General features: G+C 45.6%; 56 protein-coding genes and 1 pseudogene (1 of these 57 running past the window's edge). 12 read left to right on the plus strand and 45 right to left on the minus strand.

The features are described from left to right. Positions 1-49: 49 nt before the first annotated feature. The 9 genes from WKT05_RS00005 to WKT05_RS00045 all read right to left on the minus strand — a co-directional run bounded on the left by WKT05_RS00005 (position 50) and on the right by WKT05_RS00045 (position 8,032). Positions 50-1,237, minus strand: a complete 1,188-nt coding sequence (locus tag WKT05_RS00005) for an NAD(P)/FAD-dependent oxidoreductase (RefSeq protein ID WP_340412341.1) — start codon at positions 1,235-1,237, stop codon at positions 50-52. A 30-nt stretch (positions 1,238-1,267) separates the two neighbouring features. Beyond that, positions 1,268-2,305 (minus strand): ABC transporter substrate-binding protein, encoded by a 1,038-nt coding sequence (locus WKT05_RS00010; protein WP_340412342.1) that lies wholly within the window; start codon positions 2,303-2,305, stop codon positions 1,268-1,270. Between the two features lies 1 nt (position 2,306). Then, positions 2,307-3,050 carry an ABC transporter permease gene (locus tag WKT05_RS00015; protein WP_340412479.1) on the minus strand — a complete coding sequence of 248 codons (744 nt, stop codon included), beginning with the start codon at positions 3,048-3,050 and terminating at the stop codon, positions 2,307-2,309. A 25-nt stretch (positions 3,051-3,075) separates the two neighbouring features. Then, on the minus strand, positions 3,076-3,909 hold the full coding sequence (locus WKT05_RS00020) for an ABC transporter permease (protein WP_340412344.1): 834 nt from the start codon (positions 3,907-3,909) through the stop codon (positions 3,076-3,078). After that, positions 3,906-4,940: a spermidine/putrescine ABC transporter ATP-binding protein gene (potA, locus tag WKT05_RS00025; RefSeq protein ID WP_340412345.1), complete on the minus strand. Its 1,035-nt coding sequence runs from the start codon at positions 4,938-4,940 to the stop codon at positions 3,906-3,908. The genes WKT05_RS00020 and potA overlap by 4 nt, the downstream gene beginning before the upstream one ends. 13 nt (positions 4,941-4,953) lie before the next feature. Next, on the minus strand, positions 4,954-5,493 hold the full coding sequence (locus WKT05_RS00030) for a helix-turn-helix domain-containing protein (protein WP_340412347.1): 540 nt from the start codon (positions 5,491-5,493) through the stop codon (positions 4,954-4,956). A gap of 118 nt (positions 5,494-5,611) precedes the next feature. Next, positions 5,612-6,541, minus strand: coding sequence for a pseudouridine-5'-phosphate glycosidase (locus WKT05_RS00035; protein WP_340412349.1), 930 nt, complete (start codon positions 6,539-6,541; stop codon positions 5,612-5,614). After that, positions 6,528-7,448 (minus strand): carbohydrate kinase family protein, encoded by a 921-nt coding sequence (locus WKT05_RS00040; protein ID WP_340412350.1) that lies wholly within the window; start codon positions 7,446-7,448, stop codon positions 6,528-6,530. The genes WKT05_RS00035 and WKT05_RS00040 overlap by 14 nt, the downstream gene beginning before the upstream one ends. Then, positions 7,445-8,032, minus strand: a complete 588-nt coding sequence (locus WKT05_RS00045; protein WP_215507225.1) for a thymidine kinase — start codon at positions 8,030-8,032, stop codon at positions 7,445-7,447. Before WKT05_RS00045 ends, WKT05_RS00040 begins: the two co-directional genes overlap by 4 nt. 133 nt (positions 8,033-8,165) lie before the next feature. On the opposite strand from WKT05_RS00045, the gene WKT05_RS00050 reads away from it, so the two are divergent. Genes WKT05_RS00050 through WKT05_RS00060 form a run of 3 tightly spaced genes read left to right on the plus strand, consistent with a single transcriptional unit; the run spans position 8,166 to position 11,352 of the window. After that, positions 8,166-8,888, plus strand: a complete 723-nt coding sequence (locus WKT05_RS00050) for an ABC transporter ATP-binding protein (protein WP_340412356.1) — start codon at positions 8,166-8,168, stop codon at positions 8,886-8,888. Next, positions 8,875-10,467: a hypothetical protein gene (locus tag WKT05_RS00055; protein WP_340412357.1), complete on the plus strand. Its 1,593-nt coding sequence runs from the start codon at positions 8,875-8,877 to the stop codon at positions 10,465-10,467. Before WKT05_RS00050 ends, WKT05_RS00055 begins: the two co-directional genes overlap by 14 nt. Before the next feature lie 12 nt (positions 10,468-10,479). Then, entirely contained in the window at positions 10,480-11,352 is an 873-nt protein-coding gene (locus WKT05_RS00060) for a DMT family transporter (RefSeq protein ID WP_340412359.1), read from the plus strand. Positions 11,353-11,406: 54 nt separating this feature from the next. On the opposite strand, the gene WKT05_RS00065 is transcribed toward WKT05_RS00060, so the two are convergent. The 6 genes from WKT05_RS00065 to WKT05_RS00090 form a co-directional block, all read right to left on the minus strand. Continuing rightward, a complete protein-coding gene (locus WKT05_RS00065; protein WP_215507233.1) occupies positions 11,407-12,009 on the minus strand; it encodes a peptidylprolyl isomerase in 603 nt (200 codons plus the stop codon). Between the two features lies 1 nt (position 12,010). Further along, entirely contained in the window at positions 12,011-12,763 is a 753-nt protein-coding gene (gene map, locus WKT05_RS00070; protein ID WP_340412363.1) for a type I methionyl aminopeptidase, read from the minus strand. Beyond that, entirely contained in the window at positions 12,760-13,653 is an 894-nt protein-coding gene (locus WKT05_RS00075) for a tetratricopeptide repeat protein (protein WP_340412364.1), read from the minus strand. Before WKT05_RS00075 ends, map begins: the two co-directional genes overlap by 4 nt. 29 nt (positions 13,654-13,682) lie before the next feature. Then, positions 13,683-15,740, minus strand: coding sequence for a heavy metal translocating P-type ATPase (locus WKT05_RS00080; RefSeq protein WP_340412365.1), 2,058 nt, complete (start codon positions 15,738-15,740; stop codon positions 13,683-13,685). 122 nt (positions 15,741-15,862) lie between these two features. Further along, positions 15,863-16,666, minus strand: coding sequence for a nitroreductase family protein (locus WKT05_RS00085; RefSeq protein WP_340412367.1), 804 nt, complete (start codon positions 16,664-16,666; stop codon positions 15,863-15,865). An 18-nt stretch (positions 16,667-16,684) separates the two neighbouring features. Beyond that, positions 16,685-17,224, minus strand: a complete 540-nt coding sequence (locus WKT05_RS00090) for a phosphatase PAP2 family protein (protein WP_340412369.1) — start codon at positions 17,222-17,224, stop codon at positions 16,685-16,687. Between the two features lie 103 nt (positions 17,225-17,327). On the opposite strand from WKT05_RS00090, the gene WKT05_RS00095 reads away from it, so the two are divergent. After that, positions 17,328-19,190: an ATP-dependent helicase gene (locus WKT05_RS00095; RefSeq protein ID WP_340412370.1), complete on the plus strand. Its 1,863-nt coding sequence runs from the start codon at positions 17,328-17,330 to the stop codon at positions 19,188-19,190. Between the two features lie 31 nt (positions 19,191-19,221). Here the strand turns inward: WKT05_RS00095 and WKT05_RS00100 are convergent, their stop codons facing one another. The 8 genes from WKT05_RS00100 to WKT05_RS00135 all read right to left on the minus strand — a co-directional run bounded on the left by WKT05_RS00100 (position 19,222) and on the right by WKT05_RS00135 (position 24,928). Further along, positions 19,222-19,848: a DUF47 domain-containing protein gene (locus WKT05_RS00100; RefSeq protein WP_340412372.1), complete on the minus strand. Its 627-nt coding sequence runs from the start codon at positions 19,846-19,848 to the stop codon at positions 19,222-19,224. 8 nt (positions 19,849-19,856) lie between these two features. Beyond that, positions 19,857-20,909, minus strand: a complete 1,053-nt coding sequence (locus WKT05_RS00105) for an inorganic phosphate transporter (RefSeq protein ID WP_215507250.1) — start codon at positions 20,907-20,909, stop codon at positions 19,857-19,859. 14 nt (positions 20,910-20,923) lie between these two features. Continuing rightward, on the minus strand, positions 20,924-22,279 hold the full coding sequence (locus WKT05_RS00110; protein WP_340412376.1) for a PFL family protein: 1,356 nt from the start codon (positions 22,277-22,279) through the stop codon (positions 20,924-20,926). Positions 22,280-22,293: 14 nt separating this feature from the next. Next, on the minus strand, positions 22,294-22,563 hold the full coding sequence (locus WKT05_RS00115; RefSeq protein WP_215507254.1) for an ACT domain-containing protein: 270 nt from the start codon (positions 22,561-22,563) through the stop codon (positions 22,294-22,296). Between the two features lie 180 nt (positions 22,564-22,743). Beyond that, the gene (tnpA, locus tag WKT05_RS00120) at positions 22,744-23,202 is read right to left on the minus strand and encodes an IS200/IS605 family transposase (RefSeq protein ID WP_068454115.1); all 459 of its coding nucleotides are present in this window, start codon (positions 23,200-23,202) and stop codon (positions 22,744-22,746) included. A gap of 148 nt (positions 23,203-23,350) precedes the next feature. Further along, positions 23,351-24,310, minus strand: a complete 960-nt coding sequence (locus WKT05_RS00125; protein WP_340412380.1) for an NADH:flavin oxidoreductase — start codon at positions 24,308-24,310, stop codon at positions 23,351-23,353. A gap of 40 nt (positions 24,311-24,350) precedes the next feature. Then, positions 24,351-24,530: a rubredoxin gene (locus tag WKT05_RS00130; RefSeq protein WP_421949887.1), complete on the minus strand. Its 180-nt coding sequence runs from the start codon at positions 24,528-24,530 to the stop codon at positions 24,351-24,353. A 77-nt stretch (positions 24,531-24,607) separates the two neighbouring features. After that, positions 24,608-24,928, minus strand: a complete 321-nt coding sequence (locus WKT05_RS00135; protein WP_340412382.1) for a rhodanese-like domain-containing protein — start codon at positions 24,926-24,928, stop codon at positions 24,608-24,610. Between the two features lie 151 nt (positions 24,929-25,079). On the opposite strand from WKT05_RS00135, the gene nadA reads away from it, so the two are divergent. The 6 genes from nadA to WKT05_RS00165 all read left to right on the plus strand — a co-directional run bounded on the left by nadA (position 25,080) and on the right by WKT05_RS00165 (position 30,806). Continuing rightward, the gene (gene nadA / locus WKT05_RS00140) at positions 25,080-25,979 is read left to right on the plus strand and encodes a quinolinate synthase NadA (protein ID WP_340412383.1); all 900 of its coding nucleotides are present in this window, start codon (positions 25,080-25,082) and stop codon (positions 25,977-25,979) included. A gap of 13 nt (positions 25,980-25,992) precedes the next feature. Then, complete coding sequence (gene nadC / locus WKT05_RS00145) at positions 25,993-26,856, plus strand: carboxylating nicotinate-nucleotide diphosphorylase (protein WP_340412384.1); 864 nt, start codon at positions 25,993-25,995, stop codon at positions 26,854-26,856. Continuing rightward, positions 26,843-27,379: a transcription repressor NadR gene (locus WKT05_RS00150; RefSeq protein WP_340412386.1), complete on the plus strand. Its 537-nt coding sequence runs from the start codon at positions 26,843-26,845 to the stop codon at positions 27,377-27,379. The genes nadC and WKT05_RS00150 overlap by 14 nt, the downstream gene beginning before the upstream one ends. Next, positions 27,376-28,176: an aspartate dehydrogenase domain-containing protein gene (locus WKT05_RS00155; protein ID WP_340412388.1), complete on the plus strand. Its 801-nt coding sequence runs from the start codon at positions 27,376-27,378 to the stop codon at positions 28,174-28,176. Before WKT05_RS00150 ends, WKT05_RS00155 begins: the two co-directional genes overlap by 4 nt. A gap of 65 nt (positions 28,177-28,241) precedes the next feature. Further along, on the plus strand, positions 28,242-28,970 hold the full coding sequence (gene ymfI / locus WKT05_RS00160; protein ID WP_340412389.1) for an elongation factor P 5-aminopentanone reductase: 729 nt from the start codon (positions 28,242-28,244) through the stop codon (positions 28,968-28,970). A 237-nt stretch (positions 28,971-29,207) separates the two neighbouring features. Continuing rightward, on the plus strand, positions 29,208-30,806 hold the full coding sequence (locus WKT05_RS00165) for a stalk domain-containing protein (protein ID WP_340412390.1): 1,599 nt from the start codon (positions 29,208-29,210) through the stop codon (positions 30,804-30,806). A gap of 144 nt (positions 30,807-30,950) precedes the next feature. Here the strand turns inward: WKT05_RS00165 and WKT05_RS00170 are convergent, their stop codons facing one another. The 19 genes from WKT05_RS00170 to WKT05_RS00260 form a co-directional block, all read right to left on the minus strand. Beyond that, positions 30,951-33,458: an S-layer homology domain-containing protein gene (locus tag WKT05_RS00170; protein ID WP_340412391.1), complete on the minus strand. Its 2,508-nt coding sequence runs from the start codon at positions 33,456-33,458 to the stop codon at positions 30,951-30,953. 308 nt (positions 33,459-33,766) lie between these two features. After that, positions 33,767-34,513 carry a hypothetical protein gene (locus WKT05_RS00175; RefSeq protein ID WP_340412392.1) on the minus strand — a complete coding sequence of 249 codons (747 nt, stop codon included), beginning with the start codon at positions 34,511-34,513 and terminating at the stop codon, positions 33,767-33,769. 64 nt (positions 34,514-34,577) lie between these two features. After that, positions 34,578-34,748, minus strand: a complete 171-nt coding sequence (locus WKT05_RS00180) for a hypothetical protein (protein ID WP_340412393.1) — start codon at positions 34,746-34,748, stop codon at positions 34,578-34,580. Between the two features lie 164 nt (positions 34,749-34,912). After that, entirely contained in the window at positions 34,913-36,589 is a 1,677-nt protein-coding gene (locus WKT05_RS00185) for a recombinase family protein (protein WP_340412394.1), read from the minus strand. Between the two features lie 97 nt (positions 36,590-36,686). Beyond that, complete coding sequence (locus WKT05_RS00190) at positions 36,687-36,848, minus strand: hypothetical protein (RefSeq protein WP_025188545.1); 162 nt, start codon at positions 36,846-36,848, stop codon at positions 36,687-36,689. A gap of 480 nt (positions 36,849-37,328) precedes the next feature. After that, positions 37,329-37,745 (minus strand): sigma-70 family RNA polymerase sigma factor, encoded by a 417-nt coding sequence (locus WKT05_RS00195; protein WP_165737277.1) that lies wholly within the window; start codon positions 37,743-37,745, stop codon positions 37,329-37,331. A 277-nt stretch (positions 37,746-38,022) separates the two neighbouring features. Next, the gene (locus WKT05_RS00200) at positions 38,023-39,846 is read right to left on the minus strand and encodes a serine hydrolase domain-containing protein (RefSeq protein ID WP_340412397.1); all 1,824 of its coding nucleotides are present in this window, start codon (positions 39,844-39,846) and stop codon (positions 38,023-38,025) included. Further along, the gene (locus WKT05_RS00205; RefSeq protein ID WP_009346279.1) at positions 39,843-41,222 is read right to left on the minus strand and encodes an MATE family efflux transporter; all 1,380 of its coding nucleotides are present in this window, start codon (positions 41,220-41,222) and stop codon (positions 39,843-39,845) included. Before WKT05_RS00205 ends, WKT05_RS00200 begins: the two co-directional genes overlap by 4 nt. Positions 41,223-41,243: 21 nt before the next feature. After that, positions 41,244-42,641, minus strand: coding sequence for an ABC transporter ATP-binding protein (locus WKT05_RS00210; RefSeq protein ID WP_000566323.1), 1,398 nt, complete (start codon positions 42,639-42,641; stop codon positions 41,244-41,246). Next, positions 42,638-43,333 carry an energy-coupling factor transporter transmembrane component T family protein gene (locus WKT05_RS00215; protein WP_001226868.1) on the minus strand — a complete coding sequence of 232 codons (696 nt, stop codon included), beginning with the start codon at positions 43,331-43,333 and terminating at the stop codon, positions 42,638-42,640. Before WKT05_RS00215 ends, WKT05_RS00210 begins: the two co-directional genes overlap by 4 nt. Continuing rightward, positions 43,333-43,941: an MptD family putative ECF transporter S component gene (locus WKT05_RS00220; RefSeq protein ID WP_000739616.1), complete on the minus strand. Its 609-nt coding sequence runs from the start codon at positions 43,939-43,941 to the stop codon at positions 43,333-43,335. The genes WKT05_RS00215 and WKT05_RS00220 overlap by 1 nt, the downstream gene beginning before the upstream one ends. A 19-nt stretch (positions 43,942-43,960) precedes the next feature. Then, positions 43,961-44,701 carry a class I SAM-dependent methyltransferase gene (locus WKT05_RS00225; RefSeq protein WP_001077894.1) on the minus strand — a complete coding sequence of 247 codons (741 nt, stop codon included), beginning with the start codon at positions 44,699-44,701 and terminating at the stop codon, positions 43,961-43,963. Then, positions 44,702-45,286 (minus strand): L-2-amino-thiazoline-4-carboxylic acid hydrolase, encoded by a 585-nt coding sequence (locus WKT05_RS00230; RefSeq protein WP_009346326.1) that lies wholly within the window; start codon positions 45,284-45,286, stop codon positions 44,702-44,704. Beyond that, positions 45,283-47,037, minus strand: coding sequence for an ABC transporter ATP-binding protein (locus tag WKT05_RS00235; protein WP_009346315.1), 1,755 nt, complete (start codon positions 47,035-47,037; stop codon positions 45,283-45,285). The genes WKT05_RS00230 and WKT05_RS00235 overlap by 4 nt, the downstream gene beginning before the upstream one ends. Further along, positions 47,034-48,788 carry an ABC transporter ATP-binding protein gene (locus tag WKT05_RS00240; RefSeq protein WP_165737274.1) on the minus strand — a complete coding sequence of 585 codons (1,755 nt, stop codon included), beginning with the start codon at positions 48,786-48,788 and terminating at the stop codon, positions 47,034-47,036. Before WKT05_RS00240 ends, WKT05_RS00235 begins: the two co-directional genes overlap by 4 nt. Next, positions 48,778-50,247, minus strand: a complete 1,470-nt coding sequence (locus WKT05_RS00245) for an ABC transporter ATP-binding protein (protein ID WP_340412402.1) — start codon at positions 50,245-50,247, stop codon at positions 48,778-48,780. Before WKT05_RS00245 ends, WKT05_RS00240 begins: the two co-directional genes overlap by 11 nt. Beyond that, positions 50,244-50,948 carry an energy-coupling factor transporter transmembrane component T gene (locus WKT05_RS00250; protein WP_001162459.1) on the minus strand — a complete coding sequence of 235 codons (705 nt, stop codon included), beginning with the start codon at positions 50,946-50,948 and terminating at the stop codon, positions 50,244-50,246. The genes WKT05_RS00245 and WKT05_RS00250 overlap by 4 nt, the downstream gene beginning before the upstream one ends. Further along, a complete protein-coding gene (locus WKT05_RS00255; RefSeq protein WP_000797113.1) occupies positions 50,949-51,548 on the minus strand; it encodes an MptD family putative ECF transporter S component in 600 nt (199 codons plus the stop codon). Positions 51,549-51,614: 66 nt separating this feature from the next. Beyond that, the gene (locus WKT05_RS00260) at positions 51,615-52,229 is read right to left on the minus strand and encodes a TetR/AcrR family transcriptional regulator (RefSeq protein WP_000155678.1); all 615 of its coding nucleotides are present in this window, start codon (positions 52,227-52,229) and stop codon (positions 51,615-51,617) included. 593 nt (positions 52,230-52,822) lie between these two features. On the opposite strand from WKT05_RS00260, the gene WKT05_RS00265 reads away from it, so the two are divergent. Continuing rightward, positions 52,823-53,173 (plus strand): plasmid mobilization protein, encoded by a 351-nt coding sequence (locus tag WKT05_RS00265; protein WP_165737273.1) that lies wholly within the window; start codon positions 52,823-52,825, stop codon positions 53,171-53,173. A gap of 5 nt (positions 53,174-53,178) precedes the next feature. Further along, positions 53,179-54,510: a relaxase/mobilization nuclease domain-containing protein gene (locus WKT05_RS00270; protein WP_165737272.1), complete on the plus strand. Its 1,332-nt coding sequence runs from the start codon at positions 53,179-53,181 to the stop codon at positions 54,508-54,510. Positions 54,511-54,583: 73 nt separating this feature from the next. Here WKT05_RS00270 and WKT05_RS00275 read toward each other — a convergent pair whose 3' ends face one another. From WKT05_RS00275 to WKT05_RS00285, 3 genes and pseudogenes are all read right to left on the minus strand, one after another. Continuing rightward, the gene (locus WKT05_RS00275; protein WP_340412405.1) at positions 54,584-55,243 is read right to left on the minus strand and encodes a DNA-binding protein; all 660 of its coding nucleotides are present in this window, start codon (positions 55,241-55,243) and stop codon (positions 54,584-54,586) included. 42 nt (positions 55,244-55,285) lie between these two features. Beyond that, positions 55,286-56,779: pseudogene (locus WKT05_RS00280) on the minus strand (helicase-related protein); the annotation flags it as partial. Positions 56,780-56,799: 20 nt separating this feature from the next. Beyond that, positions 56,800-57,671, minus strand: the 3' portion of a protein-coding gene (locus tag WKT05_RS00285; protein ID WP_159306188.1) for a recombinase family protein. It continues 748 nt past the right edge of the window; only the last 872 of its 1,620 coding nucleotides appear in the window; the start codon falls outside the window, past its right edge; it ends in the stop codon at positions 56,800-56,802.

Raw genomic sequence — 57,671 nt, forward strand, 5'->3', positions numbered from 1 at the left:
AGCTCGGCAAAGGCCGAGCTTTATCCCCGAAAGGGGATTTTTTTATTTCTTATCGCTTTTTAAAGGGATACACGCTGTCCAATGCTTCTTCGATGGGCGCGTTGGCCTCCACCAATTTGCGGTAGGTGCTCATGGCTTTCGTGTCGCCGTAGAGTACTGCGCCGGTGACTTTGCCTTCTTTTGCGTAGAGGCGATGGTGTTCGTCGCCTTCGTCGTAGAAGTAGACGTCGCCTTCGCCGATTTTTCCGGCGGAGAAGATTTGGATCGTGTCTAAATCCAGTTTCGTATAGGCTTTCGGATTTTCGTAGGTTTCCTCGCCGCCGGCCATGTTGATGCCGGCCGCTTTGCCCATGGCACGGGAAGCGGGCCAAATGCCAAGCACGCGGCCTTCCACTTCCGCCACATCCCCTGCGGCCCAGACATTAGCCTTGTTGGTCAGGAGGTGATTGTCTACGACAACGCCCCTGTTTACTTCCAGGCCTGTGTCCTTAAATAGTTCCGTGTTCGGGCTGACGCCGACGGAAATTAGTACCATGTCGATGTCCGCGGTCGTGCCGTCGTCGAATTCGATGCCGCGTACTGCGTCTTCGCCGATAAAGGCTTTGGTGTCTTTTTCATTATAGACCATAAAGCCTAAATCTTTCATTTCTTCGTTGAGCATCATCCCCAGCTCCCGATCCAATTGGTTGGAGAGCAGGTATTCACTGCGGTTAATGATGGCGACGACGTGTCCGCTTTGTTTCAGGCTGTTGGCCGCTTCAAGACCCAAAAGGCCGCCGCCGATGACAGCGATGTGCTTCGTGTCTTTAAAGCTTTTAATGTAGCTGTGAATCGCCGTTAAATCTTGCCAGTTTCTTAGGGTAAAGATGCCCTTTAGTTGATTGTTTTTAAAGGGCGGTCGATTGGCATGGCTGCCGTTTGCCAGGAGAATCTTCTCCCCTTGGATTATTTCGCCGTCGGCGAAGGTCACGGTCATGGCGTCGAAATCCACCGCTGCCGCTTCGCCGTCAACATTGACGTCGATGCCGATTTTTTCCGCCCAACCTTCTTTATCTAAATAGGGGACTTCCGGGGCATCCTCCCCTAAAAGATCCGTAAGTTGAATGCGAAAATAGGGCTGTTCCTTTTCGTTACCCAAAAGGATCAAGCTGCCTTCTTTGTCGTGTTTTCTGATTTCTTTAGCCGCCGTGACGCCGGCAATGCCGCCGCCGATGATGATGTATTTATATGTTTTCAATCCTTTTATCCTCCTCTATTCACTGCCCGCTTACCTTGCCGTGACTTCCGTCCATATTCTATCATACACTTCTACAAAATCGTGTAGGTCCCGATACACCTCTAAGGGTGGCAGACGATCGAAGTCCGGATAGGCCACGGGGTCTTCTCGAAGTGCCTTGGGCAGCAAGGCGATGGCTTCGGGAATGGGCGTGGCAAATCCCACATTGTGGGTCGCATTTTGTGCCGCAATGTCCGGTCGGGACATGAAATTAATAAATGCCATGGCTCCCTTCGGGTTTTTCGATTGCTTGGGAACCGCAAAGGAATCGTACCATATATTTGTACCCTCTTTCGGTATAATGTATTCCAAGGATTTATTTTCTTGGCGCATCATGGCCGCATCGCCGGAGTACATAACGGAAAGGGACGCATCGCCCTGGCTCATGACGTCTCGGCCTTCGTCGGCGAGATAAGCGTAGACCAAGGGTTTTTGCGCGATTAAAGCTTCCTTCGCCTCTTCCAGCTCTTTCATGGAGCGGCTGTTCATGGAATAGCCCAAATATTTCAGGGCAATGGCGATGGAATCCCGCTGGGAATTATACATGATGATTTCGTTTTTGTATTTCTTATCCCACAAAGCACTCCAAGAATCCACGGGCTCTTTTACATAATCGCGGTTCACCACGATGCCCAAAGTCCCCCAGAAATAGGGCACGCTGTATTTGTTCCCGGGATCGTAATCCATGTTTAGAATCCGCTTGTCCAGCTTTTTCATGTTGGGGATTTGATCGTAGTCCAAGGGCAGGAGCATGTCTTCGCGAATCATCCGCTCCACCATGTATTCCGACGGCACGATGACGTCGTAGGGGTCGTTGGATTTTTTCAGCTTCACATACAAGTCTTCGTTGGAGGCGAAGGTGTCGTAGATGACCTTGATCCCCGTTTCTTTTTCGAAGGCACGGATCGTGGCCATGTCCATATAGTCGCCCCAGTTGTAGACGTGGATGGTCTCTTTGCTGCTCCCTGTTTTTCCGCAGGCCGTAAGAAAGAACATCGCCACTAAAATAAAAATCGATAGTCGCTTCATATTACACCTCGAAATCCACCAGGTCGATGTCCCGCTTGTTTAACAGGAGCAAGAGCGCCAGCACCGCCGCAAAAAGCAGGGTAGACAAGGCATTCATGGAGGGATTGATCCCGGTTTTCGCCATGGAATACAGGGTGATGGACAAATTGCTCACGCCTTGCCCCGTGGTGAAAAAGGAAATAATAAAGTCGTCGATGGACAGGGTGAAGGCCATGAGGGCGCCGGTGGCGATGCCCGGTTTGATTTGGGGCACGATGACGTAACGCAGCACTTCCGGTGTTTTTGCGCCTAAATCGTAGGCGGCTTCCACGGTGTTTTTGTCCAGCTGATCCAATTTCGGCAACACGGAAAGAATCACGTAGGGAAGGCAAAAGACGATGTGGGACAGAATCATGGTCAAAAGCCCCTGTTCCATGGCCAAAAAGCCGAAGAGACTCATGAGGGCGATGGCGGTGACGATGTCGGGATTTAAGACGGGCAGGTAGTTGATGTTTAAAATCACGGCCTGACTCCGCTTGGAAAAGGCCCGTATGCCGATGGCGGACAGGGTGCCCACCACGGTGGAGATCGCCGTGGCCACGACAGCCACCAAGATTGTGGTATAAAAGCTTTTTAAGATAATGGGGTCGGAAAATAAATCCGTATACCAATGGGTGGTAAAGCCCGCCCACACGCCGCGCAGTTTCGTGTCGTTAAAGCTGAAGACGATAAGCACCACAATGGGCAGATACAAAAATAAAAGCATAAGCCCCAAGTAGGCGTTTCTGATTTTATTTCCCACGGCGACCTCCTTTCGGGCGCTTTTCGCCTACGAGGCGAAAGACGACGAGCATAATAAGCAAAATAGCGATGAGCACCACGGCAATGGCGGAGCCGAAGGCCCAATTGCCCGTGAGGCGGAATTGTTGTTCGATAATATTGCCCACCAGGTAATACTTATTTCCCCCGAGAAGGGAGGAGATGACAAAGGTGGACAGAGCCGGAATAAAGCACATTAAGATGCCGCTGTAGATGCCGGGCATGGACAGGGGCAAGGTGACTTTTAAAAAGGCCGTGGCCGGACCGGCACCGAGATCCTGTGCCGCTTCCAAATAGGAGCGATCCATTTTCTGTAAAATCGTGTAAATAGGCAGCACCATAAAGGGAAGAAAGTTGTAGATCATCCCCATGAGGATGGCGCCCTGATTGTACATCATATCGAAGGGCCCCAGGCCGAGAAGGTGAAAGGCTTTGTTTAAGACGCCGTTTCGCCCGAGAAGGGTGATCCACGCGTAGGTCCTCAAGAGAAAATTCATCCACATGGGAATGACGAAGAGGAGAATCAGCATGGAGCTCGTCTTGGGCTTGGTGCTTGAGATGGCGTAGGCCGCCGGGTAGCCCACCAAGAGGCAGGCCGCCGTAGACAAGGTGGCCAAGACCACGGAACGCCACAGAATCCTCAGGTAAAGGGGCTGAAAGAAACGGGCGAATTGGGCCGTGGAAAAGCGGTATTCCCCCATGTTCATGGTGCCCGCGCCGTTAAAGCTCATAAACAAAACCAAGAGCAAGGGCAGGACGATAAATAATACGGCCCAGAAAATATAAGCCGATGCGTAGCGCCTCATGCTTCGGCCTCCATGACGTGGAAATTATCCGGCGCCACATCAATGCCTACCACGGCGCCGGGCTCCCGCGCCACGGTGGATTGAACCATCCACTTCTCGCCGTGGACCTCTAAAATCATTTCGTAGTGCACGCCTTTAAAGACGATGGAAGTGACCGTGCCCTGCAGGAGATCGTCGCGGCCCGCCTTTAATTCCACATCTTCCGGCCGTATGACGATTTGCACCGGCGCATTTTCTTCGAAGCCCTTATCCACGCATTGAAATTCCCTGCCGTAGAAGGACACCACTTTGTCTTTCACGAAGCGGCCCCGAATAATGTTGCTCTCGCCGATAAAATTGGCCACGAAGGCATTTTCCGGCTCGTTGTAAATGTCCGTGGGCGTGCCGATTTGTTGAATGGCGCCGTCTTTCATGACCACCACCGTGTCACTCATGCTCAGGGCTTCTTCCTGATCGTGGGTGACGTAGATGAACGTAATGCCTACCTGTTCCTGAATCCGCTTCAGCTCAAATTGCATCTGCTTTCTCAGCTTCAAATCCAAGGCGCCTAAGGGCTCGTCCAAAAGGAGAATCTTCGGGTCGTTCACTAAGGCCCGGGCAATGGCGATGCGCTGTTGCTGGCCCCCGGAAAGGGACTGAATGTTTCGCGTGGCCACGTGGGGCAGATTCACTAATTCCAGCATTTCGAGGACGCGATTGTCGATGGTTGATTTCGGCATTTTCTTCAGCTTCAAACCGAAGGCCACATTGTCGTAAACATTTAAATGAGGAAACAGGGCGTATTTTTGAAACACCGTGTTCACCGGCCGCTCGTAATGCTTGATTCGAAGCATGTCTTTGCCGTTAAAGAGAAGCGACCCTTCATCGGGCTCCTCAAAGCCCGCGATGATTCTTAAAAGGGTGGTCTTCCCGCAGCCACTGGGCCCGAGAAGGGTTAAAAACTCGCCGTCCCTTACGCTTAAATCGATGCCGTCAAGCACCCGGGTATCGTCGAAGGATTTCTTCATGTTTTTAATTTCAATTAATTGCATTCCCTGTCACCTCCTAAAAATTCGGCGGGTTACTCACCCAAAGGACCGTCGCTTCCTCAGACGACAGATTCCTGAAAAAACAGGGGGCATCGCCGGCGGCGTAAATCGTATCTTTTTCTTCCACGGAAAACACATCGTCGCCTCGACAAAAATCCAATCGCCCGGATAAGACATAGGCGAAAAATTCGCCCTCGAAGGGCGCGAGAACTTTCGACGAACCCATGGGCGCGATGCGCCACAGGGTGGGCTCCATGGCATTTTTCTGCGCGTTGGGCACGATGTAATCCACGCCGTAGCCCGCCGCGTCGTCTTCAAAGGTAAAGGCGTCTTCTTCGGAAAAGACGATTTGCGTCTCTTCCTCGTCTTTGAAAAAAGCCTCCGGAGAGACGCCCAGTGCTTCTAAAATATCCATAAATGTCGCCACAGAGGGGCTGGTGAGATCTCGCTCCACCTGGGAAATAAATCCCTTGGTAAGCTCGCTTCGTTGAGCCAGCTCTTCTTGGGTGAGCTGCTGCACCTGCCTGAGACGACGAATTTTTTGTCCGATGCTCATAATCACCACTAAACTTTAAACTTAATTTACTAAACAATAATCGTATTATAAACGTCACCTTTCCTTCGGTCAATAGATTCGCCCAATAAAAAAGCCCGCACATGGCGAGCAATTTCGTTTACTTGTTTTCGCTGTAGGCTTTGGCGATGGCCGCGCCCAATTTCGTGTTGTTGTAAACCAAGGCGATGTTCGCTTCCAAACTACTGCCGCCGGTGACTTCCAGCACTCGTTGAAGCAAGAAGGGCGTAGAGGCTTTGCCGAAGATGCCTTCTTTTTCCGCATCGGCGAGGGCCTTTTCGATGGCGGCGTTAATGGTATCTTCGTCCATGGCGTCGGCTTCGGGAATGGGGTTGGCCACGACAATGCCGCCGTCGATGCCTAAATCCCATTTCGTCTTCATGAGCTTGGCAATGGCCGCGGGATCGTCGTAACGGTAATCCAATTTGTGGCCGCTTCGGCGAGTGAAGAAGGCGGGCATTTCTTCCGTTTCGTAGCCGATCACCGGCACGCCGAAGGTTTCCAGGTATTCCAATGTGAGGCCGATGTCCAAAATGGATTTGCAACCGGCGCAGACCACGGCGATGTCCGTGTTCGCAATTTCCTGCAGGTCGCGGGAAATATCCATGGTGGTTTCCGCGCCGCGGTGCACGCCGCCGATGCCGCCTGTAACGAGAATGGGAATGCCGGCGAGGCGCGCCGTCAACACGGAAGTTGCCACGGTGGTGGCGCCGTTTTTCCCTTCAGCGACGATGTGAGCGTAGTCGCGGGTGGAGCTCTTCACGATGGCGTCGGAGGTGGCCATAAATTCGATTTCGTCTTCGGAGAGGCCCACTTTAATGCGGCCGCCGATAATGGCTGTCGTAGCCGGGGTGACGCCTGCCTCTCTTAAAATGGCTTCGCAGTGCTTGGCCATTTCCACATTTTTCGGATAGGGCATGCCGTGGGAGATGATGGTGGATTCCAGTGCTACCACGGGCTTGTTTTCATCCAATGCCTTTTGTACTTCCGGGGCGATGTCCATGTACTGTTTTAAATTATTTTCCTTCATAATGAATCTCCTTTTTCTCTTTTTCCCATTCTTTTGCATCAAAGAAAGGAAGTTCACTTTGATCGCGCTTCAGCACCATGCGTGATGCGGCCATGGCACCGACGACGGCATGGTCAATCTTTTTACCTTTTACCATCTCTGCCGTCAACATGGCGCAAAAGGCATCCCCGGCGCCGGTGGCTCCCCGAATGCTCATGGGGCTCGTGGTGTAGTGGATCATTTCCTCGTCTTTAAACAAATAGGCGCCGTCGGCTCCCGCCGTAATCACCACATTTTCCACGCCCATGCTTCGTAAAGCGGCGCCCTGGGTGGCGACAGCGTCGCTTCCCCGGCCGCTTAACACCTGCGCTTCCAGAATGTTACATTTTAACACATGAATCCGATTTAAGAAAGGGGCAAATTTTTTCACCTTCACGGCGCTTACCCCGTCCACCACGGCCTTTATGTTCCAGGCGAAAATCTCCGACAAGGTGTCTTCCCGCAAATTGGCATCCACGACGACGTAGGTTGCCCCTTCGGCCACCTTGCGCCGCGCCTGTATTTTTTCGGGGGTGATCTTTTCCATCACCGCCATGTCGTTTACCGCTGCGTGCATTTCGCCGGCCTGATCCAAAAGCACCAAATAGCTTCCGGTCGATGCCCCTTCAAATGTAAAAGCGTGGTCGAAGGATAAATTTTCCGGCGCGCGGGCCAGGATCATGGCCTTCTTGTCGTCGTCGCCGAAGGCCGTCACCAGCTCCGTTTTTATGCCCAGGCGGGCCACGGTGGCGGCGATGTTTCTGCCTACGCCACCGGGGCTTAATTCCACGGCGCCGGGATTGGAATCGTGAAGATCCAAATGCTCGTAGGGCCTTCCGCTAATGTCTACATTGCAGCCGCCAAAGACCACGACGTATTTCTCACTCATTTTCTCCCCCTTTCGCCGCGGTTTTGTATCCGCTTAAAGCAGGCACGGCACAGCGGCTCATAACTTTCCGTAGCGCCGATGACCACCCGGCCCCCTTCCCCGGTGGTGCGATGGCTCACCCAGGCGTCGCTGCCGCAGTGGGCGCAGACGGCGTGGTGCTTTTCCACGTAATCGGCCACGGCCATAATTTCTTTTACGATCTCAAAGGGATGGGCCTCGTAATCCATGTCGAGCCCCGCGCAGACCACGGTCTTCCCCTCGTCTAAAAGGGTGTCGAAGGCCGAGAGAATCCCTTCGGTCTCGCCGCCTAAAAACTGCACCTCGTCGATGGCCACCACGTCGGCCTTGTGCTCCGCCGCCGCTTCCAATACCCCGGCGATGTCTTCCACCACCACGGCTTCAAGCGATGTGTTGTCGTGGCTCGTAATGGCGGAGTGGATAAAGCGGGTATCCAGCGTGGGCTTTAACACCAGCGTGTTGTAGCCGGCGATGCGAAAGCGCTTCACTTCCCGCTCCAAACTCGATGTCTTTCCCGAAAACATACTCCCCGTATGTAAAATTAATCGTCCCCTGTACTGATGCATGGCTTCCTCCTCGAAGAAAATTATAACACAATTTTCGCCGAATAAATCACCGCCTGCCTCCCATCTTTTGTTGCAAACACGAGCCCCATACTATATTCTGGAAATAGAAAATTTCTCATTCAAAGGAGGTTCTATGCTTCAAATTCAGCATTTAATCAAATATTACGGCAAGAAACAAATTCTCCACGACGTGAGTTTTGAATTGGATCCCGGAGACATTTGCGCCTTTATCGGATCCAACGGCGCCGGGAAAACCACCACCATTAAATCCGCTCTGGGCCTCATTCCCTTCGACGGCGGCAAGATTTTCATCGGCGGCCACGACATTGAGAAAGAGCCCCTGGAAGCGAAAAAACTTTACAGCTACGTGCCGGACAATCCGGAGCTTTACAAATTTATGCGAGGCATCGAGTATTTAAATTTCATCGCCGATATTTTTGAGCTGGATTACGAAACCCGCAGAGACCGCATCGAATACTACGCCGATCTCTTCGCCATTCGCGACCGCTTAGGCGAGAGCATCGACAATTACAGCCACGGCATGCAGCAAAAGCTCGCCCTCATCGCCGCCTTGATCCACGACCCCAAGCTCATCGTCCTTGACGAGCCCTTCGTGGGCCTAGATCCCATGGCCACAAAATCCATTCGGGAAACTTTTAAGAAAATGGCGGCGGAAAAAGGCACCACCATTCTCTTCTCCACCCACGTCTTGGAAGTGGCGGAAAAATTGTGCAACAAAGTGGCCATTATTCGGGAGGGGCATTTGGTCTTTTTCGGGCCCACAGAAGACGTGCTTCAAAAGGGCAGCTTGGAAGATCTGTTCATGGAAAGGATGCAGGACCATGAACAAGCTTAAGCTTTTAAATCGGCTGGAACGAAAGCGCACCTTCAATCAATTCACCCAAGGGAAAAAGAAAAAGGGATTCGGCATTTTTATCTACCTCCTCTCCCTTTGGGGCTACTTTTGGCTCGGCGGACTCCTGCCAATCTTTGCCTCCACGGCAACTCTGGATTCGAAAAGCGCAGCTTTTTCCGTGGCGGAAATCTTAAACGATGCGGGAATTCTTTCCGCCATGGACGTCATGGCCCTGGTGTTTTTCCTCGCCAGCCTGATCATCGCCTTGATTCAAATTCGCAATACCTACTTCAACGACTTCGATCAGTCCACTTTGTGGAGCCTGCCCGTGGATACGCGGCTCCTCCTTCTTTCGAAAAACACGGGACCGGCGGTGTTCAGCCTGCCCTTGATCTTGGCCTTTACCCTGCCTTCCATGATTCTCACTTACGCGGCGACAGGCTCAGTGATGAAGGCCCTTCTCGTCCTCGTGGTATTTTTCTGCGCCAATCAACTGGGCGAATGTGTGGGCTGCTTTTTACGCATCATTCTTGCGAAGGGCAACAATCGCCTTCGCCTGTCAAAAGGTGTGAAAACTTTTCTCGGCTTCATCCTCTTCGTCGCCTTTATGGTGGGCTTTTACACGGAATTGGCCCGGGACTACAAAGACCTCGTCGTCTTCCTGGGCTTTTACAATCGCCTGCCCGCGGCGGCTCGCCCCGTTTCTTACGCACTCAATCACCATCTGTGGCTCATCCCCCTCTTCGTTCTCGTGACGGGGCTCGTGTATTGGGCCTTTCTCAACTACACGGCGAAAAACTTCTACACCATCGGGGAAAACTTGGCCCCTCGAGCCACGATGAAGGCGGTGAAAGAGGGCGACTACAAGGTGCGCAGAAAATACGCCGCCCTCATTCGCAAAGAACGGCGCCTCTTTTTCTCCAACAGCGCCGTAGCCTTTAACACCTTCTTCGGCACGGTTCTTCCCGTGATTCTCGCGGCCATTCTCTTCGTGCCCGCCGTGAAAGAAATGTTTCTCGACTTTTTAAACAACCAACCCTTCGTCTCCCCCGATGCGGCGATCTTTTTAATTCTCACCGGCCTCGGCGGGATGATGAACCTCTCCGGCTTCGGCTTTTCCCTGGAAGGCATTAGCGGTTACAACACCTACACCCTTCCCTTAAAGGGGCAGTCGGTATTTCTCGGCAAACTCCTTATGGCGGCGAGCCTCATCGCCCCCGCCTATGTGATCACCTGGCTCCTCGTTCTTGTGAATTTGCGCCCGGATGCTGCCTACCTGCCATTTTACCTTTTGGGCCCACTGAGTTACGCCCTGTTAATCAACGGCATCTCCCTATTCTTCGACTGGAAATTCGCCAATTACAACTGGACCAACCCCCAAGAGCTGGCAAAAAATTCAAAACAATCCTTCTTCTCCGGCCTCGGGAGCCTTTTGGTGAGCTTCGCCATTTTACTCATCGGCGTCGGCGTCATGACCAAGGCGCCCCTTCTCTACGCCGCTCTGCTCACCGCCATTTTTGTGGCGGGCAATGTGGTGCTCTATTTCCTCACCCGAGACATGACCGTCTACCATCAGTAGAAGGAGTAAATCATGAGCGAAAAAAGTGCATCCATTCTCCTGGCCGCCGTCATCATCGCCCGGGCCACGAGCTACTACTTCATTAAAATCGGCATGGAGGGGCTGGGCGTGTTTAACCTTCTGGCCGTCCGCTTCTTCGTCGCCGTGATCCTCTTGGCCCTTTTGTTTCACAAGCGGCTCCATCCCATGAAGAGAAGCACCCTGATTCACGGCACGATCTTAGGCGTGGTTTTCTTCGCCCTTATGGCCTTTGAATTTATGGCCCTAAAGACATCCCCCTCCTCCACCGTGTCCTTTTTGGAAAACACCTCCATCGTTCTCGTTCCCCTTTTAATCGCCGTCACCACACGCACCCTGCCGACAAAGGCGGCCATCCTCGGCGTGATCATTACCATCATAGGCGTCGGCTTTTTAACCTACACCCCCGGCGGATTTGCCCTGACCCGCGGCGAAATCTTCGCCCTGTCGGCGGCACTGAGCTACGCCATCGTCATTCTGCTCACCGCCCGCTTCGCCGAAGAAGACGATCCCTTTCATCTGGGCTTTTTGCAAATACTGTGGATCTTTATCCTCTCCACCCTCGCCGCCTTCCTTGCGGAAACGCCACGCTGGCCGGAAAATCATGTGGAATGGGGCGTCGTCCTAATGTTGGCCGTCGTCTGCACCGGCTTCGGCTTTACCCTTCAGCCCGTGGCCCAACGACACACCACCCCGGAGCGGGCCGGCATGTTCTGCGCCCTGAACCCCATGTGCGCCACCATCATGGGAGTGACCCTACTGGGCGAAACCCTCTCGAGTTATAAAATGGCGGGCATTCTCTGCATCGTCATTGGCCTTACCGTACCCATCCTAATGGAGAGCAGAAAAAAGAAACAACTGCAATAAAAAAAGCAAACAGCCGCTGCCGTTTGCTTCGCCGGACCTTCGGGCCCGGTTTTTTTATTCGTAAATAAAGGTGTTTGCCCGTTGGATCACCACGTCTTCCGTGGGCTTGTCCATGGAGTTTTTTTCCACCTTGGCGATGGCATGAACCACATCCATGCCTTCCACCACTTGGCCGAAGACGGTGTGTTTGCCGTCGAGCCAGAAGGCCCCGCCGCAGCTTTTGTAGCCGTCGATGACATCGGCGGTGTAGCCGTATCGTTCGCCGGCATCTTCCATTTGGCGGAGGATGTCGTCGCTCACGGCCGGGCCCTGAACGATGAAGAATTGGCTGCCGTTGGTGTTGGGGCCGGCATTGGCCATGGAAAGGGCACCGACGAGGTTTCGGTAGTCGGGGGTGCATTCGTCTTCGAAGCCCTTGCCCCAAATACTCTCGCCGCCGCGGCCGGTGCCGGTTGGATCGCCGCCTTGAATCATGAAGTCGTCGATGACGCGGTGAAAAATAATGCCGTCGTAGTAGCCTCGATCCACGAGGGTGGTGAAGTTTTCTACGGCTTTCGGCGCCGCGTCGGGAAAAAGGCGCAGGGTGATGTCGCCAAGGGTGGTGATGAGTTTCACCATGGTGTCGCCGGTTTTCGGCGCTTCTAATTGTTTTAGCATATTAGTCTCCTTGTTCGGTGAGGACGATGACGCCGTCTTTTGTCACCGCCAGGGTGTGTTCGTATTGGCAGGACAGGGAGCCGTCGCGGGTGCGGGCGGTCCAGCCGTTTTTGTCCATGGCAATGGGCCAATCGCCGGCATTGATCATGGGCTCGATGGTAAAGACCATGCCTTCTTCCAGGCGCAGGCCTCGATTGGGCTTGCCGTAGTGAAGGACTTGGGGATCTTCGTGCATTTCTTTGCCGATGCCGTGGCCGACGAAATCCCGCACCACGGAAAAGCCGTTGGCTTCGGCGTGGGTTTGTATGATGTGCCCGATGTCGCCGAGGCGGGTGCCGGGCTTTACGATGTCGATGGCCTTATACAAACATTCTTTGGTGACGGTCATGAGTTTTTTGCCTTCGTCGCTTAAATTGCCCACGGCGTAGCTCCAGGCGGAATCGGCCAGGTAGCCGTCTACATTGACCACCATGTCGATGGTCAAGAGATCGCCGTCTTTCAGCTTTCGCTCGCTTGGAAAGCCGTGGCAGATTTCGTCGTTGACCGAGGCGCAAATGCTGAAGGGAAAGCCCTGATAGCCTTTTTGTTCCGGATAGCCGCCCCGATCGGTAATAAATTTTTCTACGAAGCGGTCCAGCTCCAGGGTACTGACCCCGGGCTTCACTTCGTCTCTGAGGGCGCGGTGCACTTGGATCAAGAGATCCGCCGCTATTTGCATTTTTTCGATTTCTTTTTCGGTTTTAATAATTATCAATCTTTTACCTCCCGAACGATGTCTTTTAAATCCACATCTCTCGACGCCCACAATTTCGCGTGGGGATTAATGGCGATGGCACGCTCTAAATCCCGAATCGCCGCCGCTTTTTCTCCCAGCCGGATATGGCTGCATGCGCGATTATAGTATAAATTGACGCTGTTTAGGTTTTTGTCGATGCCTTGGGTTAAAATGGCGATGGCTTTTTCAGGTGATTTCATGCGCAAGTAAATGGCCGACATATTGAGATAAGTCGGCGCATAGTTTTCGTCCAGGGCCAAGGCCTCTTCGTAGGCGGCCAGGGCCTCGTTGTTTTTAAAGGTTTTTTGGTAGATAACCCCCAGATTATAATAGCCGATGCTGTAAGCCGGGGACAGGGCCACGGCTTTTTTCGCCAGGGCCAGGGCTTTTTTATAGTCTTTTCGCTCCTCGTAAATGGAGGCCATGTCGGAATAGACCACGCCGTTTTCGGGAACCAATCGGGCGCAGCGCTCGAAAAGTTCCAGGGCGCGATCTTTGTAGCCGATTCGGTCGTTTAAAAGGGCCAGTTCGTAGCAGGCGCTTTCGTAATCGGGGTCGATCATCAGCGCGTATTCGAAATGGCCCACCGCTTCCACAATGTCGCCTTCTTCTTGTGCGAAAACACCTAAGCCGTATTCCGCGCCGGCATACTCGCCTAGGCGCAGAATCTTGCGGTAATACTTTGCGGCCTGTGTCTTTTTGTTTTCCTGCCAATAGAGATCGGCAATTGAAAAGTACACATCGGCCAAGGCTTCCTTGTTCGGCGCAAAGTCCACTGCCTTTAAATAGGCATTTAACGCTTCTTTGTTGTCGCCTGCATCAAGAAAATCTTTCGCTAAGATCTGATAATTTTTCCATTTATCTACCATCGTCGCCTCCCGATGGTATTATACCACAGTTAGCTTCGTCCCTTGTATTTCAAAAGGCTCATGGCAATGACCACACAGATCAAGGATACGCCCACGTCGGCGAAGACAGCAAACCACAAGTTGCCGATGTTCATCATGTTTAATACCACGACGAGGACTTTGACGATGAGCGCAAAGGCGATGTTGCCGTAGCAAATTTTTCTGGTTTGTTTGGACAAATCGAAGAGGAAGGGAATGCGGCCGATGTCGTCGCCTAAGATGACCACGTCGGCAGTTTCGATGGCCATGTCCGATCCGCCGGTGCCCATAGCGATGCCCACATCGCTTTTGGCGAGAACCGGGGCGTCGTTGATGCCGTCGCCGACGTAGACGACTTTTTCTTTTCGTGCCAGGGCACGATCCAGCGCTTCCACCTTTTCGCCGGGAAGAAGGCCGCCGACGCTTTCGTCGATGCCCAGTTCATCGCCGACGGCTTGAACCAATTCTTTTTTGTCGCCGGAGAAGAGGTAGGTTTTTAAGAAGGCCTTTAATTTCCTCAGCGCCTCTTTCACGCCGGGCTTTACGGAATCGGCAAAGGCGATGCGTCCCAGAAGCTCGCCCGCTTCCACAACGTAAACGGAGGTCATGGGAATGCTGTCGAGGGCATTTTCTACGCCCAGTTCTTTCAGCATGGCTTCGTTGCCGACGGCGAGGGCTTTCCCGTTCACGGTGCAGGCAATGCCCTTGCCCGAAAGTTCACGGTAGTCTCCGGGATTACCCATGGGCTTCGCTTTTTCTAGAATGGAGCGGGCGATGGGGTGATTGGAGTATTGTTCCGCTGTGGCGGCCAAGGCGAGGAGGTTTTCTTCCGTGCCTTTTAAAACGTCTACTTGTGCCAAAGTAAATTTTCCGTCGGTGAGGGTGCCGGTTTTGTCAAAGGCAATGGCATCGGCTTCGGCCAAGGCTTCCAGAGACGTGGAGCCTTTAATAAACATGCCGTCTTTCGATGCACGGCCCACGCCGGCAAACATACTCAGGGGCACGGAAAGCACCAAGGCGCAGGGGCAGGAGATGATTAAAAAGGCACAGGCTTTGTAGATCCACGTGTTCCACTCGCCGGAAAAGGCCAGGGGCGGTACAATGGCAACGAGTACAGCCAGGGCCACCACCACCGGGGTATAGATGGAGGCAAAGCGAGTGATCCAGGCTTCGGTCTTGCCTTTATTCAGTCGGGCGTCGGCTACCAGGCCTTGTATCTTCGCCATGGTGGATTCGCCGGCCACTTTCGTGACCCGCACCTTAAAGGCGCCGTCTAAGGCGATGGCACCGGCCATAAGTTGGGCGCTTTCATTGGCCAAAATCGGGGTGGATTCCCCGGTCATGTGTTGATTGGAAATGTGGCCTTCGCCTTCAGCCACTACACCGTCGGCGGCCAAGGTGTCTCCGGCGCGGAGCACGATCACATCGCCGACGACGACCTCTTCCGCCGCGACTTCGATGAGTTCGCCTTCTCTTTCCACATGGGCCGTGTCTTCATCGCGGGCCAGGAGGCTTTCCACGGAGTCCGTGGCGCGATCCAGGGCGTAGTCTTGCAGGGCTTCGCCAAGGCGGTAGAACAAGAGAACGCCCAGGGCTTCTCCATGTTCACCGATGTAAAAGGCGGCAATGGCGGCCACGCTCATTAAAAGATTTTCGTCGAAGGCTTCGCCATTTTTTATGCCCTTGATGGCATTCTTAAAAATATCGAAGCCGGCGGCGATTAAAAGAATCCCCCACAAAGCCGTTTGAAAGCGGCCTTTATAGACGAATTGCACCAAAAGCGCCGCCATAATGGCGCTTGCAATGGAGAAGAGTTCTTTTTTCAGGCTGCCCTCTTCATCTTCTTCGTCTATTTTTTTGCCGGGATTTTTTTCCACGACCACGACGCCGTCTTCGATGCTGTCCACCAGTTGTTGCAGCTCTTGTGTCGAGATCCCGCCGTCTACTACCAAACGCTTGGAAATAAAATCCAGCTTCGCCTCCGCAACCTGAGGCAAGTCGCCGACGCGGGCTTCGATTTTCGCCGCACAGTTGGCGCAATTTAAATTCTTTAATTCATAGGTGCGCATATATTTACCTCCATTTACATGATTGCTTGCTCATGTATAGTGTACCTGCTTCCCCTTGTGATGTCAACAAAAAAAGAAGCGCCCCTCGACGCTCCTTCCTTATTCTGAATCAATTGGTTCTATTACAGAGAAATTGTAGCCACCGGTTCCAAACCCTTTACATCGGCCCCTTCGATTAAGGTCCAGGTTTTTTCCGTGCCCGTGCTCTTTAACATGGCTTCGTAGTAGTACATAACGACGCCGATGTCCACGTAGCTCTTTTCGCCTTTGCTCTTGTCCAGATAAAGGTCGATGTTGCCGTCTTCTTTTAAGACGAAACGCCAGGGTTGTGCATTGACGTGGCTCGGTGCGAAACGAATCGACGAGAAGACGTCGAACAAGCCGTAGTTTTCGAGATCGGTTAAGGATGCCGGGGTACCGACGCGATCTTTAAACACGATTTTATCGACGCTGAGGCGGGGGCTGACTCGGTCTTCTTCAAAAACATCTTGTTTTTCAGCTTTACCGAAGCCGATAATGTAGTCGACAAATTCGCCGCCTTCGCCAAACAGGGATTTCTTTAAGTCCTTGTCCACATGGGCCGTGGTAATCCAGCAGGTACCTAAATTCTTTTCAATGAGTTCCGTGTTCAGCATTTCAAGATAATAGCCTGTGCGAATCAATTCGGCCTTTTCGTGGCTTTTTGCACGCAAAGCGATGTAATAGGGCGCTTCGATCATGACGCCGCTGTAGCCGGCTTTGCCCTTTAAGGCTTCGGCAATTGCTGCGCCGTTTTCATAGAGAGCGAAGCTCACATTGCTGGCTTCGGATTGTTTTTCCAATTTGGCCAGGGTGTCTTTTAACCAATCCATTTCCATGGCCGACAGCTTCGTCGGTTGAAATTCGCGCACTGTTCTTCTCTTTTGCAGGAAATTCGTCATTACCATATTATCTTCCTCCTCCTCTTACAACCAGTTTGCCAGGTTGTCGTAAACATACATATGTACCACGAAACCGACGATGATGCCGATGATCACACCCGCCAAGACGTCGGTGGGATAGTGAACGGCTAAATAGGTTCTGGATACAGCCACTAAAAATGCCATCACAATAAAAAGCGCAGCCATTTTCGGATAATACAGAGAAAAGGTCGTCGCCACCGTAAAGGCCGCAGTGGTATGCCCCGAAGGAAAGGAATAATCCCTCAGGTCGATGCCATAGGTGTTTAAATTCTTACTCACCCAATAGGGGCGACTCCGGCTGATGATACGCTTTAAAATTTGCGCGACGATTGTAGAAATCACAAGGGCCAAAACCATTTCCGTAGCGGCACTTCCGATCCAACGTTTTCCGACGAAAAGCATAAAGACTGAAAAGACGCCGAGAAATCCCGGTCCCGCGATGTTCGTATAGTTGTAAAAAAAGAAATCAAAATACTTGTTTTTCAATTTCTTGTTTATACGATCGAGAAAATAATCGTCAAACGCTTTAAACGGATTTTTCATCTTCACCATCCTGTACATACCTACTTCCCCCATTATATACCAAGCATCTCGTCTTGAAAAGGACAATTCCCGCAAGTCGTGATATACTTTCCCCGAGGTGACTATGAATTTAACGGACGAACAATTAAAAGCCATGGGCCACAACGGAGGTCCGGCCTTGGTTTTAGCCGTGCCCGGCAGCGGCAAAACCACCATGCTCTTAAGCCGCACGAAACGGCTCATCGACGAGGGCGTGGACAGAAAAAAACTTTTAACCATTACCTTTTCAAAGGCGTCGGCCAGGGATTTGGCCCTGCGCTATAAAAACCTTTTCGCAAACAGCCCCATGCCCGCCTTCTCCACGATCCACAGCTTCTGCTACTCCGTCTTGAAAAACGACGAGCGCCGCCGGGGCACGAGCTACACCTTAATCGAATCCAATCGGGCCTTGAGCAAGTGGCGCATCGCCACGGATCTTTGGAAGGAGATTATGCACAAAAGCCCCAACGAGGAGCAGGTGGAGACCCTGCTAAGGGAGATCAGCTACGTGAAAAACAAAATCCTGGATCCGGAGGCATACAACAAAGAAGCCGCCACGCCCCTTTTTCTGAAATTTTATAAAAGCTACGAGGGGCTCAAGCGGGACAGGCAGTGGATCGACTTCGACGACATGATTACCCTGGTGCCGGAAATTTTCAAGGAGGACCCGGGGCTTCTAAGGGCCGTGCGCGCCACCTACGACTACATTCAGGTGGACGAAGGCCAAGACACCTCCAAGGGCCAATTGGCCATTATCGAAGCCATTGCGGGGCCCAAGAACAATCTCTTTATCGTCGCCGACGACGATCAGTCCATTTACGGCTTTCGCGGGGCGGATTTTCGCGAGCTCCTGCACCTCAATGAACGCTACGACGATTTATCTCTCTACTACTTATCAAAAAATTTCCGCTCACAAGAAAAAATCATTTCCCTCTCCACCCAATTCATCGAACAAAACAAGGCCCGCTACCAAAAGACGCCCATCGCGGTAAAGGGCCCGGGCCCGGAAGTGCGCGCCGTGGAGCTCAATAATTTAGACAAGCAGTACGCCTTTATCGCCTCGGAAATAGAAAAAAACGAGCTGAAGGATGTGGCCGTACTTTACCGAAACCACGTCTCTTCCATCGGCTTGGTGGAATTTTTGGAACGGGAGAACATCCCCTTTGCCGCCAAGGAGCGAACGAGCCGCTTTTTCCGCCACTGGGTGCTTCACGATTTAATCACCATTTACGAATTTAGCCAAAATCCAGGAGATCTCGCCGCTTTTTCCACCTTCTACTACAAGATTCGCGGCTATTTGTCGAAAAAAATGATCGAAACCCTGCAGAAAAAAGGCGTGGTTGGATCGGTCTTCGACGCCCTTTTGGATTTAAAGCTCCCGGATTATGTGGTGCGGGACGTGAAGGCCCTGAAGCGGGATTTTCACCATTTAAAAACATTGGCCCCCGCCGAAGCTTTTCGCTTCATCCAAAAATATTTGGAATACGAAGCCTACATTGCGAGCCACGCCGCCACCTTCGGCTCCTCGAAGACCACCTCCATGCGCATTCTCTACTACGCCAAGTACATCGCGAGGAAAACCGACGATTACCACCGCTTCTTGGGCCGCCTCAAAACCCTGGACCGCCTGATGCAGGGCACCCGCGCCGGAGAAAAGGGGCTGGTGTTATCCACCCTTCACGGCGCCAAGGGTCTGGAGTTTGACGCCGTGTTTATTATGGATTTAAATGCCGATGCCATTCCCTCCCTGCCGAAGACACCGGTGGATCCGGCGGAGGAGATGCGCCTTTTGGAAGAAGAACGTCGCCTCTTCTATGTAGGCATGACCCGGGCGAAGGAGCGGCTTTATCTCTTAAGGCCCCGCCACGTGGATCGGGAATCCGTGCCGCCTTCGGAATTTTTCACCTGGTCGAAAGAAGCCATCGTCAAGGCGCGAAAAAAGCATTAGAAAAGCCCTCTCACACGAGAGGGCCTTTTGTTTAACCGTTTTTCAACATGGCCGTTTCAAATTCGTTGGCACATTCTTCAATGCTGTCCAAACAATTTTCCAAGACCTTAAGCATTTCCTTCCAGATAATCGTCTTTCTAGGATCGAATTCGCCGGTATAGTCGAAAAGGGAGCGCATGGCATTTAAGTACAGCGTGTCGCCCTCCCCTTCCAGGGAATTAATGCGAATGATTTTTTCCTTCACCTCGTTGGAGTGCTTGAAATTGCTGAATTCCAACACAACTTCTTCCAGCATGGATGTGCTTTCGACGATGAGATCCACAAACTCCAAGGTCTCGGGAATGAGCTCCCGCACCCGGTACATATACAGGCCCAGCAAAATCTCCTCAATGGAATCCACCACCGTGTCCAGCTTGTCCGTGATCTCGATAATGTCTTCCCGCTCGATGGGCGGCAAAAATTCCACGGCCAGGCGATTCATAATATCGTGCATGATCTGATCGCAGTCGTTTTCGATGCGCTTCATGGCGTCGGTTTTCTCCCGCAATGTCGCCCCGTCGTAGGTGCCCAAGGTGATCTGCAACAGATCTGCCGCCTGCGATGCCTTTTGAGCCATATCGCTGAACTTACGGAAGTAATCGAATTTTCTATCTTTCATAGCTTCTCCTAAAACAGATGAATCAGCACGGAAGTGACGATAAATCCGATGATCCCGCAGCCGGGAAAGGTCAAGATCCACGCCAGACCCATGTCGCTTACCACAGACCAGTTCACGTTTTTAATGTGCTTCGATGCCCCCACGCCCATAATGGCCGTGGTTTTCGTGTGGGTGGTGGAAACGGGAAGCCCCGCCAGGGAAGCGGCGAATAGGCTCACGACGGCGCCTATGTCGGCGGCGAAGCCCTCGTAGGTTTCCAACTTCACCATGTTCATGCCCACGGATTTTATAATGCGCAGGCCCCCTAAACTGGTGCCCAGGCCGATAACCAGCGATATTAAAATCATGAGCCACGCCGGAATTACGAAATGCCCCGCGCCGCCGGTACCGGCAGCCAAGCTAAAGGCCAGCATAAATACGCCCATGAACTTCTGCCCGTCTTGGGCACCGTGCATAAAGGCCATGGCCGCCGCCGAGACGATCTGCCCGTTTTTGAAAAAGGCCTTGGACCTTCGCCGGTCGGAGCCCGCCAAAAGGCGCTTAATGATCTCTACCACCACATAGCCCATGAAAAAACCCATGACCGTGGAAAGGACGAGGCCGTAGATGTTTTTCATCCACTCCGCCCCGTTGATCCCGGCAAGTCCCCCGTGCAGGGCGATGGCCGAGCCGGAGAGCCCGGCGATGAGGGCGTGGGATTCCGACGTGGGAATCCCGAAATACCACGCCGCCGTCGACCAAATCACGATGCTCACCTGGGCCGCGGCCAGAGCGATCAAGGCTTCGTTTGTGTTGCCGTTAAAGTCCACCATGTTGTAAATCGTCTCCGCCACATTGGCGTTAAGGGCCGTCATAATGAAGACCCCGAGAAAATTAAAGAGCGTGGCTAAATAAATGGCCTTTTGCGGCGCAATGCTGCGCGTGGATACAGCGGTGGCGATGGCATTGGGCGCATCGGTCCAGCCGTTGACAAAGACCACCGCCAAGACCAAAAGGGTCGTGAGAAAAATGGCGGGGCTTTGGGCCATCATGGAGACGAATTCTTGAATGGTAACAGTCATGGCTTCCCTTCGATTTAATTTTTAAAGCTGTGAATGGGCGCGGGAATAAAGCCGCCCCGTGCCGCAAAGGCCGCACAGTCGTTTTTGTGCACGGGAAGAATCGGTGCTTCCCCTAACAGGCCGCCGAAGGTGGCGTTGTCGCCTACGTCTTTGCCCACAACGGGAATCAGGCGCACCGCCGTGGTCTTGTGATTGATGATGCCGATCATGGATTCATCGGCGATCATGGCCGATAAGGTTTCCGCCGGCGTGTCTCCGGGAATGGCGATCATGTCCAACCCGACGGAGCAGACGCAGGTCATGGCTTCTAATTTGTCGAAAGCCAAGGCGCCCGATGCGGCGGCGGAGATCATGCCCTCGTCTTCCGATACGGGAATAAAGGCGCCGCTTAAGCCGCCGACATGGGCGGATGCATTGATGCCGCCCTTTTTCACCGCGTCATTTAACATGGCCAAAGCCGCCGTGGTGCCGTGGCCGCCCACGGTGCCCACGCCGATTTCTTCCAAAATCCGCGCCACACTGTCGCCTACTGCCGGCGTCGGTGCGAGAGACAAGTCGATGGTGCCGAAGGGCGTATCCAAACGCTTGGCGATTTCCTTGCCCACCAATTCGCCCATGCGGGTAATCTTGAAGGTCATTTCACTGATGCATTGAGCCACTTCGTCGAAAGGCGCGCCGCGGAATTTTTCCAAAGCCGTCTTCACTACGCCGGGGCCGGAAATGCCCACGTGGAGCACGTGATCCCCGAGGCCCGTGCCGTGGAAGGCGCCTGCCATAAAGGGATTGTCTTCCACCGCATTGGCGAAGACAACCAGCTTCGCGCAGCCGATGGAATCCGCGTCGCGACTCAAATAGGCCGCATCCTTAATCACTTTGCCCATTAAAGCCACGGCATCCATATTGAGGCCCGATTTCGACGTGCCCACATTTACCGAGGAGCACACCTTTTCCGTCGTGGCCAAAGCTTCCGGGATGGCTTCGATTAAAGCCCGCTCGCTTTCAGTCATGCCGCTGTGAACCAAAGCGGAAAAGCCGCCGATAAAGTCGACGCCGATTTTAATGGCTGCATCGTCCAGAGCCTTGGCCAGCTTCACGAAATCCTCTTTCGTGCCGCGAGGCAAAATCAACGAAGCCGGCGTGACGGAAATGCGCTTATTGACCACGCTTACCCCGTACTTGGCGCCGACGGCATTGGCTTCATCGACCAAGTCGGCACCTAAGGTGGTGATCTTGTCATAAACCTGCTTGCATACCACGTCCACATCGTCGGAGATGCAATCCATAAGGGAAATCCCCAAGGTCGCCGTTCGTATGTCTAAATTCTCATGCTCCAGCATGTGAATTGTTTCGAGAATCGAAGAATTATCCAAAAGAGACGTCCTTTCTAAATATGGTGCATACGGCTAAAAAGCGCCTCATGCTGCATGCGAATGTCCAAACCCATGGATTTGCCCAAAGCTTCGTAGTCTTCCACGACATTTTCCAAGGCAAAATTTTCATCGGCGTGTTCCACCACGAGAATCATGGTGAAATAAGAACTGACAATGGTTTGACTAATGTCTAAAATATTAAAACCATGATCCGCCAAAAGCGTCGTAACCCGGGAAACAATCCCTACCTGATCCTTACCTAAAACACTGACAACAGCTTTCATCCAATCCCTCCTTTGTAATAAACTTATTATAACATAGACATGGATCCATGGTTCAGGGGATTTCTGCGCAATAAACATCCCCCGGCGTAGCCGGGGGTTTTCCTTTTTCGGCCCAAAGGGCCTGTATTACTAGCTGCGCCTGAAGGGCGTCGGCGGTCTGCCCGTGCTATCGTTACTTGGCTACCCCTTGAAGGGGTTCGTCGTGTCGAACGTTAGTTGCTCACTTATTTGATCTTCTTTCAGCTGATTTTGAATGTATTCCTGAATCTTTTTAGCGTTTTTTCCCGCTGTATCGACGTAATAGCCTCGGCACCAAAACTGCCTTCCTCTATATTTAAATTTCATGTCTCCCCATCGTTCATAGATCATGATGCTGCTCTTACCTTTTAGAAAGCCCATGAATGAAGATACAGATAGTTTGGGTGGGATCTCTAGTAGCATGTGAACGTGATCTGGACATACTTCCGCCTCGATTATGTTCACGCCTTTCCAACTACATAACTCCCGTAGAATCGCTCCAATTTCTAAGCGCTTCGATCCATAAAATACTTTTCGCCTGTATTTCGGAGCAAACACGACGTGATACTTACAATTCCATTTTGTGTGTGATAAACTATGGGTGTGATTTAGTGATGTCATTATTTCCTCCTGATTGTGATTGGTTGGCAGACCTCTCTCATCATATCACGCTGGAAATAACGGGCAATTATCGCTAAAGCTAAACGGAACCCCCGGTCTAACCGGGGGTTTTCTAATGCAAAAAAAGCCGCGGTCATGCCGTAGCTTCTTATAGTTTATCCGTCTCCCAATCCGGGTCTTTCAAAAAGGCGCGTCCGATGCCGAAAAGATCCGCCGCACCCTCTGCCAGTAGTTGTTCCGCTTCCTCATAGGTGGTGATGCCGCCGGTTACAAGCACCGGGGCCGCGGTTTCGTCTTTTACGGCGCGACTCAGGTCTTTAAACCAGCCGGCTTCCTTGTGGCCGGGCCGATTGTAGCCGGTCATGCCGCCGGTCATGTCTAAAAGGGCGGCGCCGGCCTTATCAAAGGCTTTGGCTGCGCGTACGCCGTCATCCACGGTGGTGCCCCCTTCAATGGTTTCGATTCCGCCGATGCGCACGGCCAGGGGAAAATCGCCCAGGGCTTCTTTCATGGCCAGAAAGACTTCCAGTGGATACTTCATCCGGTCTTTGCCGTAGTCGTCGGTGCGGAAATTGGTGAGGGGGGAAAGGAATTGGTTCAGCAAATAGCCGTGGGCCACGTGAAGCTCCGCACCGTCGTAGCCCGCCGCCTTCGCCCGAAGGCCCGCCGTCACGAAATCCGCTTTCACCCGCGCCATGTCGTCGAAGGTCATGGCACGGCACATTTTATCCCAGGGACGTACCGAGGGGCCCATGGGGTCTTTGCCGATCATGTCGCCTCGGGTTTTGATGCCGGCGTGGTTTAATTGCAAGAACACGGCGGCGTCGGGGCGAACGCTTTTTATGGCCGCCACGAGTTTTTTATGCCCGACGATTTTTTCGTCGTCGGCCAAACTCATTTGCTTCAAGCTCGCCTTGCCGTCTTCTGCGACGTAGCTGTGTTCGATAATAAAGAGATCGAAGTGTTTGTTCGCCGCCATTTTTTTGTAATAGGCCAGGGTCGTTTCGCTGATCTCGCCCCCCACCGAGGCCTCTGTCACCATGGGCGGCATAACCAAGCGACTGTGAATGGCCACGCCTACGTTAAGGGCATCTTTTAGTGTTCTCATGGCTCCTCCTGCTTATGAAAAAAGCACTCTTGCGAGCGCTTTAATCTTCTTCGACTTTTACAAACATCCATTTGCTGGTGCCGCATTTGGGGCAAGTCCAGTCGTCGGGCAATTCAGAAAAGGGAATGCCCGGTTCGATGCCGTATTCCGGCACGCCTTTGGCGGGATCGTACACGAAGCCGCAGGGTTTGCAGCGATACTTGCTCATATCTTTTTCCATAACTTCCTCCTATTCTCTTTTAACTATACCCGCTTTCTCAGGCTTCAAAAGCTTTTTCCGAACTTCTGCGGCACCCTTTATTCCACGGGCCCGTCGTAGGCCAGCATGCCGCCGGCTACATTGATGCAGTCATAGCCGCGACCGTTTAAATACGCGCAGGCCTTTTGGCTGCGATTGCCGGAGCGGCAGATAATGTAAATCGTCTCGTCCTTGGGAAGCTCCTCTTCCCGCGCACTTAAATCCCCCAGGGGAATGGTGTAGGCGCCGGGAATTTTTCCCGTGGCGATTTCGTCGGGCTCCCGCACATCTAAAATAAATTTCGTTGACCTGTCCTTTAATTCCTTTACGGGAATGGACGGCGTGTTATTTTCGCCGAAAAGTTTTCGTAAATGGTCCAAACTGTGCCTCCTTTTCATCTTGCTTTTATTATAGCTTGAATCGACGGCGGACTCAATTTTCTTTACTGACAAGACAGTCGTGTTGTCATCTGCCAACACTTGTGGTATCCTAGGATGGATTCACGAATACACAGAAGAAAGGAAGACTACTTTGGAAAAGGACACCCTCGCACGCTTAAAGAAAGAAAAAGACGCCGTCATTCTCGCCCACTATTATGTGGACGGCGCCGTACAAGCCGTCGCCGATCACGTCGGCGACTCCTTCACCCTGGCGAAAATCGCCACAGGCATCGACGCCAAGACCATCGTCATGGCCGGCGTAGAATTTATGGGAGAGACGGTAAAGATTTTGAATCCGGAAAAAACCGTCTACCTTCCCGATCCCGATGCCGATTGCCCCATGGCCCACATGGTGGATGTGGATGCCATTAAGGAAATGAAAGAAAAATACGACGACCTCGCCGTGGTCTCTTACGTCAACTCCACCGCCGAAGTGAAAGCCCATTCGGACTACTGCCTCACTTCCTCTAACGCGGCGAAAGTGGTAAGCGCCATCGACGCCAAGCATATTTTCTTTATTCCCGACGGCAATTTAGGCCAAAATACGGAAGGGGCTTTCCCCGACAAGCACTTTATTAACAACGCCGGCTGCTGCCCCGTTCACGACAGCTTAACGGCAGACATGGTGCGCGCCCTGAAGAAACAATACCCGGACGCTCCCGTGTTCTGCCATCCGGAATGCAAGCCGGAAGTTCTGGAACTGGCCGATTACACGGGCAGCACCAAGGGCATTTTGAGCGCCGTCGGCGATTTGAACAAGGACAAAAACATTATTCTCACGGAAGAAGGCATCGGTTGGGAATTAAACCGACTTTATCCCGACAAGGAATTTATTTTCCCGGACCTGATTTGCACCGGCATGAAAATGGTCACCATCGACAAAATCATCCACGTTTTGGAAACCGGCGACAACGAGGTTCTTTTAGATGCGGACTTAATCGAAAAGGCCAAGATTCCCTTGGACCGCATGCTCGCCATCGCAAGCAAGTAAGGAAAGGAGCTTTATGGGCAATTTGACTTTGGCGCCTTTTTTAATGGACGACGCCATTTTGGCCGCCCTGAAAGAAGACGTAAACGAGGAAGACATTTCAACGAACGCTTTGGTGGATGCCGACGAAAAAGGCTCGGTGAAACTTTTCGCCAAGGCCGACGGCGTGCTCGCAGGCGCTCCCGTATTTGAACGCACCTTCCGCCTCTTCGACGACAGAACCGCCGTACAGTGGTATTTCGATGACGGCGATAATGTGACGAAAGGCGATTTAATCGCCACGATCACAGGCCCCATTCGCGCCCTTTTAACGGCGGAGCGGGTGGCTTTAAATTTCCTTCAACGGATGAGCGGCATCGCCACCTACACCAAGAAAATGGTCGATGCCCTGGCGGGAAGCGAGACGAAAATCGTGGATACCAGAAAGACCACGCCGAATTTTAGGATCTTCGCCAAATACGCCGTTCGCTGCGGCGGCGGCGAGAACCACCGCTTCAACCTCACCGACGGCGTCATGCTCAAGGACAATCACATCGGCGCCGCGGGCTCGGTCGCAGAAGCCATTAAAAGGGCCAAGGCCTACGCCTCTTTCGTTCGAAAAATCGAGGTGGAAGTGGAGACCATGGCCATGGTGAAAGAGGCCGTAGAGGCCGGCGCAGACATTATTATGCTGGACAATATGAGCGCGGATGAAATAAAAAAAGCCGTCGAATTCATCGACGGGCGCGCCCTGGTGGAACTTTCCGGCAATATGGATATTAACAACATTTCCAAGTACAAAGACCTAGGCGCCGACATTATCTCCTCCGGCGCCCTCACCCACTCGGCGCCGGTGCTGGATTTTTCCATGAAAGGACTGACACCCGATGGTTCTCGATAAGGAAACGCGGCTCTACGAAATCGAAAAAGCCCTTCGGGAATCCGCCGAGCCTCTTTCCGGAGACAGCCTAGCCAAAACTTTTTCCGTCTCCAGGCAGGTCATCGTTCAAGATATCAGCCTGCTTCGGGCGAAAAACATTCCCATCCACTCCACCAATCGCGGCTACTACATGAACGCGCCCACGGGCTTTCGCCGCACATTCAAGTGCCACCACAGAGACGACGAAATCACCAAGGAGCTGAATCTCATCGTGGACTTGGGGGCCACGGTGGAAGATGTCTATGTAGAGCACCGCTTTTACGGAAAAATCGCCGCCACATTAAATATTCAATCTCGTAAAGACGTGAACCATTTTATGGACGACATTTACCACAGCGTCAGCACCCCACTGAACAACATTACCAACGGCTACCACTTCCACACGGTTTTTGCCAAAGACGAAGAAACCTTAGATGAAGTAGAAGCGGCTTTGGCCGAAGCGGGCTTTTTAGTGCCCGAAGAACCTTTCAAGGAGGAAGCATGAAAAACATCGCCGTCATCGGCTACGGCGCCCTGGGCCACATTCTCGTGGACGCTATTTTAGACAAATTAAAAGAAGACTACCACCTCGCGGGGATTTTCGATCAAGTCCTCGACGAAAAAACCATTGCCGTAAAAGGCGAGACCATTCCCCTTTACGACAATTTCGACGCCCTCCTCGCCGACGACACGGACATCGTCGTGGAAATCGCAGGCGTCGGCGCCGTGAAAGAATACATCGTGCCCCTGCTGGATGCAGGCAAAGACGTGGTCATTACCTCCGTCGGTGCCTTGGCCGATGCCGCCTTATATGACGACATCGAATCGGCAGCAAAAAAAGCGGGCCGAAAAGTGCACATCACCTCCGGAGCCATTGGCGGCTTCGACTTAATGCGCACCTTCACCCTTATGGGCGGCGTGGTTTCGGAAATTCAAAGCACGAAAGCGCCGAAAAGCTTAAACGGCGCCCCCTACCTAAAGGAAGACCTGCCTACGGATAAAAAAGTCGTCGCCTTCGAAGGAAGCGCCACGGAAGCCATTAAGGGCTTTCCGAAAAACACCAATGTGGCCGTGGCCACAGGCCTCACCACCTCGGGGGCCGATGCCACCAAGGTGCGCATCGTAAGCGATCCTTTAAGCCCCGGCAACACCCATCGGGTCACCGTGGAAAACGAAAAAGCCAAGGCCGTGGTGGAAATCACCTCCAAGCCCGATCCGAAAAATCCGAAATCCAGCGTCACCGCTGCATGGAGCGTGGCGGCCCTGTTGAAAAACTTGGCCGATCCCGTGCAATACTTTTAAGGAAAAGCTGCCGCGAAGGCGGCTTTTTTATTGGCGAAACAGCGCCTCATGTGTAAAATAGTCTTATGAAAACAGTTTTGATTACCGGCGCGTCTCGAGGCATCGGGGCGGCCATCGCGAGAAAATTAAATCCGGAGTACAAACTCGTCATTAACTATTTCCGCAGTGAAAAAGCCGCCCACGCACTCCTCGAAGAACTTCGCAAAACCAATCCCTATACCATCGCCGTAAAGGCCGACGTAAGCAAAGAAGAAGACGTGGACCATCTCTTTAACACGGCGGAAAAAAACCTCGGCCACGTGGACATACTTATTAACAACGCCGGCATCTCCCACTACGATCTTCTGCAGGACACGGCCTTCGACACCTGGCAAAACATCCTCGGCACCAATTTAAACTCCGTCTTCCTTAATTCCAAACGGGCCATTCCCCATATGCTTCACAAGGAGAGCGGCGTTATTATAAACATCAGCTCCATATGGGGCGAAGCCGGCGCCGCCATGGAAACCTGCTACTCCGCATCAAAAGGCGCCATCAATTCCCTGACCAAGGCCCTGGCCAAAGAACTGGCGCCCAGCGGCATTCGCGTCAACGCCGTGGCCCCCGGCATCGTGGACACGGACATGATGCGCAAGGATTTTTCCGAAGAAGAACTGGTCGCCCTTCGCAAAGAGGTGGGCGTCAGCCGCTTTGCCAAGCCCGAAGAAATCGCGAGCCTGGTGAAATACCTGATCTCCGACGAAGCCGCCTACATTACGGGAGACATCATCCCCATCGACGGACACTTTCGCTAAAGCCGTGGGTCGCGCCGCCGTGGGCATATAAAACAGAAAAGATCAAGCTGCCCACGAGGCGGCTTTTTTGCTGGCCGTAATACAAATGTATTTAATTGTCTTCAAATATCCCCGTTTTGTAAGATTATCCGACCCTTATCTTAGAAAATATGACGAAATTCGACGGCCTTTGTTCTTGTTCCCCTCTTTTTTCCCGTGATAAAATTTTTACATCACAAAAGAACAGGAGATACACCAATGATTAAACATTCCTTTGGCAAGTGCTTGGGCCTTTTTTTATGCCTCAGCCTGGCCGTCGCCATTTTTAGCCCCCGAGCGGCCCACGCTCAGGAAAACACCACCTTGGACATAAATGCCTTTCACCGCGCCGTACCGAAAGATAAGGCCACGGAAATTATCTTCGGCACGAAAGCAGAGAATGAAGCCTACATCCGAGACCTGAACGGCAGTCCCGTGGGCGCTAATGGCAGTGACAAGATTAAAGTCTACGAAAAAAACGGAAAGTATTACGTTTTGAGTGAAGACGATAGCAAGATCGCCTTTCCTAGACGATCCATCCACCTGTTTGTAGGCTACGATCAGTTGAAGAACGTTAACTTTAAAGACGTGGATACCTCCAAGGTTGAAGAACTGAGCAATCTCTTCCAAGACTGCACCCAATTGGAGAGCGTCAGCCTCGCTTCCTTCGACACAAGCAGTTTGAAAAAGGCAGACTACCTATTCTACGGCTGCAGTGCACTAAAATCTGTCGACCTCTATGGCTTCGACGTCACTTCGGTCACCGACATGATCGGCATGTTTAACGGCTGCTCCTCTCTTCGCACCTTGGATCTCACCGGCTTTAACACCAGCAATTTGGAGTACACAGCCAATATGTTCTACCATTGCAAAAACTTGCGCACCATCTTCGCCACCGGAGGCTTCAGCACCGACAAGATTATATCCGCGAGCAATATGTTTGCCGGCTGCACCTCCCTCGTCGGTGGAAAAGGCACCGTATATAACGAAGACCACGTCAACAAAGAATACGCGCGAATCGACGGCGGTGCGGATCAACCTGGCTACTTCCGCTTGAAGACCAACAGCACCTACACCATTACCTTCGAAACCAATGATGGAAGCAAAATCGATCCGGACACCGTTAGTGAAGGCTTTCTCTTAACGAGGCCCCAAGATCCCGCCAAGGCGGATCACGCCTTCGCCGGATGGTACACCGATGCTTCCCTCACACAGGCCTACGACTTTGCAAGTGCCGTCGTCGGCGACATGACCCTCTACGCCAAGTGGGAAAAGAAGGCACCGACTCCCGGAACCCCCCTTCCGAATCGGCCCAAGCCCAGCAAGCCGGCTCGCCCCGCTTCCCCGTCTCCTCAATTCAAGCCCAATCCGATCCGAGCGGCGAAAACCCCTGCGAAGAATACCCTGCAGTTCTCCGTCAAACTGAAAATCGGTTCGAAAAATCTTGAGCGCCGTGTACAGGGCATGAAGACGAAGGGCCAAGTGGACGTCGCCCCCTTTATCCACAACAACCGCACCATGCTCCCCATTCGCTACGTGGCGGAAAGCCTGGGCATGGACGTACAGTGGATCAATGAAACGCGCACCGTCCTTATGACAGACAAAACCACTCGCGTGGAAATCCCCGTGGACACAAACAAAATCATCGTCAACGGCAAAACCTACGAAAGCGACACCAAAGCCATGATTAAAAACGACCGAACCTACCTTCCCATCGCCAATGTGGCACGGGCCCTGGGCTTGGTCGAAGGAAAAGAAATCATCTGGAACGCCGCGACACAAGAAGTGGAAATCACGCGGACCATCAATTTAAAATAAAAAAGCATAAAAACAAACCCGCGAGTTTCCTCGTGGGTTTGTTCATTTTCAGAATGGATTTCCGATCTGTTTATTCCGTTTTACAGGGAAGGGATTCCCATTCTTTCATTAAACAATGCGCGTCCAAATCTCTTCGGCACTGTTTTATTCGCGAAAAGATTCGTAGGAATTCGATGCGCCGAGAATTTGATAGTATGCCCAGTGCTTCGGAGAAATGTCTTTAAAGTTCTTCATATCGCCTCGCATAGTAGCCAAAGCTTTTTCATTGACAGGACGATTAAAGAGGCGGTTGACAATGGTAACCGACTCTGCACGGGTAATCCAATGATTCGGGCGGAAAGAGCCATCCGGATAACCCTTGATGCGGCCGTTCGCATAGGCCTGTTCGATGGCAGGCAGAGCCCAGTGACCCTTTACATCGGCAAAAGGTACGTTGATGCGGTTGGCCTTGTCCACAGCTGTAAGCATTTGTGCGAATTCCGCGCGGGTAATCTTTTCGTCGGGACGGAAGGTTCCGTCAGAATATCCCTTCATATAGCCGGCCTTAACCATGGCATTAATCGCGCCATTGTACCATCCGCCGCGAACGTCCATGTAGTTTGGTCTCGAAGCATCGGACGTATCCAATTTCGCGAGACGTGCAAGCATGGCTATCGCTTCTGCCCGGGTCATGTTGCCGTCGGGACGGAAAGATCCGTCTTCGTAGCCGTAGATATAGGCTTCGTTAACCACGGCATGGTGCTTAACATCGCTCTTGTTTTCGGTCGTTGCAGGCTCTTGGGCCCTTTGGCCGAAAATCCTGCCTTCGCCCCCATTGCCTTGGCGCGCGGTATTGTTTCGCCTGTTACGATGGCCTTTTTCCTTTTCTCCAGCCGCCTTCTGCTGATTTTTCTCGTTATAATCTTTCAGCGCATTCATGACTTTATCAAGTTCGCTAAGCTTATTATTGACTGCCACCTGATCCGTCGGGTTCTTGATTACAGCTTCCACGTCGGCAACGACTTCCTGCAATTTCTTTGCGAAATCCGATTGACCGGATTTTTCCAACAATGCCTTTGCTTCGCCAATTTTTTCCTGAAGGGCTTTTGTATCTACAAACACTTGCTTTTCTTTAATGCTCAGCGGTTCGGTTTCTGCCGCCAAGCTTCCCATCGTCAGTTTCACTTTTTTGCCGTTATCGGCGGCGGCGAGGGCGGCCTTATGTGCGGGACTTGATGTGATGCCCGTGGCCTCAAAGTCTTCAAGGGCCACGTCTTTTTTGACGCCTTTGTTGTCCGTTAAGATGACGACCAAACCGGCGAGGTTCAATTCATCTCCTTCGGTGTAGCTTAAGTTCCTCGGTTGGGTCTTGACCGCCATGTTTGCTACATGCTCGGGATCAAAGGCGGTTTTTTTATTTTTCAGATCATTTAAGCGTTCTTCAAGGGGTGCCCTCCAATCCCTTTTAACTTCATTCACGCGTTGTGCTGTTGCCGCCATGGCCTCATCGGTTAGATCTTTGGCTTCTTTTGCCTCTAAAGCCTTTAGCGCATTTTCGGCGTCAATGTATTTTTTGACCTCTGCCAGGCGATTTTCCAAGTCCGTTGTCCAATTCATTTTATTCAGCGCATCGACTTTTACTTTCGCGGCATTATATTGTACTTCCGTTTTCTTCTCTTCTGCTTGTTCCACGAGCTTTATCGCTTCGTTTAAAGCCGGATCGTCTAAATTCGTAATGTGTACGGTTGCTTTTACAATTTTTTCGGGTACGTCGCTTAATTTGTATTCGAATTCGCCTTTTTCCGTGGTTCCATCCCATTTGAAGCCATCGCCTGTTGCTTCTATTCCGGGAATCGTTCCCTGAACATTTTCCATCTTAAATCCATTAGGAAAAAGAATTTTCGAAGTTCCTTTCGGTACAGAAAGCTGATAAATCGGATCTAACTGTAAGTCGAGATACTCTTTTTCGATTAGCTTCACAGAAGTTAAGGGATTGCTATGTGCGACAAGCCTCTCAAGTTCGGCATTTTGACTTACATCCAGCGTCGTCAATTCATTCTGATAACACTTAAGCTCTGTAAGGGCAGTGTTTTGACTTACATCCAGTTCCCTTAATTTATTTTCATAACAAACTAATTTACGAAGGGTAGTGTTATGGCTTACATCTAAGGTTCTAATTTGGTTGGCACTGCAGCGAAGGACCGTGAGGGCGGTATTCTTGCTTATGTTTAAGTTTGTTAGTTTGTTTTCGCTACATTTAAGTACCTTAAGACCGGTCAGTTGACTGACATCTAGACTTGTAAGTTTGTTGCGGGTACATATAAGTTCCTCTAGCGCTGTGTTTTTACTTAAATCTAAGGATTTTAGTTCGTTAATCCAACAATTCAATATCTTTAACCCGGTAAAATACTCAATCCCCTTTAAGTCGGTAATTCTTTTTTGGGTAACATCGATCTTCTCAACAGCGTCACATTCTGCTTGACTTAAGCGATGATCACGATTACTATCGAGGCTCCAAAATACAAAGTCCCTAAAGTTCTTATCGGGGAAGTGGGTTTCATCAATAGGAATGCCGCCTTCTGCATGGACTTCCACGGTGCCCGGGAGGAAGGCGCTTAGGATCATCACCAGTGCGAGGATGGGCACGATCGTCTGCTTTATTCCGCGTTTCATTTCTACCTCCATTTCATCTGCTGTCATCTGTCTCGACCGCAGTTTTATCAAGCCGTCTCTTGCTGCGTCACTTCCGGGGTCATCTTTCGAAAAACATGTGTCCCTTTATGTAGTCAACGTTATTTGAATCATTGCCGGGCGAGCACTAAATCTATTTAATTTTCACTCAAAGGGTGAAAATTTTTATGTCTTAATTATATATTTGTACATTTATGTATGCAAGTGGTCCCTCCGCTTTTTTCAATTAAGGCAATAAAAAAGGCCGCACGTATTGGCGGCCCCTCATCCTCTTCTTGCACCATGGAAACTTAGGGTTCCTTTACCCCGTATTGATCCATTTGCTCAAAGTAGGCGTCGTATTCTTCACGCGTCATGGACTTTTCCTGAAGCCTTTTATCCATTTCCGCCTTTTCCTCTGCCGCCGGATCCACGGCGGGATCGATGGAATCGAGGGCCTTTGCATCGAAGGTGACGTCCTCGTGGAAAAGCCCGAAAAGAGTGTTATCCCGCAGATCGTACATGCCGTTGGGACCGGTCACAAATTTATAATAATCCTCCCGCGTCTTGTACCGATCCTCCCTTGGGCGAGCGAGAAACAGGACTTTCTCATTCTCGTCATTATACATCCAATCCGCTTCCGTCGGCTCCGCGTAGATGGTTTGTCTCTCATCATCGACGACATCACCGCCGGGGATTCGCACGGTCACCGTTCTTCCCTCTTTCATTTCTCCCTTATAGACCTTCTTTACTTTAAAGACGGCGTCTCTGTAAATGGATATGTCACCGCCGCCATAGGGCGATACCTTAAAGGGCTTCGTAAAACCCAGAAAGTCTGCCGCCACCACCAAATCGGAGCTGTTTGCCATTTCATTGAAAGAAAGCTGCGGATAGTCGGTGTCCGTCGCTTTTTCAATTCGTTTATACTGATTTCGCGACGGACTTTCAGCCTCTCCCGCTTTCTGACAAGCGACCGAAAAGAGGGTCATCGAAAGAACGCATACAATCGAGATCCCGCGCCTTTTTAAAAGGCGTTTTTTCTTAAATTTAATCTTCATGGAAATCACCTTTTTTATCCCTCTGCCCTTCTCCGGGTCACGCCCTTAATCTCGCCGACAGAATTTATTTTTTGTTTTCATCCTCTAAAGCGGGATATTTCTTCAGGGCGTCTCTCCTCGCCTTATGGCAAACGCGGATAATAACGTAACATGCCAAGCTGATGGCGGCGACGACGACGATAAAAGCGATGATCAATTCAACAATGAGCAAAGCCCCTACAGGTGCAAAATCCATAATTCGTCCTCCTCTCTACGGGAACAAGATATCATTCTACGAACTCTCTCTTTGTATATCGTATATACCCCCCCATTGACTTCTAACCACCCTTCAGTCTTTTTATTAGAGCATTCTAATAAAAAATCGAGTAAGTCTTTTGCTTTTCTTACTCGATCGCTTCTTTATTTTCTCCTTAACACCGCCACGCACTCAACTTGTTCATCATTGTCCAAACTTATATTTAGATCCTCATCAATGATAGGTAGCTTAAAAGTAATGGATTTTAGCCATTGTCCGTTAGGTTGTTTTTCTTCATAAATTTGAATTTCAGAAATCAAAGCTGAAATTAACTGCCTACGCTCTACATCATTCATGACTTTATAGAGCTTATCAAAATAGATCAGAACCTTATATATGTTATCTCCTGTAAGTTTTTCAGCTTCAATAGTTTGTTTCTTTGCTTTCGCATCAATTAACAATGATTCTAATTCTTCAATTTTATCGTACATACGATAAAGTCTATCATCTAAGTCCTGTTTTCTTCGTTTGTAGTGCTTATCATCAACATCTAAATTATCTATTTCCTCAATTAGCTTAAACTTTGTAGAATGACTCTTTCTCAATTCCTTTTGGTAATTATCTATTTCTTTTTCTATTTCAGAGGTGTCCACCTTCATGTTGATTTTTTCTTGCATCATAGAAGCAAATTTCGTATTACTTACAATCTTGACAATTACCTCTGCGACAGCTTCATCTAACAATTCTTCTCTAATTTGCTTACTGAAAGTACACTTATGACCTCTTATCATCTGCCTATGTTTACAACCATAGTAATAAAAATCTTTATACTTTGTGCCATCTTTCTTTTTCTTGATGCACTTGTTTCCAAACATTCCCACTCCACATATCGGGCATTTTACAATTCCAGAAAGCAAGTGTGTGCGTGTATCTTTACCTTTATTAACATGCTCATATTTCTTTGCTTGAGATTTTAGCTTAACCTGAGCAGCTTGCCAAACTTCATCGGAAACTATAGCTTCATGTATACCTTCAGATATTAGATATTCATCTTGTTCAACCTGCTTATATTCATTTCTTGTACCATGAACTTTTTCTAAAGTTCTTCTTCCAAATGCTATTTTCCCATTATATACAGGATTCTTTAATATCTTTCTTATAAGACCTGCATCAAACAAAGGATTCTTTCCATTCTGTCTTGGAATTTTTCTAATTCCATGATTTTCTAAGTATTTAGATAGCCCGTTGGCTCCTATCGTAGTATTTACATACTGGTCGAAAATCGTTCTTATGGCAACTGCCTCTTCCTCATTTATAAACAGCTTGCCATCTTCAAGTTTATATCCATACGGAGCAAAGCCACCATTCCATTTTCCTTCCCTTGCTTTTTGAATGCGACCTTCCATTGTTTGAATACGAATGTTTTCTCTTTCTATTTCAGCCACAGCTGATAAAACAGAAATCATTAGTTTCCCGGCATCTTTAGATGAATCAATGCCATCTTCAACGCAGATAAGATTAACTCCATAATCCTGCATTATCTGAAGTGTAGAAAGAACATCAGCGGCATTTCTTGCAAATCTTGATAACTTAAACACAAGAACAAAAGATACTCCATCCTTTCCAGATTTTATATCTTCCATCATTCGATTGAACTGTATTCTACCTTCAATAGACTTGCCAGACTTTCCGGCATCTTCATACTCTCCAACAATTTCATAATCGTTGTAAATAGCAAAAGCTTTCATTCGTGATTTTTGTGCCTCTAACGAATATCCCTCTATCTGTATTGACGTAGATACTCGTGTATAGAGGTATACTTTTATTTTTTCTTTTGACATAGCATTAACCTCAATATAACTTTTCTATATCATATATAAACCTTGATTTTTGAATTTAAGTTTGGACTATCATTTCAAGTATATTATAACACCTTTATTAGTCCGCCTCAATTAGTGTTTTTGCCATGTCAAAACTATTTTTATTCTCTTGATTTTTTGCTGGCGTTGGATCGGGCAGATTATCTAAATCTAAAACACCAGCATATTTTGTAATCAGATTTGCTATTAAATCAGCCAATCCATTCCAGTCACTATCCACAGACACCCCTCCTTCCTTTACAAACTTTCTATAATCAAAATATGTTTTCTTCTATATTTTAAGTTTAACGACTTTGGTAGGTGCTTGGCAGCAACATAGGAATCTCACCTCCGCCTCTTATTCCAGACGAGCCGGCTTAAACTATTGAAGTATCATTATCACTACTTGCTTCATTGAACAGGTTGCCAAATCTGTTTTTTATGTATTCTTATTTATCGCTCGCTTTCTTGTTTCCTTGATTTACTCAGTATTTATTAAACCGAAATTGTTCTCAGCAGAAAGGTCATGGCGTAAGTCATAATCCTCCACAAGTAGATAAAGTCCTACCTTTGGTCTATTCAGTTGTCAAGGAACAATAGCCTAACGGCTTTAAGAGAGATTCTCTTCAACTTTATGGTTTTCATCACTTCCTTAAATAAAATATAAGGACAGATCTCCCTTCAATTTATAAAGGAAAATCTGCCCTCATGCACAAGGCGATTACTTCATAAATTCTTCCAATAGCACCCTTAGTTTTTTAAGAATGCTATTTTTTCGCCATTGTATAGCTTGATAGCTCACTTTCTTGCCTCTCGCTATGCTTGATAGCGTTTCATCATTGAAATACAATCGCTCTATGATGTCCCTTTCCTCATCGTTTAGTTTTGATATAGCATTTCTGACTGCCTCAATCATCATCTGTGTTTCAACAATCTTTTCTACATCAACGCTTTCATCAGCGATGTTATCTATAAAATGTCCATCATGATCCAAAGAGGAAAAGAAAAGCAGGTGGTTTTTTCTGTCCACCTGCTCTAAATACTTCTCGTGTTCTTTTTCTCGCCAGTAGACTTTATAAATATCTTCACTGACTTTTACCTTTTGCCCTCTGACATAAAGGTAATACTCTTTTGCCATAAAGTTTCCTCCATTTCTTTTTTGTCTATTTGTTTTTCAGACAAAAAAGGAGGACTCCTGCACATAAGCATAAAAAGTCCTCGAAAACGGAAGAAACCTGTTCTTCCAAAATGTTTTAAATTTAATTGTTTATAATAATTACTGACATCAAAAAGGTCTATTATTATTTTCTATATAAATAACAGACCCTACATAACACATAGCAATTACCTCCACTATTTAATCAAATTTTCCTTACTCGAAAAATATATATTAGAGCATTCTTTTAAAAGATCCTCTATACAACAGTTAAAAACCCAAGATAATATGCCGAAAAAATCTGAGCTATAAATATTAGTAGTAATCCACTGTTTTTGATACTTCTTTCTTTGAAAATTGCATATCCTCCACATAAAATCCCTATAATACTAAAACACCATCCAGCAATAATAATAATCATAAGTTCATGAGCAAGAATTTCATATATTGAAAACCAATGAGCCATTCCTGTAATTCCAGAAATCCCAAGCATAGCTCCACAAATATATAGATATATATGATGTCGCATACATCTCTTCCACCTTTGTAGCGTTGAAATGATGCATATAATCAGTAATGTTAAAAATAATAATGTGGTTGATATATAAGTTCCCAAGCTGAACAAAAATGCTATTTTCCCTTGTGTGTTAGTGGCAGGGATATAATCATGAGCTAATCTAAAGCTCATAGAATGTACTTTGCCGTCATTTATATTAAAAGCAAGTATTTTTTCTTCAGGACTCGCATCCTTGCAAAAGAAAATGTTAGAATCTATTTGTTCGTAATATTGCTTTTTATCTTCAAATGGCATGGTAAGACAAAGACGATTTCCATCTGTCACTCTAATGGAAATCATTTGCTTTTTCCCTTGTATTTTTCCAACATTTTTCAATGCAGAGCGTGCAGGAAGATAATCTCCGCTTAACATCTTGAGATCTAAATTTTCTTTTATCTTTTTTTCATCAGCTTCTGTATATGCAATTTTTTCCATAATCTCCGAGCAAAACTCCGTCTCCATTACATTTGTCAATATTAAAATTGCTCTCTCATTTTTCGGTTCTACCCATATTTGTGTTTTGAATCCGTATGTTCCACCTTCATGTCCATGCATTTCCGGATTATTCGCATATTGCCAGAAGCCGTGAGATAAACCTGAATTTGCACCATAGGAGCGATAGGTTTCTGTAAACATTTCTTTTTTAGTATGAGGATTATTAAACAATAGATTATCTTTATCATTATTTTTAGCCAGCTCTTGTGCATAATTCAACAAATCCCCAGCTGAGCCATTCATTCCACCAGCAGGGTACATTCTTAAATACATATTCGGTTCTTTGCGGAATCCCTTTTCAAAAAAAGAATAACCGACTGCCTTTCTTGCCAAAATCGTAGGATTATCATTTTGAAATGGACCTATCGATGTATTGTTCATATCTAAAGGTTTCAAAATGTGTTCATTTACAAATTCTTTGTAATTTTGACCACTCACTCTTTCTACAATAAATGCAGCTAATGCAGCGCCCCAGTTAGAATATGCGCTTACCTTGCCCGGTGAAAATACCTGTTCGGGTTGATGTGAGGACAAGACTTCGGCTAATGTAAATTCCTTATCACTTTCAAAATAGCGAAGGTTAATAAGCTGCTCCTCGAAGCCCGCCGTATGATTCATGAGATGACGCATTGTAATAGGTGTATCATAGTGTAAATTTTTCAAAAAACCTTTTGGTAGATAGTTGCGAATATCCGCATCCAAATCAATTTTTCCTTCTTCATTTAATTGCATCACACCTACCCATATAAAGGTTTTTGATATTGATCCCCATTCAAAAACTGTGTTTTCAGGATCCATAGGTATATTTTTTTCTAAATCAGCGTATCCGTAGGCTTTTGAAAACACAATTTCTCCGTGTTCAGATACAATGACACATGCACCTGGAACGCTTTTACCTATATACGCATCCGCAACTTTATCAATAACAGTTTCGTAATGTTCAGTTTCTTCCGCAGCAAAAATAAAGGAACGCGGAAATAAAACGACAAAGGCAAAAGCAATGAAACAACTCAAAATGACGATTTTTTTCATGATATCTCACCAACATTAACCTTGTTTATTTCCTGTGCAAGCTTAGTAATGCGCTTGTATTCACTAATTAGCAATATAATGGCAATCAAAATTATAACGACATCATTCAAAGGCAACGCCAGCCATACTCCGAGAACATTTTCGTTCAGAAAACGAGGTAATATCAATACTAAAGGGATTACAAGCGCAAGTTGCCTTAGTATAACCAATACTCCTGCCTGCTTTGCTTTACCGATAGCCTGAAAATAAGTGACTGTCATTATGAGCATGCCATAAGTAGGAAATATGCAGTACATAAGCCTAAAATTAGATAATCCTGAACTTACAATAACTGAATCGGTAATAAATGCAGATAATATCTGCACTGAAAAAATTTCAATTATGGCAAAGAAAAATCCGGCAAGACAAGTAGAACCTATAATAAATACATTCGTAAGTTTTTTAACCCTTATATATTCTTTTGCTCCGAAATTTGTTCCGACAGCGGGCTGCATCCCTTGACTCATTCCCCATATCGGAACAAATGCAAGCTGCATAACTCTTTGAGCGGCTCCCATAAGAGCTATTTGCTTTTCTCCGCCAAAATGCACTGCCGTATTATATACAACTGTCATTTGAACCAACATCATAATTTGCATGAGCATAGCGCTCATTCCCACGGAAAAAATTTCAGGTAATAAATCTTTTGCAGGTTTTATCCCATGAAAACGAACCACCGGACTTTTTTTCAAGAAGTATATTAAGGTGACCAAAGCTTGACTGATTTGAGAAATCACAGTTGCGATTGCAACAGCTTGCGGTCCTCGAGATGGCATAAACAGAATGAATATAGGATCTAATATAATATTTAAAATAGCACCAGCCGCCATGATTCCCATTGCAATTCCCATGCGACCCTCTGCCCTTATTACCATATTTGCACCCTGCATAAAATTTACGAATATGGAGCCGAGATATACTGTTCTTAAATAAGAAACACCCATCTCCATCACTTCACCGCCGGCACCAGATAAGCGTAAAAATTCAGGAGCAAATATGATACCGATAATCATAACTACTGATGATAAAACGATTACCAAGAAAGTTAGATTTCCTATAATCTTATCCACGGTTTCTTTATCTTTTTTTCCGATTGCCCGAGAAAGTACAGAGCCCGAACCTATCCCAAGAAGAACAGCAATCGCATTATTGATTAATACAAACGGAGATGCCGCCGAAACTGCACTCATGGCATCGGTTCCCACCATTTGCCCGACATAAATTGAATCGACAAAGGCATATAATCCTACTATCAGTTGACCCAAAATTGCCGGCAAACTAAGATGAATCATCAATTTCCAAGGATTTTCCATAAGTAATTTATCACGAACATCCATTATAAAAACCCTCCTTGTCCTTTATTTTTGCGTTTTATCGATACTTATTCTGTATTCACAGCAAGCATCCATAAATTCCTCATCATGAGTGATTACCAAAATAGTTTTTTCTTTTTCTGCAGCTTTCTTTAGTTCCCTTGCAATCAAAAACATATTTTCGGCATCCAAGCCACTGGTCGGTTCGTCAAGTATCAAAATATCTTTACCTGACAACAACGCACAGCATACTGCAAGTCTTTGTTTTTGACCTCCCGACAAGGAAGCAGGATGAGAATCTTTATATTCGTATAAACACATATCCTTAAGCAATTTTTTTGCATTTTCTAAATTCTCTGCATCATATTTTGTTCCAAGCAAAAGTTCTTTTGAAATGCTTTCTGTAAAAAATTGTGTCCCTGTGTCATTTGAACAGTAATAGGTATGTTTGCAAAGTTCTCTGTACCCTGCCTTCTCACCATGAATATAAACATTACCTTCTGTTAATTTTTCAAGTCCGCTTAAAATTAAAGCTAAACTGGTTTTTCCCGCACCATTGTTGCCTGTGATTGCAGTAACACTTTTCTCATTAGCAAAAATATCCACATTTTTTAATATTTGTTTTTTATTTTTCTTGAGAGAGAGCCTTTCTCCTTGTATTGCAATATTGTCCGTTCGGGGTGGGGCAATCTGTTTTGTAAAAGGTTTATTTATAATACGGCGAAGTCCCTTTGAAATGCGTTCCAAGTCATTCATTGTACTAAATTCTAAAGAAGAATATTCATGCTGTATCTGTCCGTCTTTCATATATAAATACCTGTCGGCAAGTTCTTCTGTCCAACTGAGACGATGCTCGGCAATCAGCAATGTGTATCCTGCTTTCTTTAACTGCATAAGGATGTTTTTCATTTGAATGATGCCGTCTTTGTCCAGATTTGCAGTCGGCTCATCAAACACAAAAACCTCCGGATGCATTGCATATACAGAAGCTACTGCTGCTCGTTGTTTTTCACCACTTGAAAGCAAATCTAAGGAAATCTTTCCTATGTTTTCCAATCTCATCTTATGAATAGCATCCTTTGTTCTTTTTTGAATTTCAAACTTTGAGAAACCGTAATTTTCACATCCAAATGCTATTTCACCCTCAAGCTCTGATGAAAAGAATTGTCTTTGAGGATCTTGAAATATGCTGCCAACAATTTTACCGATATCATAGGACGGCATCATTTCAATATCTTTTCCTGCAATTCGTATACTGCCTTTTTTTGTTCCTTTGTAATATTTTGGAGCAAGACCGTTGATAAGTCTTGTAATGGTCGTTTTTCCACATCCTGATTTTCCTGTCAAAACCACACATTCACCGGCTTTTATCACTAAATTTATATTCGTCACACCATAATTGCTATCCGCATACTGAAAGGAAACATTCTGTAAGTCGATCATATTCTCATGCCTCCTATCCATAAATAACCCGATATCAAAGCGAACCATAAAATCATGGCAAATATATCCGTTATTTCAATCTTGCTCTCATAGTAGCTGCTTCTTTTCCCCGGTGATTCCCCACCTCTTGCAATAGCTGAAACAGAAAGCTGATCTGCTATCATCAAGATTCTGACGAGTAGGGGAATCAGCACATATTCACATGTCTTTGCAGGTGCTTGCAATATCTGTTTAAGACCTGTCAAATTTCTGTTTTTCATAGATAGATACACACTCCTTAACTCCGATTTCATGGTAGGGAAGAATCTAAATACTACAAGGACACCCAAAATAACGGATGTAGGAAGGTGAATGGAACTTAGGAATGCCGAAATTTTTCCAGGCGGTGTTGTAATCAAATCCCATGATACCAAGAAAGCAGGAGAAAGATTCCAAAGCATCAGCACATAAAACTCCGAAAAAATCAGCATATGAAGTCCGAAACGTTGTATGGCGTAGAGTAAAATTCCCAATAAGATATAGAATATGCCGTAATCAAATACGATTTTCCATTTCCCTTGTATACCTAAATATAAAAAAGTGGCAATTGTAAGGATGCAGCTGAAAACGACGTCTTTTCCCATATAAATGGCTATTAGTACACAAATGAATCCCCATATTTTAGTTATGACAGCAAAAGAAATTTTTCTCATTATAGAAGTCCCGTTTTTTTGAAATGTTTTCCCATAATTTTTTTGCCTGCCAGACCACCCGCAAGCCCACATATCGCCGTAAAGATAACAATGAATATAATCCATCCGGGAGTCTTATAGTAGCTGATATATGAGTCTATATAGCTTTGATCCATGCCACCGCTTTTTGCAAAGCTGTAATAGGTTTCCCAAAAGAACCAAATCGGCAGTAAATTGACACCGTTATATAAAAGACTGGCAACAGTCCACGATGCTATAATTTGTTTTGAATTCCTTTCAGAACAATCTTTCCACAAGATTGCTTCGCATATCATACCAATTGCAACAAAGTACGGTAAAAGATACCAGTTCCCCATCAACAGATAAATCATACCGACGATACTCATATAAACAAGGCTGACAAAGTGCTTCCTTACCCGACACAAAAGCAGATAATAGACAGGTGCACATAAGAACATGGTAAAACCAACTGATAAAACCATACTGACAAAATGATTGGTCATGCATACCATATTTACAATAAACTGGATGAGAATGAGAAAGAGACTCAACAGAGCAGCCGCAATGACATCTTTAATTTCCCATTTTAATGCTTTATTTTTTTTCATTTATTTTCCTCCGTAAATATTACTTTTGAGCTTTGATGATAAAGGTCGGCATCGTGCGATACCTGCGTGCCATAAAAGGATTCCAATACTTTTCCTGTAACAGTGTCTCTGTTTCAATGTTCTTAAAACCTGTTTCTCTGCATGTTTCCAAATCCCATTCCGGGCGTTTTATATAACTTAAAGGGAGTTTTTTCAATTCGTCCATCATATCTGTATCATGATAATAATCCTGAAATTTGCCGTAGCGTTTTGTTAAAATGTTTTCATCTGACTGAAAGAGCTTTGCCTGTTCCTCTCCCCAAAAAGGGAAAAGCCAATTTGCATCTAAATTCAGCATACAACCGCCGGATTTCAAAATTCTGTACCACTGCGCATAAACTTTTTTCGGATTATTAAATAGCCAAAAGGCATGTCTTGAGACCACTGCATTAAAGGTATTATCGGGAAAATCCACTAACTCTGTGTCTTTAAGCATAAAAGTGATTTTATTTGAAAATCCTAACTCCTCAGATATTTTTTCAGCTTCCTTGAGCATTGCGACATTATTGTCTATTGCAATGACATCACACCCAATTTGTGCAAGAAGCAGCGAAATAAACCCGGTTCCACATCCGACATCTAAAATTTTGTTTTTTTGACAATCTCCAAGACACCGTTCTAACAAACCTCTCCATTCCAGACCTCTTTCTTCTATTTCTTGAAGAAGAAACATTTTCATTTTTCCGGCATCCCCGGACCATTTTTCCTCAGCCCTATTCATTTAACTTTCCCCTTTCCTATTTATGAAGCAAAAGTCGCATTTTTCACCGTTCATTCCCAGTGTCTGACTTCTTTCAAATACAAATCCCTTTATATTTCCGAATACGATATGATCACACAGACAGAATATCTCACAAAGCTCTGGGCATTCAAAAAAATTGCAGGTATCCGCCCAAAGGCACTTGAGCACATCGACACGGTAGTATTCCCCGTCATCCGACAGGATTCTGCTTTTCCATATTTCATCGCCCGACATCCCTTTTTTCATAAACAAGCGGAACAGCCTGAAAAACCCGGGGATATAAAAAAATGTTTTCAAAAGCTTATGTGCCTTTTGGGCAACATAAAATGAATACTCCTTTACCAATTCTTTTGCCTCATTTTTTGAAAGCCCTTTATCTATGAAACATCGGTATAGGGCTATATTTGAAATAATGCTTCTTTTTTGCCTTTTTTTCTGTTTTTCCGTCCATGATCCTTGATTGATTTCTTTGATGAGCTGCTTCATTTTTGTTTTATGTTCCGCATCTATTTTTTTTAATATCTGTGCATTTAACTTTCCGAAGTAAAATTTTTTGTATGTCATTCCAGGCCTCCTAATTTCCATCCAATTGCATTTCCCCGAATTTCAACAAATCGTCGATAAAGTCCTTCCTGCTGTATCAGCTCCTGATGTTTTCCTCTTTGCACAATTCGTCCATTTTCAAGAACAAGAATTTGATCTGCTTCTCGAACTGTATTCAACCTGTGAGCAATCATCAGAAGCGTTTTATTTTTTGTCAGCTCTGAAATAGCCTGCTGCAATTCCCGTTCGTTTTCAGGATCGACACTTGCCGTAGCCTCATCTAAAATGACAACAGGTGCATCTTTCAAAATCGCTCGTGCGATAGAGATTCGCTGCTTCTCACCGCCGGAAAGGGTTGCACCTCCTTCTCCAATCTTTGTTTGGTATCCATCCGGAAGTGCGGATATGAAATCATGGCAGCATGCTTTCTTTGCCGCGGACACTATTTCTTCTTTTGTTGACTGCGGTTTTCCAAAAAGAATGTTATTTTCAATGGTATCTTCAAAAAGGTAAACCCTTTGAAACACAATGGAAAAATTCTTAAGAAGGCTATCGCAAGTATAGTCTTTTACATTAACGCCACCTAAAAGAATCTCACCATCTTTTACGTCCCAAAAGCGTGCAATTAAACTGCAAAGGGTCGTCTTTCCTGAGCCTGATGGTCCTACAATGGCACAGCTCGTACCTTGAGGAACAGAAAAGCTTACATCGTGCAGAATTTCCTTTTCCTCATATGCAAAGGAAATGTTTGAAACGGTTATGTCGTATGCTTTCGGGATAAGGTCTGTTCCCTTTTCATCAAGAAGGGGAATATTGGATATTGTTTCCAATCTGTCTAAAGAAGCATCCACAACTCTTGCAACGGCAGCCGTACTTCCTGCAAGCTCCACAGTCGTATAAATCATAAAGCTTGCGACAATAAGGAGCAGGCACTTTTCAGGAGTTATTTCTCCGTTCATAAGCAGGTATGGTGCAACAACAAGGATTGCGAATCTGGCAAATTTGAATATCATTTGAAAGACGGCAGCTAAGCCGGAGAAAACTTTTTCTAAAGCGATGTTTGCCTCTGCGCTTTCATTGATTGCAGCGTCTACGGATTTGTCCGAACGGTCGGCAAGTCCGAATGCCTTTATCACGGACATCCCCTGTATATATTCTAAAATGCCTGTAACAAGTCCGGCCTGTGCAGCTTGCCTGCGCGGAGAATATTTCATACCAGCTTTTTGTGTTTTTGCGTACACACAAAGGGAAAGAAAAAGCCCTATGAACATCAAAACTCCAATTTTCCATTCATAAAACAAAAGCCATATCCCTATCACTGCAGCGTGGATAAATCCTCCGGCTACCGCTTCCATGACGGTAACTGCATTGGTTTCCAGATCTCCAAGTGTTGTAGTAACTGCCGCTGTAATATCTCCAAGGCGATGCTCATTAAAATATCCCATAGGTACGCGTTTTAATTTTTCGCCAAGCTCCATGCGCCATTTGGAACACATGGAAAAGCTTCCAAGGGTTCTTTTTACAGCGGAAAGATTCGTAAATAGAATGCGTCCTGAAATACTTAAAAGCATAATCCCCAAGGCTGCCCATATTGTTTTAATCGACATGAAGCCACTTGAAAGTGATAATAGTATTCCGTTCAAAACTGCAAGCACAGCCATAATGGGAAGCATCTCAAACACGGAATTGCACATATGAAAAATAAACGATAAAATCAATCTTTTTCTTTCCATTCCGGAAAAATCCAAAAGTCGTCTGAACATCTGAATCATGCTGATACCTCCTTCATATCAAGCGTGCTGATATGTGTATTCCAAAGTTCTCTGTAAAGAACACAATTTTGGGTAAGCTCCTCATGTTTTCCTTCCGCTTCTATATTTCCTGCATTCATGACGATAATCTTATCGGCTGATGTGATAGTAGATAATCGATGTGCAATGACAATCAGCGTTTTTCCCGCTACAAGCTCGCTGATGGAGTGCTGAATTATCGACTCATTTTCAGGGTCTGTAAAGGCGGTAGCTTCATCTAAAATAACTACGGGGCTGTCTTTTAATATGGCTCTTGCAATGGCAATGCGCTGCTTTTCTCCGCCGGAAAGATTGCTTCCGCTGTCTCCGACAACGGTATCGTAGCCATTGGGAAGTGATGTAATAAAATCATGGCATGCCGCTTTTTTTGCTGCATTTTCGATTTCGCTGTTTGTAGCATCCGGCTTACCGATTCGTATATTTTCTCGTATAGAAAGATGAAACAAATAATTATCCTGTGAAACATACGCAATATGTTCCATTATCTGCGAAAGCGGTATGTTCTGCACATCGACACCGCCTATTTTCACGGTTCCGCTTCCCGCATTCCAAAAAGACGCAATGAGTCTGGCGACAGTGGATTTGCCCGATCCCGACGGTCCGACCAAAGCCGTCATTTCATTTTCATTCGCTTCAAAGGAAATGCTGTGTAAAACCTCTGTATCCTTGTAAGAGAAAGAGACGTTGGAAAATTCTATTTTTTCTCCTTTAAGCTGTACTCGTTTTTCCGGGCGTTCCATTTCTTCCGTATCCAAAAGGCTTCCGATTTCTTTTACGGTGGCATCTACCATAGCAAGGCTGTCTGTATATCGCAATGCCTGAATAAGCGGAGCAATCAAGCCCAATGATAAAATAATGCAGGATATAAAACTGCCTGCGCTTATGCTTCCGCCTATATAAAACAAACTTCCGACAGGAAGAACTCCGATTAGACTTGAGGGTGCTATTGCAATACCTGCCGCATAGTACGGATTCGTCTTTTTGAACCATTCCGATTTAGAATTTTCATTCTCCTTTACCGCCTCTGCATATTTGCGATAAGAATCGCTACTTTGATTAAAAGCCTTAACCACTTCGATTCCGCCTATATATTCAACCGTAGCGGCATCCATAGCTTTTGCGGCTTTAATAACTCTGTCATAACGCTTCTCATAATCTTTCATCATTCCCATATAACAGAGCATCCCGACAGGAAAGGTTGCAAGAGCAATAAGTGCCAGCCTCCAATCAAGGAACATGAAATAAATCAACATTAAGACAGGAATCATAATATTTGCTGTTAATTCCGGTATCATGTGAGCAAGGGGTAACTCCAGTTTTTCAACCGTATCTACAAGCATCGTTTTGAATTTTCCTGACGGGGTATCCAAGACAAATCCCATGGGCACTCGTGACAACTTTTTCGTAAGTGCAGTACGAATATTTTTTAGTATAGTAAATGCGGCTTTGTGAGACCGCACCGTAGATACAGTTGATAGACCAAGCTGCAAAAGGTACCCCAAAAGAGCAATTACTGCCATCGGCATGATTGATTTCAAGCTGTAATCGCCGGCGCATATTTGAATAATAATGCGTGAAACTGCAATATACGGGACGATTCCAAACCCTGCACCAAGAATGGCAAAAACAACCGAACTTAAAAGCAAGCCTTTACATGATCCGGCAAACTCAAATAAGCGATGCAATGTGTTTTTGTTCTTCTTATTCTTCATTTCGATCTCCTTCTGCTAAAATATATTTTTCGATATTTTTCTTTTCTTCACCTCTCAAATCGGCAATTATTTTACCGCCTGACAAAAGCAAAACTCTGGAACATATTGTTTTTATAAATTCAATGTCGTGTGTAATAATGAGCAGGATTTTTTCCTGTTCAGAAAGTCTCTCTACCATCGTTCCTACTTCCCGCATGCTTTTTAAGTCAAGCCCACTGGTCGGTTCATCGAAAATAAGAATTTCTTTATCACAAAGCAAGCTGATTGCCACTGCCAACCTCTGTTTTTGTCCTCCTGAAAGTGAAAGGGGATGTCTGTTTTTTAATTCGGAAAGAGATAAGGCCGATAAAGTTTCGTCAATAACAGACTCATCTGTTGTTTTTGTTCCGAGTGTGCATTCTGTTTCCACACAATCCGTAAAAAGTTGATGTCCGACATCCTGCATCACCATGTAAGATTTTTTAATACGCGCTTTTGCAGACAAACTCCTGCCGTCTACAAAAATATTTCCCGATTTTTGTTTTATCAGTCCGCATATCGTGCGTGCCAGTGTCGTTTTTCCTGTTCCGTTTGCGCCGGTAATTGCGACGATCTCTCCACCATTTGCGGTAAAAGAGATGTTTTGCAAGATAATCTTTTCACCATATTTGACATGAATATCTTTCAGCTCTAAGGTGTGTTGGGAAAATTTTTTATCATTGGTATTTGTTTTGATTTCAGAAAGATTTCGACACCTGAGCCCCATATTTTGTATTTGTTCAAGCGGGAGCTCGCAAAAATCCTGTATACTCATATCCTTAAAAATCTGACCCTCCTGCATTAAGATGACCCTGTCTGCAACATCTGTTAAATACCACAAGCGATGTTCTGCAATGATAATCATTTTCCCTTGTTGTTTTATTTTTTCTATCAGTTTTTTCAGTTCAAGCACGGAATGAAAATCCAGATTTGAGGACGGTTCATCCAATACAAAAATATCCGGATTCGTGGCATACACAGACGCAAATGCAATTTTTTGTTTTTCCCCTCCGGAAAGTTCAAAAATGCTGCATCCTTTTAATTTTTCTATATGCAAATCTTTAGTAATCCTTTCAAGCTGCTGTTTTAATTCTTTCATCTCCAGCATTCTGTTTTCCAGTCCGAAAACAATTTCACTATCTGTATCTGTGTTGAAAAATTGTGTTCTCGGATTTTGAAAAACCGTGCCGACACTATCGGAAAGAGTTGAAATTTCGGTCTCGGCAACATTCATTCCTTTTACAGTTACTTTGCCTGAAAGTTTTCCTTCAAAAAAATGAGGAATCAGCCCGTTTACCAATCTGGTAAGAGTCGTTTTTCCGCATCCTGATGCACCGCACAAGAGAACACATTGTCCTTTTGGAATATTTAAGTGTAATTCCCGTAAAGAAGCTTTTTCCATATCCTTGTAGGAAAAAGAAAGTTTTATAAATTCAATCAAGGGAATACACCTCCTCGTAAAAAATCAAAAAATATCATGCAAATAATCCCTATATAGATTGTTACAATCAGAGCATCATGGATTGAAAAACAAACTTTTTCCATACAGCTGCGCCTTCCGACATGATCTATTCCTCTTGTAATTGCGGCTTGTGTGATTTCATCAGAGATTTTAGAAGCAGATACCAGCATGGGTACATATACATACTCCATTATTTTGACCGGATGGCGTAAAAATCCTGTAAAAGAAGCGGTTATCCCTCGAAGAGCCATGGCGTCCTTAATATAGTTCCATTCCTCAGCCATTGTCGGAAAGTATCGCAATGTAACAGAAAGTGCAATAGTGAAACCTTTAGGCAAATGCAATCGACTGAATGCAGCTAAAAAAGCACTGACCTTTGTAGTTTGTATTAAAAATGTGCCGAGCATAAAACAAGGAATAAGTTTTCTTATATAGACATCAAACATATATATGATGCCTCCGATCGTAACAGGTAATTTTGATATAACAAAAAGCTGTACCATCAATAACACAATAAAGAGAATTCCGTATTTTGAAGCAGTACGGAACTCTTTCGCCTGTAAGAGCAATAATATAGGGATTGCTGTAAAAAGGCATTCTATAACGATACTTTCATTCAGAAACACGGAAATACTTGTTATTGATAAAATCAGCAGCTTTGTTCTGGGATCTAAAGCCATTTATATAATCCCCACTTTTTCAAAATGTTTTTTCAATAATTTTTTACCTATAAGGCCTCCGATTATGGCACAAATAATTGTCCCCAAAATCATTAAGGGGATAACCCACCAATTTATTCTAATAGCATTGATGATTCCTTCAAAAGAAGAAACATCTCCTTTTCTACGCATGAATTCATCAAACTGTGCAGGCATGATAGCCATGGGAATATAGGCTCCCATTGGAGACAGCGCAAACACGCAATAGGCAAGTAAATTTCTTCTGAATGATTTGAAATTTCCTGATTGGCAAATAAAGTCCGCAATAAATCCAAATACGATGAAAAATACCGACATCATCCAAAACATACCGGTAACAAATAACAAGATTCCGGCAAGTATACCAAGTATGGAAAGTGATCCGCGCTTCGGTATTTTAGCGGTGTATAACATAAAAACACTGCCCGCAAATAAAGCTACTATCATCGGCATAAACGGAAAAGTGACAGGTGTCATTTGTGCGATACCGCCTATAACAAATGCAATAACAAAATAAATAAGTGAAAAAACGCCTATGGAAATATAATCTCTTGTTAGTAATATATTTTCTCTATTTTTCATAATAATCTATATCCTTTCTAAATATAGTTGTTAGCCTTTGCTAACCTTGCGTGAAAATTTTACGCTTTATTTAAACCTTAAAAGTCCATCCCATCCCGAATTAAAAAAAACTGCAAGCTCTTTAACATATTTAATGGCTTGTTCTCTTGTCATATCATGCACAATCGTTTCAAAAACAGCTGTAAAATATGCACTGGTAATCATGTGATGTAAATCATGACTGACGTTTCCTGCCATTTTGCCTTTTTCTTTAAGAATAGCGTAATATTTTTCCGTACGGGATACTTCCAATTCTACAAGTTCATGAATATAATCTTCGTATTTTGTGCCTTCAGAACAGCAAATTACAAGCTTGAATTCTTCAAAATAATCATAAATATAATTCACAAAATGCAAAAGATATTTTGTAGACAGCTCTCTGCTTTCTAAAGTTTTATTTTCTGGAATTAAATCAAAATGTGCATCTTGTGCAGCTTTGAACTGTTCTATTAACCCATCAGCTACATCAGAAACAATAGCTTCAAATAAGGCCGCTTTATTAGGATAGTAACCATAAAAAGCACCTTTCGTAAATCCTGCTTCCTCGACAATTATTCTAAGTGAAGCATCCTTAAATCCTTTTTTTAAAAATTCTTTCTTGCCGACTGCCAATATTTTCTTTTGAGTCTCAGAAATAGTCATTTAAACACCTCCATCAACAATATACCATCGGTATATACTACCAGTATATACCGATGGTATATTGTTGTCAATAGTTTTTTTACATTCATAATAATAATATTCACATTTTTTCAATTTCCTGTTTGAAATTTACTCTAAAAATTAAATCATACGAGAACAAATTAAACTTATAATGCTAATGTTATCTTTAATCCAGAACTTTTTGAGCCTTAAAACAAAGAAATGTTTATTATGAATGTAAACTATTGCAAAATAATAAAGAATTACAAAAGTCCTTCGATTGGAATTATTCACCATATAAATCAACAAATCTGCGTTCTTCTATGGAGAGAAATATTTTAAAATTAATACAAAACCTATGATATAAATACAGCTAAAGGAATTGATTTATGGTATAATACAAATGTAATACTTAATAAAAGCTTAACGCTTGCTACCCTAATCATTCTTTTGTAGCAAGCACAGTAAGTGTACGGACACTTACGAAAAAATTGATGAAGCAGCCCTCTGGGATCTGCTTCTTTTTTTATCAATTTTTAACTTGTTAGGGTGTACCCTAAGACCCCGAAATACATTCAAAGGAGGATTTACCTATGGCAAATAGAATACGAAATGAAAGACTTGAAATTAAATTAACCGAAGAAGAAAAGGCTCTTTTTGAAGATAAAAGAAAACTTGCTAAGTGTAGAAATATGAGCCTTTTTATCCGCAAGTGCGTTTTAGAAAAGGAAATATATCAAGTGGATTTAGAACCCTTTAGAGATTTACAAGGCTTGCTTTCCAACGCTACAAACAACATCAATCAGATTGCAAAGCGTGTAAATTCTACCGGCATAATTTACAAAGATGATATAAACGATATGAAAAAGCAGATTGAACATTTCTCAAAAGAGTTGTGGCAAATACATTCACTGCTTCTTAACAGAACTTCCGGAGGTGATTAAATCTTATGGCTATTACAAAAATACACCCAATAAAATCGACTCTTAATCTTGCCATTTCATATATTGTTAATGGAGAAAAAACAGATGAGCAAATCTTAGTAAGCACTCATAAATGCCATCAGGAAACTGCTCATACCCAGTTTTTAAGAACACGAAATGATGCCGGCACAAACGGAACTGTTCTTGCAAGACACCTCATTCAATCCTTTTTACCCGGAGAAGCAAGTCCTGAAATGGCACATCAAATCGGTCTTGAACTGTGCAAAAAGATATTAAAGGATGAGTACGAATTTGTCTTATCTACCCATATAGATAAAGGGCATATCCACAATCACATCATATTCAATAATGTCAATATGGTTAGTGGCAAGTGCTATCAATCCAACAAGAAAAGCTATCATCAAATCAGGTATCAAAGCGATAAGTTATGTAAAGAAAATAACCTATCTGTTATTGACGAGTTCTACGAATGCTATAAGAGAAAATACAAAATAAATGGAAAGTCATGGTATGAAAATGAGCAATCTAAGAAAGGTACTTCTTGGAAAAGCAGACTTCAATTTGATATTGAGCGTCTGATAAAACAGTCTAAAGATTGGGAAGAATTTCTAAAGAAAATGGCGGAACTTGGTTATGAAATAAAACATGGCAAACACATTGCCTTTAAGCCAAAAGATAAGCAGAGATTTACAAGAGCTAAGACGATTGGAGAAGATTATACAGAAAAAAGATTAAAAGAGCGTATTATAGAAAATCAATCTATTAAAGCCCCGCCTGTCAAAAAACGAATCGGAAATGTCATCAATATGAATACCAATGCCAAAGTGAAAGAGAGCAAAGGCTATGAATATTGGGCAACAAAACATAACTTAAATACAATGGCTGAGTCAGTTGTTTTCATCAGAGAACATGGCATTAACTCCATTAAGCAGCTTGATGAATACATTAGGAAAAGTGCTGAAGAAAGACAGAGTTTACAAGATAAAATCAAAGAAATTGATAAGGACATGCAGCTACTTTCTGATACTATGGAACAAGTTCATACTGTTAAAAAGTGTCGAGCCTATTACAAGGAATATAAGGCAACTCCATCGGACAAGGCGTTTTATGAGGAGCATAAGGCTGAAATCACACGCTACGAAACGGCTCTTGCAAAACTAAAAAAATCCTATTCAAAACTGCCAAATTCCAAGGATATTTTAGATAAACTTGATACATTGCAAGAAAAAAAGAATACCCTAATGCAAGAGTATTCTTCTACAAAATCTACTATGGACGAGCTTTACAAGATACGAAAAAACTATGGAATTTACATGGGTAAGGAGATGGAGAGATAATTTTTTCTCTCCTCTTTTTTCAAGACAAATAAAAAAGAGCCGGTGCAGTCCTAAGACCACACCGACCATAAATTTATCTCTCAGCTTCTTTTCTTGCTTCTTTCTTTTCTTTCGGCTTTCCCTTATCTTCAGCCTGATATTTCTTAATAGCTCCAAGTACAGATTCTTTCTTTTCTTCTTGTCCTTTCATCTGTTCCTTTGCTTTTAACAGCTTTGAAGAAAGTATCCTGATATTGCTATGTTCCTTGCCGTTATCATCAATGGATGTTCTGATTTGTCCAAAGAGCTTAACAAAATCTCCCTGCTTAAAGTCTTTTGGAATATCACCCTTTTCTCCGTATGCCGAGCAATTATGATAGACCTTATTCCCTTCATCGTCTTTAGATACTACGGAGAAATTCGCTACCTTGAAGGCTTCTCCATTCTTATTTTCCCTTTCTACTACATCAACCTCTCCAACAATATTTCCTACAATATTGATAAGATTATCCTTTTCTTCCTGAACATAAGGAAGGTCTTTTATTTGCCCCTGTTCCCTTAAATCCTCAATCATATAGTCAAATTCCTCATGCAGCAAATTAAGGCTGTCATTGTCCATATAAGCGTCATAGAGCTTATCTAAAGCACTTTCATCATTGATACCTTTTTCTACGCTTATAATCGCCTTTACAAAGTCCTTGTGATTATCATTTACCATATCTTCTATTTGATTTCTCATTGTTTTGTAATCCATGTTTTTATCTCCTTTCATGGCAAAAGGGAGGTTACCCTCCCCTTATCTTAAAAATTCCTGTTCTTTTGTTTTTTGCTTTTCTTCAGTTTTGCTTTCATTTTGATAAGCTCTTATCTGTCCTAAAATAGATGGCTTATCCTCAGATTTTTGTGCGGTTTCTTCTTTGCTATGAAGATTGTCCTCCACATCATAAGTTGACTCAAAATAATCACTGTCCTTAAAGTCATTGTCATATCTGTCAGGAATACCGTCATTATCGAGGTCTTTGGAAAGCGGATCATAGAAGTTGCCTTCATCATCAATTTCAAGCCCTGTTGCTGCTTTTAAATCTTCAGAATCAACATAGACTAAATCACTAAAAGAGGACATTTCCATTTCATTTTTCATATTCCTTAGAGCTTCATTTTCTCCTTTACTCTCGTAATCAAAGCTCTCTGTTTTGATAGGAGTATCATCAATGTACTGTGTCCAAGTTTTCTCCTCTAAGTTCAGTTCATACTGAATCCCATGCCTTTCATCTGGTGTATTGGTATAGGCGATCCCGATATGCTTTAAGTCAGGATACAAGGTATTAAATTCATCATAGCTGTGATTTTCTTCGTACTCTCTGTTACAGAAGTCAATGATTGCCCTTTTTACATCTTCTACAAGTGGATTGTCATTTCTCTTTTCTTCCACTTCTCCCATATCAAGGAGCTTATTCAGTTCTGCAAGTCTTAATACCTTAGTTTTCAGCTCATCAGCTTTTTCAAAAGGCTTTTTGAGTTCTTCTTTGGCATTTTCAAGTTGTTCTTTTGTACTGATAAGTTTTTCTTCAAGCCTATTTAATTTCTCAGGCATTTTCTCAAGAGCGTTATCAAGTCTTGTAATATTACCGTCCGCACTTGTTCCAAGCTCTCCTGAATGCTTTGCAGCACCGTTTAGGCTAAAGTTATGATCGTTGGTAAAGAAGTTATAGCTTACCTCTAAATCCATATTTCTATACTTGCCTATAATCTTGCTTTCATTGATTTTAACCTTTGAAATTGCTTCAAGCAGTCTTTCTCCGGCTAATTTCTTATCGGTAATCTTTTCTCCCGCAATTGTAATGGAAGTAAACTTTTCCTCACCTTCCGCTTTAGATTCTACACTTGCTATATCTTTCTTAACAGCTTCTATGAGCTTTTCCGTTCTTGCGATTTCTTCGGGATAATTTTTCGCCACCTTATCCTCTAATCTGTAACGGTTAGACTTATAGTTTGCTTCAAGCATTTTAAGTTTTGTAACTTCATTATCCAAGTCCATCTTTTCTTTAATCTTCGGATCACCTGTGGCAAGAGCTTTAATCTCAGCATAGTTAAGGGAGGTTTCGTCCACATCTTCCGCCACACGAACAGGTGTCTTTGAAGTCATAATCTGTGAAATAAACTTTTGCTTATTTTCTATCGTCTGCCATAAATAGGCGTCAAAGGTATTCTCTGTAACATAACGATAGATATTTACTTTCTCATTTTCATTGCCCTGTCTTACAATTCTGCCCGCACGCTGCTCCAAATCTGGTGAGTAGTCCGAAGTGGTCAATTTAATTTACCTATAAACTTATAGTGAATTTCAACCTTTTGGCTGATTTGTCCGTCTATTTCTTCCTTGTCATAGACATATATTTTATCTATAACTTGATTTAAAATATATCTGTTTAGCGATTTTATCTTAGCGTACTTGCTAATATTATTCATAAATTTCTTGTAGTTATCTTGAGTTTCAAATGATTCTTCTATATCGCCCTCTAAGACCTTAATTTCCTCAATTAACTTGTCTTGTTTTTTAGATATACTCACATTCATTAGATTGAAGTTTCTTTCGGTTATATTTCCCTCTAACCTATCTTCATATAACTGTTCGTAACTTCTATCTAATTCTGCTAACTGGTTCTTTTTAATCTCCAGCTTGTTAGATAGTTCTTTTCCCTCGTCAATTTTTTCTACTTCAATCTTTTCTATTATCTTTTCTACAAAGTCTTCTTTGGCGGATAGTGCCATATTTCCATGATATTGTATATCTTCAAGAACAATATTATACAGATCCCTAGCTTCAATTCTGTGTGATGAACAAGCATTTACCCCATATTTTTTATATGTGGAGCAAGAAAAGTGAACAAAGTCTATGAGTTCTTTCTTTTTAAGCCTATAATCAGTTTTTGGTGTCAATGCATAACCACATTTAGGACATCTTACAAGTCCTTGAAAAATGTTGTCATAATAGAGTCCCATTTTATTGTTGCACTTCCTCTTATCAACCATTGTTTGAACTTGTTCCCATACTTCCTCGCTGACTATTCCCTCGTGGGTATTCTTAGCATAAATATAGTCGCTTTTAGGAATATACAGTCTTTTTGAGTTCTTAAATGATAAGGTAGGTCTTTTATTTCTTGCCATATTTCCACAATAAA

The organism is Peptoniphilus sp. HCN-40583 (assembly GCF_037892835.1).
GTDB lineage: Bacteria > Bacillota > Clostridia > Tissierellales > Peptoniphilaceae > Aedoeadaptatus > Aedoeadaptatus rachelemmaiella.

What these genes read in the sequence shown, in the direction of transcription:
- WKT05_RS00170 (WP_340412391.1), bottom strand. Translation starts at nt 33,458, where the DNA reads ATGAAACGCGGAATAAAGCAGACGATCGTGCCCATCCTCGCACTGGTG.
- WKT05_RS00035 (WP_340412349.1), bottom strand. Translation starts at nt 6,541, where the DNA reads ATGAAGGAAAATAATTTAAAACAGTACATGGACATCGCCCCGGAAGTA.
- WKT05_RS00100 (WP_340412372.1), bottom strand. Translation starts at nt 19,848, where the DNA reads ATGAAAGATAGAAAATTCGATTACTTCCGTAAGTTCAGCGATATGGCT.
- WKT05_RS00030 (WP_340412347.1), bottom strand. Translation starts at nt 5,493, where the DNA reads ATGAGCATCGGACAAAAAATTCGTCGTCTCAGGCAGGTGCAGCAGCTC.
- WKT05_RS00080 (WP_340412365.1), bottom strand. Translation starts at nt 15,740, where the DNA reads ATGCGCACCTATGAATTAAAGAATTTAAATTGCGCCAACTGTGCGGCG.
- WKT05_RS00015 (WP_340412479.1), bottom strand. Translation starts at nt 3,050, where the DNA reads ATGCTTTTATTTTTGTATCTGCCCATTGTGGTGCTTATCGTCTTCAGC.
- WKT05_RS00045 (WP_215507225.1), bottom strand. Translation starts at nt 8,032, where the DNA reads ATGCATCAGTACAGGGGACGATTAATTTTACATACGGGGAGTATGTTT.
- WKT05_RS00090 (WP_340412369.1), bottom strand. Translation starts at nt 17,224, where the DNA reads ATGAAAAATCCGTTTAAAGCGTTTGACGATTATTTTCTCGATCGTATA.
- WKT05_RS00265 (WP_165737273.1), top strand. Translation starts at nt 52,823, where the DNA reads ATGGCAAATAGAATACGAAATGAAAGACTTGAAATTAAATTAACCGAA.
- WKT05_RS00260 (WP_000155678.1), bottom strand. Translation starts at nt 52,229, where the DNA reads ATGACTATTTCTGAGACTCAAAAGAAAATATTGGCAGTCGGCAAGAAA.
- WKT05_RS00215 (WP_001226868.1), bottom strand. Translation starts at nt 43,333, where the DNA reads ATGAGAAAAATTTCTTTTGCTGTCATAACTAAAATATGGGGATTCATT.
- WKT05_RS00240 (WP_165737274.1), bottom strand. Translation starts at nt 48,788, where the DNA reads ATGAAGAATAAGAAGAACAAAAACACATTGCATCGCTTATTTGAGTTT.
- WKT05_RS00050 (WP_340412356.1), top strand. Translation starts at nt 8,166, where the DNA reads ATGCTTCAAATTCAGCATTTAATCAAATATTACGGCAAGAAACAAATT.
- WKT05_RS00220 (WP_000739616.1), bottom strand. Translation starts at nt 43,941, where the DNA reads ATGAAAAAAAATAAAGCATTAAAATGGGAAATTAAAGATGTCATTGCG.
- WKT05_RS00040 (WP_340412350.1), bottom strand. Translation starts at nt 7,448, where the DNA reads ATGAGTGAGAAATACGTCGTGGTCTTTGGCGGCTGCAATGTAGACATT.
- WKT05_RS00130 (WP_421949887.1), bottom strand. Translation starts at nt 24,530, where the DNA reads ATGGAAAAAGATATGAGCAAGTATCGCTGCAAACCCTGCGGCTTCGTG.
- WKT05_RS00180 (WP_340412393.1), bottom strand. Translation starts at nt 34,748, where the DNA reads ATGGATTTTGCACCTGTAGGGGCTTTGCTCATTGTTGAATTGATCATC.
- WKT05_RS00165 (WP_340412390.1), top strand. Translation starts at nt 29,208, where the DNA reads ATGATTAAACATTCCTTTGGCAAGTGCTTGGGCCTTTTTTTATGCCTC.
- WKT05_RS00125 (WP_340412380.1), bottom strand. Translation starts at nt 24,310, where the DNA reads ATGAGAACACTAAAAGATGCCCTTAACGTAGGCGTGGCCATTCACAGT.
- WKT05_RS00065 (WP_215507233.1), bottom strand. Translation starts at nt 12,009, where the DNA reads ATGCTAAAACAATTAGAAGCGCCGAAAACCGGCGACACCATGGTGAAA.
- WKT05_RS00235 (WP_009346315.1), bottom strand. Translation starts at nt 47,037, where the DNA reads ATGATTCAGATGTTCAGACGACTTTTGGATTTTTCCGGAATGGAAAGA.
- ymfI (WP_340412389.1), top strand. Translation starts at nt 28,242, where the DNA reads ATGAAAACAGTTTTGATTACCGGCGCGTCTCGAGGCATCGGGGCGGCC.
- WKT05_RS00155 (WP_340412388.1), top strand. Translation starts at nt 27,376, where the DNA reads ATGAAAAACATCGCCGTCATCGGCTACGGCGCCCTGGGCCACATTCTC.
- WKT05_RS00205 (WP_009346279.1), bottom strand. Translation starts at nt 41,222, where the DNA reads ATGGATGTTCGTGATAAATTACTTATGGAAAATCCTTGGAAATTGATG.
- WKT05_RS00075 (WP_340412364.1), bottom strand. Translation starts at nt 13,653, where the DNA reads ATGGTAGATAAATGGAAAAATTATCAGATCTTAGCGAAAGATTTTCTT.
- WKT05_RS00150 (WP_340412386.1), top strand. Translation starts at nt 26,843, where the DNA reads ATGGTTCTCGATAAGGAAACGCGGCTCTACGAAATCGAAAAAGCCCTT.
- WKT05_RS00255 (WP_000797113.1), bottom strand. Translation starts at nt 51,548, where the DNA reads ATGAAAAATAGAGAAAATATATTACTAACAAGAGATTATATTTCCATA.
- WKT05_RS00055 (WP_340412357.1), top strand. Translation starts at nt 8,875, where the DNA reads ATGAACAAGCTTAAGCTTTTAAATCGGCTGGAACGAAAGCGCACCTTC.
- WKT05_RS00020 (WP_340412344.1), bottom strand. Translation starts at nt 3,909, where the DNA reads ATGAGGCGCTACGCATCGGCTTATATTTTCTGGGCCGTATTATTTATC.
- WKT05_RS00175 (WP_340412392.1), bottom strand. Translation starts at nt 34,513, where the DNA reads ATGAAGATTAAATTTAAGAAAAAACGCCTTTTAAAAAGGCGCGGGATC.
- WKT05_RS00095 (WP_340412370.1), top strand. Translation starts at nt 17,328, where the DNA reads ATGAATTTAACGGACGAACAATTAAAAGCCATGGGCCACAACGGAGGT.
- WKT05_RS00105 (WP_215507250.1), bottom strand. Translation starts at nt 20,909, where the DNA reads ATGACTGTTACCATTCAAGAATTCGTCTCCATGATGGCCCAAAGCCCC.
- nadC (WP_340412384.1), top strand. Translation starts at nt 25,993, where the DNA reads ATGGGCAATTTGACTTTGGCGCCTTTTTTAATGGACGACGCCATTTTG.
- WKT05_RS00085 (WP_340412367.1), bottom strand. Translation starts at nt 16,666, where the DNA reads ATGGTAATGACGAATTTCCTGCAAAAGAGAAGAACAGTGCGCGAATTT.
- potA (WP_340412345.1), bottom strand. Translation starts at nt 4,940, where the DNA reads ATGCAATTAATTGAAATTAAAAACATGAAGAAATCCTTCGACGATACC.
- WKT05_RS00060 (WP_340412359.1), top strand. Translation starts at nt 10,480, where the DNA reads ATGAGCGAAAAAAGTGCATCCATTCTCCTGGCCGCCGTCATCATCGCC.
- WKT05_RS00250 (WP_001162459.1), bottom strand. Translation starts at nt 50,948, where the DNA reads ATGGCTTTAGATCCCAGAACAAAGCTGCTGATTTTATCAATAACAAGT.
- tnpA (WP_068454115.1), bottom strand. Translation starts at nt 23,202, where the DNA reads ATGACATCACTAAATCACACCCATAGTTTATCACACACAAAATGGAAT.
- WKT05_RS00225 (WP_001077894.1), bottom strand. Translation starts at nt 44,701, where the DNA reads ATGAATAGGGCTGAGGAAAAATGGTCCGGGGATGCCGGAAAAATGAAA.
- WKT05_RS00185 (WP_340412394.1), bottom strand. Translation starts at nt 36,589, where the DNA reads ATGTCAAAAGAAAAAATAAAAGTATACCTCTATACACGAGTATCTACG.
- WKT05_RS00115 (WP_215507254.1), bottom strand. Translation starts at nt 22,563, where the DNA reads ATGAAAGCTGTTGTCAGTGTTTTAGGTAAGGATCAGGTAGGGATTGTT.
- WKT05_RS00210 (WP_000566323.1), bottom strand. Translation starts at nt 42,641, where the DNA reads ATGATCGACTTACAGAATGTTTCCTTTCAGTATGCGGATAGCAATTAT.
- WKT05_RS00195 (WP_165737277.1), bottom strand. Translation starts at nt 37,745, where the DNA reads ATGGCAAAAGAGTATTACCTTTATGTCAGAGGGCAAAAGGTAAAAGTC.
- WKT05_RS00270 (WP_165737272.1), top strand. Translation starts at nt 53,179, where the DNA reads ATGGCTATTACAAAAATACACCCAATAAAATCGACTCTTAATCTTGCC.
- WKT05_RS00230 (WP_009346326.1), bottom strand. Translation starts at nt 45,286, where the DNA reads ATGACATACAAAAAATTTTACTTCGGAAAGTTAAATGCACAGATATTA.
- WKT05_RS00275 (WP_340412405.1), bottom strand. Translation starts at nt 55,243, where the DNA reads ATGGATTACAAAACAATGAGAAATCAAATAGAAGATATGGTAAATGAT.
- WKT05_RS00200 (WP_340412397.1), bottom strand. Translation starts at nt 39,846, where the DNA reads ATGAAAAAAATCGTCATTTTGAGTTGTTTCATTGCTTTTGCCTTTGTC.
- WKT05_RS00010 (WP_340412342.1), bottom strand. Translation starts at nt 2,305, where the DNA reads ATGAAGCGACTATCGATTTTTATTTTAGTGGCGATGTTCTTTCTTACG.